Origin of the sequence: Prevotella ihumii (assembly GCF_900155655.1) — a bacterium.
GTDB classification, from domain to species: Bacteria; Bacteroidota; Bacteroidia; order Bacteroidales; family Bacteroidaceae; genus Prevotella; species Prevotella ihumii.
The window spans coordinates 686,641-742,478 of the sequence record NZ_LT706987.1; the positions used below are offsets into that span (position 1 = coordinate 686,641).

At 43.4% G+C, this 55,838-nt stretch carries 66 protein-coding genes and 4 pseudogenes; 15 read left to right on the forward strand and 55 right to left on the reverse strand.

From position 1 onward, the window contains the following. The coding region (gene tnpB / locus CZ367_RS16630; RefSeq protein ID WP_144006011.1) for an IS66 family insertion sequence element accessory protein TnpB at window positions 1–144 on the reverse strand (144 nt) is incomplete at its 3' end. 65 nt (window positions 145–209) lie between these two features. Here tnpB (CZ367_RS16630) and CZ367_RS03140 point away from each other — a divergent pair. Further along, window positions 210–482: pseudogene (locus CZ367_RS03140) on the forward strand (transposase); the annotation flags it as partial. A 110-nt stretch (window positions 483–592) separates the two neighbouring features. Here CZ367_RS03140 and tnpC (CZ367_RS03145) read toward each other — a convergent pair. From tnpC (CZ367_RS03145) to CZ367_RS03345, 40 genes are all read right to left on the reverse strand, one after another. Beyond that, on the reverse strand, window positions 593–2,398 hold the full coding sequence (tnpC, locus tag CZ367_RS03145; protein ID WP_394334135.1) for an IS66 family transposase: 1,806 nt from the start codon (window positions 2,396–2,398) through the stop codon (window positions 593–595). 63 nt (window positions 2,399–2,461) lie between these two features. Next, window positions 2,462–2,806 (reverse strand): IS66 family insertion sequence element accessory protein TnpB, encoded by a 345-nt coding sequence (gene tnpB / locus CZ367_RS03150; RefSeq protein ID WP_077195221.1) that lies wholly within the window; start codon window positions 2,804–2,806, stop codon window positions 2,462–2,464. A 180-nt stretch (window positions 2,807–2,986) separates the two neighbouring features. Then, on the reverse strand, window positions 2,987–3,469 hold the full coding sequence (gene rplQ, locus CZ367_RS03155; RefSeq protein WP_077195609.1) for a 50S ribosomal protein L17: 483 nt from the start codon (window positions 3,467–3,469) through the stop codon (window positions 2,987–2,989). Window positions 3,470–3,547: 78 nt separating this feature from the next. Beyond that, window positions 3,548–4,546 (reverse strand): DNA-directed RNA polymerase subunit alpha, encoded by a 999-nt coding sequence (locus CZ367_RS03160; protein WP_077195610.1) that lies wholly within the window; start codon window positions 4,544–4,546, stop codon window positions 3,548–3,550. 14 nt (window positions 4,547–4,560) lie between these two features. Continuing rightward, a complete protein-coding gene (gene rpsD / locus CZ367_RS03165) occupies window positions 4,561–5,169 on the reverse strand; it encodes a 30S ribosomal protein S4 (protein ID WP_077195611.1) in 609 nt (202 codons plus the stop codon). 34 nt (window positions 5,170–5,203) lie between these two features. Beyond that, a complete protein-coding gene (rpsK, locus tag CZ367_RS03170; RefSeq protein WP_077195612.1) occupies window positions 5,204–5,593 on the reverse strand; it encodes a 30S ribosomal protein S11 in 390 nt (129 codons plus the stop codon). Window positions 5,594–5,672: 79 nt separating this feature from the next. Then, a complete protein-coding gene (gene rpsM / locus CZ367_RS03175) occupies window positions 5,673–6,053 on the reverse strand; it encodes a 30S ribosomal protein S13 (protein WP_004335770.1) in 381 nt (126 codons plus the stop codon). Window positions 6,054–6,150: 97 nt separating this feature from the next. Beyond that, window positions 6,151–6,267 (reverse strand): 50S ribosomal protein L36, encoded by a 117-nt coding sequence (gene rpmJ, locus CZ367_RS03180; RefSeq protein ID WP_077195613.1) that lies wholly within the window; start codon window positions 6,265–6,267, stop codon window positions 6,151–6,153. Between the two features lie 11 nt (window positions 6,268–6,278). Continuing rightward, on the reverse strand, window positions 6,279–6,497 hold the full coding sequence (infA, locus tag CZ367_RS03185) for a translation initiation factor IF-1 (RefSeq protein ID WP_004352768.1): 219 nt from the start codon (window positions 6,495–6,497) through the stop codon (window positions 6,279–6,281). Window positions 6,498–6,695: 198 nt separating this feature from the next. Next, on the reverse strand, window positions 6,696–8,036 hold the full coding sequence (gene secY / locus CZ367_RS03190) for a preprotein translocase subunit SecY (RefSeq protein WP_077195614.1): 1,341 nt from the start codon (window positions 8,034–8,036) through the stop codon (window positions 6,696–6,698). A 4-nt stretch (window positions 8,037–8,040) separates the two neighbouring features. After that, window positions 8,041–8,487 (reverse strand): 50S ribosomal protein L15, encoded by a 447-nt coding sequence (rplO, locus tag CZ367_RS03195; RefSeq protein ID WP_077195615.1) that lies wholly within the window; start codon window positions 8,485–8,487, stop codon window positions 8,041–8,043. 27 nt (window positions 8,488–8,514) lie between these two features. After that, a complete protein-coding gene (rpmD, locus tag CZ367_RS03200) occupies window positions 8,515–8,691 on the reverse strand; it encodes a 50S ribosomal protein L30 (protein ID WP_077195616.1) in 177 nt (58 codons plus the stop codon). A 19-nt stretch (window positions 8,692–8,710) separates the two neighbouring features. Then, the gene (gene rpsE / locus CZ367_RS03205; RefSeq protein WP_077195617.1) at window positions 8,711–9,223 is read right to left on the reverse strand and encodes a 30S ribosomal protein S5; all 513 of its coding nucleotides are present in this window, start codon (window positions 9,221–9,223) and stop codon (window positions 8,711–8,713) included. A gap of 6 nt (window positions 9,224–9,229) precedes the next feature. Beyond that, the gene (gene rplR, locus CZ367_RS03210; RefSeq protein ID WP_077195618.1) at window positions 9,230–9,574 is read right to left on the reverse strand and encodes a 50S ribosomal protein L18; all 345 of its coding nucleotides are present in this window, start codon (window positions 9,572–9,574) and stop codon (window positions 9,230–9,232) included. A gap of 21 nt (window positions 9,575–9,595) precedes the next feature. Further along, entirely contained in the window at window positions 9,596–10,162 is a 567-nt protein-coding gene (rplF, locus tag CZ367_RS03215; RefSeq protein ID WP_077195619.1) for a 50S ribosomal protein L6, read from the reverse strand. A gap of 14 nt (window positions 10,163–10,176) precedes the next feature. Next, on the reverse strand, window positions 10,177–10,572 hold the full coding sequence (rpsH, locus tag CZ367_RS03220) for a 30S ribosomal protein S8 (RefSeq protein WP_077195620.1): 396 nt from the start codon (window positions 10,570–10,572) through the stop codon (window positions 10,177–10,179). A gap of 112 nt (window positions 10,573–10,684) precedes the next feature. Further along, window positions 10,685–10,987, reverse strand: a complete 303-nt coding sequence (rpsN, locus tag CZ367_RS03225) for a 30S ribosomal protein S14 (RefSeq protein ID WP_077195621.1) — start codon at window positions 10,985–10,987, stop codon at window positions 10,685–10,687. A gap of 5 nt (window positions 10,988–10,992) precedes the next feature. Beyond that, a complete protein-coding gene (rplE, locus tag CZ367_RS03230; protein WP_077195622.1) occupies window positions 10,993–11,547 on the reverse strand; it encodes a 50S ribosomal protein L5 in 555 nt (184 codons plus the stop codon). After that, entirely contained in the window at window positions 11,547–11,864 is a 318-nt protein-coding gene (gene rplX / locus CZ367_RS03235) for a 50S ribosomal protein L24 (protein WP_077195623.1), read from the reverse strand. The genes rplE and rplX overlap by 1 nt, the downstream gene beginning before the upstream one ends. Window positions 11,865–11,884: 20 nt before the next feature. Beyond that, entirely contained in the window at window positions 11,885–12,250 is a 366-nt protein-coding gene (rplN, locus tag CZ367_RS03240; RefSeq protein ID WP_077195624.1) for a 50S ribosomal protein L14, read from the reverse strand. A gap of 2 nt (window positions 12,251–12,252) precedes the next feature. Then, entirely contained in the window at window positions 12,253–12,519 is a 267-nt protein-coding gene (rpsQ, locus tag CZ367_RS03245) for a 30S ribosomal protein S17 (protein ID WP_077195625.1), read from the reverse strand. Window positions 12,520–12,521: 2 nt separating this feature from the next. Then, window positions 12,522–12,716 carry a 50S ribosomal protein L29 gene (rpmC, locus tag CZ367_RS03250; RefSeq protein ID WP_077195626.1) on the reverse strand — a complete coding sequence of 65 codons (195 nt, stop codon included), beginning with the start codon at window positions 12,714–12,716 and terminating at the stop codon, window positions 12,522–12,524. Window positions 12,717–12,721: 5 nt separating this feature from the next. Continuing rightward, window positions 12,722–13,150: a 50S ribosomal protein L16 gene (gene rplP / locus CZ367_RS03255; RefSeq protein WP_028897576.1), complete on the reverse strand. Its 429-nt coding sequence runs from the start codon at window positions 13,148–13,150 to the stop codon at window positions 12,722–12,724. Between the two features lie 14 nt (window positions 13,151–13,164). After that, complete coding sequence (rpsC, locus tag CZ367_RS03260; protein ID WP_077195627.1) at window positions 13,165–13,899, reverse strand: 30S ribosomal protein S3; 735 nt, start codon at window positions 13,897–13,899, stop codon at window positions 13,165–13,167. 8 nt (window positions 13,900–13,907) lie between these two features. Beyond that, entirely contained in the window at window positions 13,908–14,318 is a 411-nt protein-coding gene (gene rplV / locus CZ367_RS03265; RefSeq protein WP_077195628.1) for a 50S ribosomal protein L22, read from the reverse strand. A 32-nt stretch (window positions 14,319–14,350) separates the two neighbouring features. Then, window positions 14,351–14,617: a 30S ribosomal protein S19 gene (gene rpsS / locus CZ367_RS03270; RefSeq protein WP_077195629.1), complete on the reverse strand. Its 267-nt coding sequence runs from the start codon at window positions 14,615–14,617 to the stop codon at window positions 14,351–14,353. Between the two features lie 22 nt (window positions 14,618–14,639). Continuing rightward, on the reverse strand, window positions 14,640–15,467 hold the full coding sequence (rplB, locus tag CZ367_RS03275; RefSeq protein WP_077195630.1) for a 50S ribosomal protein L2: 828 nt from the start codon (window positions 15,465–15,467) through the stop codon (window positions 14,640–14,642). A 7-nt stretch (window positions 15,468–15,474) separates the two neighbouring features. Further along, window positions 15,475–15,918 (reverse strand): 50S ribosomal protein L23, encoded by a 444-nt coding sequence (rplW, locus tag CZ367_RS03280; protein ID WP_077195631.1) that lies wholly within the window; start codon window positions 15,916–15,918, stop codon window positions 15,475–15,477. 20 nt (window positions 15,919–15,938) lie between these two features. Further along, window positions 15,939–16,568 carry a 50S ribosomal protein L4 gene (gene rplD, locus CZ367_RS03285; RefSeq protein WP_077195632.1) on the reverse strand — a complete coding sequence of 210 codons (630 nt, stop codon included), beginning with the start codon at window positions 16,566–16,568 and terminating at the stop codon, window positions 15,939–15,941. After that, on the reverse strand, window positions 16,568–17,182 hold the full coding sequence (gene rplC / locus CZ367_RS03290; RefSeq protein WP_077195633.1) for a 50S ribosomal protein L3: 615 nt from the start codon (window positions 17,180–17,182) through the stop codon (window positions 16,568–16,570). The genes rplD and rplC overlap by 1 nt, the downstream gene beginning before the upstream one ends. A gap of 55 nt (window positions 17,183–17,237) precedes the next feature. Next, on the reverse strand, window positions 17,238–17,543 hold the full coding sequence (rpsJ, locus tag CZ367_RS03295; protein ID WP_077195634.1) for a 30S ribosomal protein S10: 306 nt from the start codon (window positions 17,541–17,543) through the stop codon (window positions 17,238–17,240). Window positions 17,544–17,637: 94 nt separating this feature from the next. After that, entirely contained in the window at window positions 17,638–19,755 is a 2,118-nt protein-coding gene (gene fusA / locus CZ367_RS03300; protein ID WP_077195635.1) for an elongation factor G, read from the reverse strand. A 24-nt stretch (window positions 19,756–19,779) separates the two neighbouring features. Next, window positions 19,780–20,256 (reverse strand): 30S ribosomal protein S7, encoded by a 477-nt coding sequence (gene rpsG, locus CZ367_RS03305; protein WP_077195636.1) that lies wholly within the window; start codon window positions 20,254–20,256, stop codon window positions 19,780–19,782. Window positions 20,257–20,496: 240 nt separating this feature from the next. Further along, the gene (gene rpsL, locus CZ367_RS03310; protein WP_077195637.1) at window positions 20,497–20,880 is read right to left on the reverse strand and encodes a 30S ribosomal protein S12; all 384 of its coding nucleotides are present in this window, start codon (window positions 20,878–20,880) and stop codon (window positions 20,497–20,499) included. 288 nt (window positions 20,881–21,168) lie between these two features. Further along, entirely contained in the window at window positions 21,169–21,840 is a 672-nt protein-coding gene (locus CZ367_RS16145; protein ID WP_077195638.1) for a transposase, read from the reverse strand. Window positions 21,841–22,823: 983 nt separating this feature from the next. Continuing rightward, window positions 22,824–24,698 carry a leucine-rich repeat protein gene (locus CZ367_RS03320; protein ID WP_237581503.1) on the reverse strand — a complete coding sequence of 625 codons (1,875 nt, stop codon included), beginning with the start codon at window positions 24,696–24,698 and terminating at the stop codon, window positions 22,824–22,826. 450 nt (window positions 24,699–25,148) lie between these two features. Next, the gene (tnpC, locus tag CZ367_RS03330; RefSeq protein WP_237581505.1) at window positions 25,149–26,786 is read right to left on the reverse strand and encodes an IS66 family transposase; all 1,638 of its coding nucleotides are present in this window, start codon (window positions 26,784–26,786) and stop codon (window positions 25,149–25,151) included. Window positions 26,787–26,870: 84 nt separating this feature from the next. Further along, window positions 26,871–27,215, reverse strand: coding sequence for an IS66 family insertion sequence element accessory protein TnpB (tnpB, locus tag CZ367_RS03335; RefSeq protein ID WP_077195640.1), 345 nt, complete (start codon window positions 27,213–27,215; stop codon window positions 26,871–26,873). A 62-nt stretch (window positions 27,216–27,277) separates the two neighbouring features. Continuing rightward, entirely contained in the window at window positions 27,278–27,988 is a 711-nt protein-coding gene (locus CZ367_RS03340) for a leucine-rich repeat domain-containing protein (protein WP_237581507.1), read from the reverse strand. A gap of 385 nt (window positions 27,989–28,373) precedes the next feature. Next, window positions 28,374–28,586 (reverse strand): Abi family protein, encoded by a 213-nt coding sequence (locus CZ367_RS03345; protein ID WP_004292721.1) that lies wholly within the window; start codon window positions 28,584–28,586, stop codon window positions 28,374–28,376. 763 nt (window positions 28,587–29,349) lie between these two features. Between CZ367_RS03345 and CZ367_RS03355 the strand changes: the two genes are divergently transcribed. Together CZ367_RS03355 and CZ367_RS03360 are read left to right on the forward strand one after the other, a co-directional pair. Further along, complete coding sequence (locus CZ367_RS03355) at window positions 29,350–30,429, forward strand: IS110 family RNA-guided transposase (RefSeq protein ID WP_077195559.1); 1,080 nt, start codon at window positions 29,350–29,352, stop codon at window positions 30,427–30,429. Window positions 30,430–30,812: 383 nt separating this feature from the next. Further along, the gene (locus CZ367_RS03360) at window positions 30,813–31,778 is read left to right on the forward strand and encodes a CfxA family broad-spectrum class A beta-lactamase (protein WP_004339683.1); all 966 of its coding nucleotides are present in this window, start codon (window positions 30,813–30,815) and stop codon (window positions 31,776–31,778) included. A 92-nt stretch (window positions 31,779–31,870) separates the two neighbouring features. Here the strand turns inward: CZ367_RS03360 and CZ367_RS03365 are convergent, their stop codons facing one another. The 7 genes from CZ367_RS03365 to tnpA all read right to left on the reverse strand — a co-directional run bounded on the left by CZ367_RS03365 (window position 31,871) and on the right by tnpA (window position 39,654). Further along, on the reverse strand, window positions 31,871–33,274 hold the full coding sequence (locus tag CZ367_RS03365; protein WP_004339684.1) for a hypothetical protein: 1,404 nt from the start codon (window positions 33,272–33,274) through the stop codon (window positions 31,871–31,873). 283 nt (window positions 33,275–33,557) lie between these two features. After that, window positions 33,558–34,673, reverse strand: coding sequence for a DUF6371 domain-containing protein (locus CZ367_RS03370; protein ID WP_077195642.1), 1,116 nt, complete (start codon window positions 34,671–34,673; stop codon window positions 33,558–33,560). A 3-nt stretch (window positions 34,674–34,676) separates the two neighbouring features. Then, window positions 34,677–35,774: an AAA family ATPase gene (locus tag CZ367_RS03375; RefSeq protein ID WP_004338330.1), complete on the reverse strand. Its 1,098-nt coding sequence runs from the start codon at window positions 35,772–35,774 to the stop codon at window positions 34,677–34,679. 5 nt (window positions 35,775–35,779) lie between these two features. Further along, window positions 35,780–36,154 carry an excisionase family DNA-binding protein gene (locus CZ367_RS03380; RefSeq protein WP_004338328.1) on the reverse strand — a complete coding sequence of 125 codons (375 nt, stop codon included), beginning with the start codon at window positions 36,152–36,154 and terminating at the stop codon, window positions 35,780–35,782. A gap of 199 nt (window positions 36,155–36,353) precedes the next feature. Then, window positions 36,354–37,211: a transposon Tn4555 protein TnpC gene (tnpC, locus tag CZ367_RS03385; RefSeq protein WP_004339687.1), complete on the reverse strand. Its 858-nt coding sequence runs from the start codon at window positions 37,209–37,211 to the stop codon at window positions 36,354–36,356. Window positions 37,212–37,458: 247 nt separating this feature from the next. Continuing rightward, the gene (locus tag CZ367_RS03390) at window positions 37,459–38,577 is read right to left on the reverse strand and encodes a tyrosine-type recombinase/integrase (protein ID WP_004338318.1); all 1,119 of its coding nucleotides are present in this window, start codon (window positions 38,575–38,577) and stop codon (window positions 37,459–37,461) included. A 141-nt stretch (window positions 38,578–38,718) separates the two neighbouring features. Next, on the reverse strand, window positions 38,719–39,654 hold the full coding sequence (gene tnpA, locus CZ367_RS03395) for a transposon Tn4555 protein TnpA (protein ID WP_004292844.1): 936 nt from the start codon (window positions 39,652–39,654) through the stop codon (window positions 38,719–38,721). Between the two features lie 474 nt (window positions 39,655–40,128). Between tnpA and CZ367_RS03410 the strand changes: the two are divergent. Further along, window positions 40,129–41,280 (forward strand): annotated as a pseudogene (locus tag CZ367_RS03410) (IS1380 family transposase); the annotation flags it as partial. Between the two features lie 133 nt (window positions 41,281–41,413). Here the strand turns inward: CZ367_RS03410 and CZ367_RS16150 are convergent. Continuing rightward, on the reverse strand, window positions 41,414–41,551 hold the full coding sequence (locus CZ367_RS16150; protein ID WP_237581509.1) for a hypothetical protein: 138 nt from the start codon (window positions 41,549–41,551) through the stop codon (window positions 41,414–41,416). A 99-nt stretch (window positions 41,552–41,650) separates the two neighbouring features. On the opposite strand from CZ367_RS16150, the gene CZ367_RS16405 reads away from it, so the two are divergent. The 5 genes from CZ367_RS16405 to CZ367_RS16170 all read left to right on the forward strand — a co-directional run bounded on the left by CZ367_RS16405 (window position 41,651) and on the right by CZ367_RS16170 (window position 43,871). Then, window positions 41,651–41,890 (forward strand): DDE-type integrase/transposase/recombinase, encoded by a 240-nt coding sequence (locus CZ367_RS16405; protein ID WP_262500715.1) that lies wholly within the window; start codon window positions 41,651–41,653, stop codon window positions 41,888–41,890. A 2-nt stretch (window positions 41,891–41,892) separates the two neighbouring features. Next, complete coding sequence (locus CZ367_RS16410; RefSeq protein WP_161942324.1) at window positions 41,893–42,222, forward strand: integrase core domain-containing protein; 330 nt, start codon at window positions 41,893–41,895, stop codon at window positions 42,220–42,222. A 44-nt stretch (window positions 42,223–42,266) separates the two neighbouring features. Beyond that, window positions 42,267–42,419, forward strand: a complete 153-nt coding sequence (locus tag CZ367_RS15315) for a hypothetical protein (protein WP_154669286.1) — start codon at window positions 42,267–42,269, stop codon at window positions 42,417–42,419. A 166-nt stretch (window positions 42,420–42,585) separates the two neighbouring features. Continuing rightward, complete coding sequence (locus CZ367_RS16165) at window positions 42,586–43,056, forward strand: transposase (RefSeq protein ID WP_237581511.1); 471 nt, start codon at window positions 42,586–42,588, stop codon at window positions 43,054–43,056. Between the two features lie 56 nt (window positions 43,057–43,112). Beyond that, complete coding sequence (locus tag CZ367_RS16170) at window positions 43,113–43,871, forward strand: hypothetical protein (RefSeq protein ID WP_237581513.1); 759 nt, start codon at window positions 43,113–43,115, stop codon at window positions 43,869–43,871. Here CZ367_RS16170 and CZ367_RS03425 read toward each other — a convergent pair. Then, window positions 43,771–44,496, reverse strand: a complete 726-nt coding sequence (locus CZ367_RS03425; RefSeq protein ID WP_449421162.1) for a transposase — start codon at window positions 44,494–44,496, stop codon at window positions 43,771–43,773. The genes CZ367_RS16170 and CZ367_RS03425 overlap by 101 nt on opposite strands. A gap of 686 nt (window positions 44,497–45,182) precedes the next feature. Here CZ367_RS03425 and CZ367_RS03430 point away from each other — a divergent pair. Both CZ367_RS03430 and CZ367_RS14735 read left to right on the forward strand, forming a co-directional pair. Beyond that, window positions 45,183–46,646, forward strand: a complete 1,464-nt coding sequence (locus tag CZ367_RS03430; RefSeq protein ID WP_077195644.1) for an FN3 associated domain-containing protein — start codon at window positions 45,183–45,185, stop codon at window positions 46,644–46,646. A 314-nt stretch (window positions 46,647–46,960) separates the two neighbouring features. Next, window positions 46,961–47,092: pseudogene (locus tag CZ367_RS14735) on the forward strand (IS4 family transposase); the annotation flags it as partial. 79 nt (window positions 47,093–47,171) lie between these two features. Here CZ367_RS14735 and CZ367_RS03435 read toward each other — a convergent pair. The 3 genes from CZ367_RS03435 to tnpC (CZ367_RS14740) are packed head-to-tail and all read right to left on the reverse strand — an operon-like array spanning window position 47,172 to window position 49,743. Continuing rightward, window positions 47,172–47,711, reverse strand: coding sequence for a hypothetical protein (locus CZ367_RS03435; RefSeq protein ID WP_077195645.1), 540 nt, complete (start codon window positions 47,709–47,711; stop codon window positions 47,172–47,174). A gap of 27 nt (window positions 47,712–47,738) precedes the next feature. After that, complete coding sequence (locus tag CZ367_RS03440; RefSeq protein ID WP_077195646.1) at window positions 47,739–48,281, reverse strand: hypothetical protein; 543 nt, start codon at window positions 48,279–48,281, stop codon at window positions 47,739–47,741. Window positions 48,282–48,327: 46 nt separating this feature from the next. Continuing rightward, window positions 48,328–49,743, reverse strand: coding sequence for an IS66 family transposase (gene tnpC / locus CZ367_RS14740; RefSeq protein ID WP_237581517.1), 1,416 nt, complete (start codon window positions 49,741–49,743; stop codon window positions 48,328–48,330). 845 nt (window positions 49,744–50,588) lie between these two features. Between tnpC (CZ367_RS14740) and CZ367_RS03450 the strand changes: the two genes are divergently transcribed. Genes CZ367_RS03450 through CZ367_RS03465 form a run of 4 tightly spaced genes read left to right on the forward strand, consistent with a single transcriptional unit; the run spans window position 50,589 to window position 52,653 of the window. Next, on the forward strand, window positions 50,589–50,927 hold the full coding sequence (locus CZ367_RS03450; RefSeq protein ID WP_077195648.1) for a type II toxin-antitoxin system RelE/ParE family toxin: 339 nt from the start codon (window positions 50,589–50,591) through the stop codon (window positions 50,925–50,927). 2 nt (window positions 50,928–50,929) lie between these two features. Beyond that, window positions 50,930–51,259, forward strand: a complete 330-nt coding sequence (locus CZ367_RS03455; RefSeq protein WP_009018157.1) for a helix-turn-helix transcriptional regulator — start codon at window positions 50,930–50,932, stop codon at window positions 51,257–51,259. Between the two features lie 25 nt (window positions 51,260–51,284). After that, entirely contained in the window at window positions 51,285–51,536 is a 252-nt protein-coding gene (locus CZ367_RS03460; protein ID WP_077195649.1) for a hypothetical protein, read from the forward strand. A gap of 49 nt (window positions 51,537–51,585) precedes the next feature. Continuing rightward, on the forward strand, window positions 51,586–52,653 hold the full coding sequence (locus CZ367_RS03465) for a hypothetical protein (RefSeq protein WP_144005932.1): 1,068 nt from the start codon (window positions 51,586–51,588) through the stop codon (window positions 52,651–52,653). 43 nt (window positions 52,654–52,696) lie between these two features. Here the strand turns inward: CZ367_RS03465 and mobV are convergent. Together mobV and CZ367_RS03475 are read right to left on the reverse strand one after the other, a co-directional pair. Next, window positions 52,697–54,051: pseudogene (gene mobV, locus CZ367_RS16710) on the reverse strand (MobV family relaxase). A 189-nt stretch (window positions 54,052–54,240) separates the two neighbouring features. Further along, window positions 54,241–55,182 (reverse strand): toprim domain-containing protein, encoded by a 942-nt coding sequence (locus CZ367_RS03475; RefSeq protein WP_144006013.1) that lies wholly within the window; start codon window positions 55,180–55,182, stop codon window positions 54,241–54,243. Window positions 55,183–55,838 lie beyond the last annotated feature (656 nt).

The following is a 55,838-nucleotide window of genomic DNA, read 5'->3' on the forward strand; positions in this document are numbered from 1 at the left end:
TCGATTGTAGAAAACGTAGACAACACCATCAGAAGGATTGAAGTCATTGCTGCGTACCAATTGGGACAGGCGAAGAATACCCTGACGCATGTCCACAGGAGTGCAACAAACCCGAAAAACATTTGTTTCGTTGAGTACAAACATAAGTTTTTAGGGCAAAGGTAGTAAAGCAAGAATGTTACACAAAGGCGGCTAATATTGGATGCTTACAAAGAAATATGGCATACTTCACCTATATGGACTTCCCGAAAGAAGTGCAAAGGTGTATATACACGACTAACTGGATTGAAAGACTCAAAAGAAAGTATAAGAGGACTATCAACATAAGAACATCCATGCCATCAGCACAAGCGATCATCTTTCTCTTGGGCTCCGTAGCAATGGAGGAGACTAAAAGTGCTTACAAAAGAAAAATATACCAATTCAAAAGTTGGGAGAAAATAAAGGAAAATGGAAATAACAAGGATAAAAGAGAAGAATAGCTTACACACTTTTAAGGACAGTACCAAATAAAATGTAAGCATCCAATATTAGCCGACTTTCACACCAACAAATAACCCTTATATGTCTGGCAGCATATAAGGGTTATTTGTTATTTGAAGTTTGAAGGTAGCATTTTCGTGAGTTCCTCCTCCGTCATGTCGGGCAGGGGTCTTGAAAGAACTTCCTTCATCCATTTGTATGGCTCTATGTCTGCTTCCCTGCAACACGCCACGAAGGTATAGAAGATGGCGTTGTTCTCCGCTCCCTCATTGTTACCACAGAACAGGTAGTTCTTTCTTCCAAGCGTGATGGGTCTGATGGCCTGTTCCATAAGGTTGTTGTCTATGTTGAAGCGTCCGTCCTGCACATATCTGCCAATGCGTATCCATACGGCGAAGGCATAACGCAGTGCCTTCTCCATAGCTTCGCCTGGGGTGTACTGTTTGTGTACATCCAACATATAGGTCTCCAAATACTTAAGAATAGGGTAAGCTTTAGCCTTTCGTTCTGTCTCCACTTCCTCGGGTGGTGCTTTCTTGTGTTTGAGGTTTTCCTCCAACTCATAAAGCGTGGCTATCGTTTCGATGATATGGGCGGCGTTCTTATCGTCAGACGCCAGATGTTCGAACTTACGTCTCACGTGTGCCATACATCCTAACAGCACGATGCCCTGAACGTTCTCAAACCTGCTGTAGACCTCATACCCATCAGACTGTATGGCACCCTGGTAGCCCTTGAAGAGTTCATCTGCCACAGCGCCCGACCGCAACCCGTCCTTCCAATGGAAGAACACACCCTGGGAGTGCATGGCGTCACGCACGCCCCACAGGTATCCCTTGCGCGTCTTTCCCTTGCGGTCGGCAACCTGTACGCTGGTCTCGTCAACTTGAAGATAAGGACTTTGCAGGATCTGTCTTACTTGAAGTTTGTAAAGCGGATAAAGCGCATCGGCGGCATCGTGAACCCAGCTATTGACGGTTGAGGTGGGGATGTTCACGCCCAGTTCCTTCCATCTTTCACATTGCCTATACTCGGGCTGGTGATAGGCGAACTTGGCGGTGATGATCTCGGCGAGCAGGGAAGCGTCGGCAAAACAATCCACCGCTTGCTTTTTCAAGGGGGCTTCCAGGATGTCGACCTTCGCATCCGTTGGACGGGCTTCCTTCAGGCGGCAGATGACACGATCTTCTACCCTGACATAAAAGGATGAGGGACGCAGACACAGATGCTCACTTCTGTCATGTCCGATGATGACCATGCGCTCAGCATCATAACCCTCTGGAAATATCTCCGTCACCTGTCGCTCTATGTTCTCGGGAACATAGGAGGCGTAGGCCCTACCCTTTCTGGAAGGACGGCTCACACGGCGTGATGACCTGCGTTGTCCGGCCTGCTGTTTTATCTCCTTGATGATGGGAAGGGCTTCCACCTGAGCCAGGGAACCCTCTTTGGCCCACTGCTCGTCAAAAAGCGTACCCGCCCAGCCGCTTGCACTCTCAGGCAGGCGTTTCTCGCTGCGCCTGCCAAATACCATGCGCTCAAGTTCAAGAATACGACGGGACTTTCGTTCCAGCTCAGCATCCTTAATCTTAAGCTCAGCCTCCTTATCCTTGAGCTCAGCATCCTTATCCTTGAGCTCAGCATCCTTATCCTTGAGCTCAGCATCCTTATCCTTGAGCTCAGCATCCTTATCCTTGAGCTCAGCATCCTTATCCTTGAGCTCAGCATCCTTATCCTTGAGCTCAGCATCCTTATCCTTGAGTTGAGTATCCTTGTTCTTAAGCTCAGCATCCTTGTTCTTGAGTTGAGTATCCTTGTTCTTAAGCTCAGCATCCCTTTGCTCAAGAAGTTTAACAACAGCTTCCCGAGTGAGAGAATGGTAGTCAGATGTCATTGTGCAATAAGGCATATCCATCACATTATCAGTTCTTTATACGATGTAAAATTACAAAAAATATCTGACACTGGCAAGAAAATACTAAGATTTATTGTATCTTTTTCTTCGGTAGCAATTAGGATTTATACCTTCAATATAGAGTACCAATTCGTCCCAGCGAAGTTCATAAAATCCAGCTCTCGCCCGTATGATTTTAGGACTTAGGCAACCCTGTGCCATCTGTTTATGATACACGACAAAACCACAGCGTTCCCAGTGCAGCAATTTAATTCGGTTACGGGCTCGATTGTAGAAAACGTAGACAACACCATCAGAAGGATTGAAGTCATTGCGGCGTACCAATTGGGACAGGCGAAGAATACCCTGACGCATATCCACAGGAGTGCAACAAACCCGAAAAACATTTGTTTCGTTGAGTACAAACATAAGTTTTTCGGGCAAAGGTAGTAAAGTAAGAATGTTACACAAAGGCGGCTAATATTGGATGCTTACAATAAAATGGGCAAAGCGACAACAACTCCTTGATAATAAAAAAGGAGAAAACGAAAAAGCGGATATGCCCATTTGGACATATCCGCTATATTGTAAAGAGATATTTTACAAGGATTATTCAGCCTTTGCTTCTTCTGCAGCAACTTCTGTTGCAGGTGCTTCAGCTTCAACCTTCTTTGTAGAACGACGGCTACGACGTGTCTTTTTAGCTTCTGCCTTAGGAGTCTTAGCCATATTCTCATCATAGTCAACCAACTCGATAAAAGCAATAGGAGCAGCGTCACCTTGGCGTGTACCCAGCTTGATAACACGTGTGTAACCACCTGGACGATCGCCTACCTTAACAGAGATTTCCTTGAAGAGCTCGTTAACAGCCTCTTTGTCCTGAAGATAACGGAATACAACACGACGTGAGTTGGTTGTATCGTCCTTAGCACGTGTAATAAGAGGTTCTACAAACTTCTTCAAAGCCTTAGCCTTTGCGAGGGTCGTAGTGATTCTTTTGTGCTTGATCAAAGAGATAGCCATGTTGGTAAGCATAGCACTACGATGACTTGCAGTACGACCTAAATGGTTGAATTTTTTATTATGTCTCATTTTGTTTTTACTTGTTTAAGCAAGGGAGAGTTTATAAGTTTCCGTAGAGCTGTAACACTACGGAAACTTCATAAAGCATTATTCCTTGTCTAATTTATACTTTGTTATATCAGTTCCAAACGAAAGATTCAGACTCTCGAGCAAATCATCAAGCTCAGAAAGCGATTTCTTACCAAAGTTGCGGAACTTCAAGAGGTCGGTCTTGTTGTACTGAACGAGGTCGCCAAGTGTTTCTACATCAGCTGCCTTCAAGCAGTTGAGCGCACGAACACTAAGGTTGAGCGTAGAGTCAGTAAGCTTGGTTTTAAGCAACTGACGCATATGCAATACTTCTTCGTCAAACTCTTGGTTACCCTCTTGTTCTGGATTTTCAAGAGTAATCTTCTCGTCAGAGAACAACATAAAGTGATAAATAAGTATCTTTGCAGCCTCTTTCAATGCATCCATTGGATGTATAGAACCATCTGTTGCAACTTCAATAATCAGCTTATCATAGTCGGTCTTCTGCTCAACACGATAAGGTTCTACTGAATATTTTACGTTGCGGATTGGGGTGTAGATTGAATCGATTGGGAGTACATTTACATCAGTGCAGAATTCACGATTTTCCTCAGCAGGAACGTAGCCACGTCCCTTATTGATAGTCAAATCCATCTGCATTGAAGCTTTTGAATCTAAATGACAAATCACCAAATCAGGATTTAACACTTCAAATCCAGTCAGATACTTACCTATATCACCAGCTTTGAACTCGGTTGAATTCTCTACGGTGATACTAACTTTCTCATTCTCGAATTCTTCTACTACTTGCTTGAATCGAACTTGCTTGAGATTCAAGATGATGTTGGTTACATCTTCCTTTACACCCGGTACTGAAGAGAATTCATGCTCAACACCCGCAATGCGAACAGTGTTGATAGCATAACCTTCAAGAGATGAAAGGAGAATGCGGCGAAGAGAGTTACCAATGGTAACACCAAAGCCAGGCTCAAGAGGACGGAATTCGAACTTGCCGAACTTGTCGTTAGCCTCCAGCATCACTACTTTATCAGGTTTTTGAAATGCTAATATCGCCATTAATTTAATGAATTTTATTGTTTAGAGTACAACTCAACGATTAACTGCTCCTTAATATTTTCAGGAATATCTGCACGATCAGGACGGTGGAGGAACTTTCCACTCTTGCTGTTCTCATCCCATTCAATCCAAGGATACTTGCTGTGGTTGAAACCTGCCAAAGCAGCTTCAATTACTTCAAGAGACTTAGCTCTTTCGCGTACACCAACAATATCACCTGGCTTTACTGAATATGAAGCGATATTAACAACCTTACCGTTAACAACAATGTGCTTGTGGCTAACCAACTGACGAGCAGCAGCACGTGTTGGTGCAAGACCAAGACGATAAACTACGTTGTCAAGACGGCTTTCGAGACTCTGAAGAAGAATCTCACCAGTAATACCACTTGCCTTTGCTGCACGATCGAACATATTGCGGAACTGACGTTCGAGTACACCATATGTATATTTCGCCTTCTGCTTTTCAGCCAACTGAGCACCATACTCAGATACCTTGCGACGACGATTGTTTCCGTGCTGACCAGGAGGGAAATTTCTCTTAGCTAACACTTTATCTGCGCCGAAGATTGGCTCACCAAAGCGGCGTGCGATTCTAGATTTTGGACCTATGTATCTTGCCATAATTATTTCTAATTTAAATTGTTATAAGATGTGATTATACACGACGACGCTTAGGAGGACGACAACCGTTGTGTGGTAATGGAGTTACATCGACAATCTCTGTAACGATGATACCAGCTGCGTTGACAGCGCGGATAGCACTCTCACGGCCGTTACCTGGGCCCTTTACAAACGCCTTTACTTTACGCAAACCGAGGTCGAAAGCTACTTTAGCACAGTCCTCTGCTGCCATCTGTGCAGCGTAAGGAGTGTTCTTCTTAGAACCACGGAATCCCATCTTACCAGCAGAAGACCAAGAGATAACCTGACCTTCGTTATTTGCTAAAGATACAATGATGTTATTAAATGAACTATGTACGTGAAGCTGACCTAATGCGTCAACTCTTACATTTCTTTTCTTAGATGTTGCTGATTTCTTTGCCATAATTTCTTTTTAGTTTAAAAGCTTTAAGTCTATAAGTCTACGAATAATAAATTCTCAACTCTCAACTCTCAACTAAATTTTACTTAGTAGCCTTCTTCTTATTAGCAACAGTCTTCTTCTTTCCCTTACGGGTACGAGCATTATTCTTAGTACTCTGACCGCGAACAGGAAGACCATTACGATGTCTAACTCCACGATAGCAACCTATATCCATGAGACGCTTGATGTTCATTTGGACCTCTGAACGGAGATCACCTTCAACTTTGAATTCAGCACCGATAATTTCACGGATTTTAGCAGCTTGGTCATCAGACCACTCGCTAACCTTCAGGTCGCGGCTGATACCTGCCTTATCCAATATCTTTGCTGAACTACTTCGACCTATACCATAGATATAAGTCAATGCGATTTCGCCACGCTTATTCTGGGGCAAATCTACTCCAACAATTCTTATTGCCATTGAATTTGAATTAATTAAAAATGTTTATTTTGCGCTAAAAAGCATACAAAGGTAATTATTATTTGTTACCTACGTAAGTTTTTATGCTTTTTTAACTTTAACCCTGACGTGTTTTAAACTTAGGGTTCTTCTTGTTGATAAGGAACAAACGACCTTTACGACGTACTATCTTACAGTCAGCTGTTCTCTTCTTTAATGATGCTCTTGTCTTCATATTTTGATGTATTATTTATATCTGAAAACTATTCTGCCTTTTGTTAAGTCGTATGGACTCATCTCGACTTTCACCTTATCACCAGGGAGAATCTTGATGTAGTGCATTCTCATCTTACCAGAAATATGTGCTGTTATATCAACACCGTTTTCCAACTCTACTCGGAACATTGCATTTGAAAGTGCTTCCAAAATAGTTCCGTCCTGCTCAATTGCAGTTTGTTTTGCCATATTTAAAAATTTTACTTTTATAAGTTTTACTTCGAATACTGAAATAAGAACTCGCTATATTTACAATGTTGCAGAACAATATCGCTTTGTAGCATCAAATGTGGTAGCCAACCAAATGTTAAAGTTTGATTGGACTTCCACATTAGATAACTTATCATCAATATCTCGAAATAAAATATTATTTACAAGAAAATGATTTTAATATGCTGCAACTCCAGCATTGCCTCTTGTATGTCCTGAGTTCAAAAGACCATCATAGTGACGCATCATCAAGTGTGATTCGATTTGTTGAAGTGTGTCAATAACAACACCGACAAGAATCAACAAAGATGTTCCACCAAAGAACTGGCTAAATGAATCTTGAACATTCAATAAATGTGCAAGGGCTGGCATAACGGCGATGAAAGCAATGAAAAGAGAACCAGGGAATGTAAGACGAGTCATTACAGTGTCGATATATTCCGCTGTGTCTTTACCTGGCTTAACGCCTGGAATAAAGCCGTTGTTTCTCTTCATATCTTCAGCCATCTGAGTAGGATTGAGAGTCATTGCTGTATAGAAATATGTAAATGCGATAATCAAAAATACATATACACAGTTATAAAGCAAACTCTTTGTATTCATCAAAGACTGAAGTACAGTACTTGTATTGTCAGTAGAATACTGAACAATTGCCAAAGGTATAAACATCAATGCTTGAGCAAAGATGATAGGCATTACGTTGGCTGCAAATAACTTCAAAGGAATGTATTGGCGAGCACCACCATATTGCTTATTTCCGATTACACGTTTAGCATACTGCACTGGTATCTTGCGAGTACCTTGCGTCAAGAGGATAGCTGCACATACAACGCCATAGAGAATGATGATTTCAACAATAAACATCACGATACCACCACTTGTAATAGCAGTGAAACGACTACTAACTTCTTGGAAGAAAGCTTGTGGAAGTCGGGCAATGATACCAACCATGATGAGTATTGAGACTCCATTTCCTATACCTTTATCGGTTATACGTTCACCCAACCATAGGATAAACATTGAACCTGCTGCCAAGATAAAGGCTGCAGGAATCATAAAAGCAGTCCAACTGACACCAGTTGCCAATGCTCCTGCTGCCTGTGCTTTAAGGTTAAAGAGGTACGCAGGTGCTTGGAACAGCAAAATGAACACTGTCAAGATACGAGTATACCAATTTATCTTCTTATGACCGCTCTCGCCTTCACGCTGCATCTTTTGGAAATAAGGTACAGCGATAGCAACGAGCTGCATAACGATAGAAGCTGAGATGTATGGCATAATTCCTAATGCGAAGATAGACGCATTGGAGAATGCACCACCGGAGAACATGTCCAACAGCGACATAAGTCCGCCAGCTGTCTGTGACTGCAATTTTTCCAACAAGCTCGGATTAATACCTGGAAGTACTATGAACGAGCCAAAACGGTAAATAGCTGTGAACAGAATGGTCACGAGGAGTCGCTTGCGCAAATCCTCGATTTTCCAACAGTTCTTCAGTGTCTCAATAAACTTTTTCATTAACTTAGATTATAGTTGTGTTACCACCAACTGCCTTGATAGCTTCTTCAGCAGTCTTTGAGAAGGCATTTGCTTCAACATCAACCTTCAATTTTAATTCGCCATTACCCAGAATCTTAACAAGGCACTTGCCATTTGTCAAACCAGCTTCTTTAAGTTCAGCCAATCCGATCTTTGTAAGATTCTTCTTTTCAGCGATTGCCTGAAGTGTGTCCAAGTTTACAGCCAAGTATTCCTTATGGTTGATATTCTTGAAACCACCCTTAGGTACACGGCGTTGAAGTGGCATCTGACCACCTTCAAAACCGATCTTTTTCTTATAACCAGAGCGTGACTTAGCACCCTTGTGACCACGTGTAGAAGTACCACCGAGTCCAGAACCTGGACCACGACCAATACGACGACGTGAATGAGTAGAACCCGCTGCTGGTTTCAAATTATTTAATTTCATAATTCTTATTTCTTTTTAAAAGATTGATTAATCAATTACTGATACCAGATGATGTACTTTGCGAATCATACCACGGATGCTTGGAGTATCTTCTACTTCAACAACCTGTGCAATCTTGCGAAGTCCAAGTGCTGTCAAAGTTGCTTTCTGGTCTTTAGGAGCGTTGATACGGCTCTTAATTTGCTTTACCTTAATAGTTGCCATAATTTTATTTCTCCTTTAATTAACCGTTAAACACTTTATCCATACCAATACCACGTTCACCTGCTACTGTATATGCGTCACGCATTTGAGCGAGAGCAGCAATTGTAGCCTTAACAAGGTTATGTGGATTTGATGAACCCTTAGATTTTGCAATCACATCAGAAATACCTGCGCTCTCCAATACAGCACGCATAGCACCACCGGCCTTAAGACCAGTACCAGCTGCAGCTGGCTTGATGAGAACTTGAGCACCGCTAAAACGTGCTTCAGCTTCATGAGGAACTGTGCCTTTCAATACAGGAACCTTAACAAGGTTTTTCTTTGCAGCATCTGTACCCTTTTGGATAGCAGCTGTTACTTCGCCAGCCTTACCAAGACCCCAACCGATAACGCCTTTACCATCACCTACAACGACGATAGCTGCAAATGTGAAAGTACGTCCACCTTTTGTAACCTTTGTTACACGGTTAATCGCAACCAAACGGTCTTTGAGTTCTACGTCACTATTTACTTTTACTTTATTCATTGCCATAATCGTTTAGAATTTAAGTCCTCCTTCACGTGCAGCGTCAGCCAAAGCCTGAATGCGACCATGATAGAGATAACCGTTACGGTCGAACACTACTTGTTGAACTCCAGCAGCTGCAGCCTTTTCAGCTACAAGTGCGCCTACCTTCTTTGCTTGTTCAATCTTAGCCATCTTTTCGAGACCAGCTGAAGAAGCCGAAGCGAGAGTAGTGCCTGTAAGGTCGTTGATTACCTGTGCATAAATCTGCTTATTACTGCGGAAAACGCTCAAACGAGGACGTTCTGCAGTGCCGTTCACACTCTTACGAATGCGGAACTTTATTTTAAGTCTTCTTTGTTCTTTCTTAGTTGTCATAATCGTACTGATTTATTAAAGTTACTTAGCTGCAGCTGATTTACCAGACTTTCTACGAATAACCTCTCCCTGGAATAGGATACCCTTACCCTTGTAAGGCTCAGGCTTACGGAAAGAACGTATCTTTGCACAAATAAGACCTAACAATTGCTTATCAGCTGATTCAAGCATAAGCATAGGGTTCTGGTTACGTTCACTCTTTGTTTCAACCTTAACCTCTGAAGGAAGCTGAATAAAGATAGGGTGAGTATAACCGAGCGAGAACTCTATCAAATTACCTTGATTTGAAACGCGGTAACCTACACCTACAAGTTCCAATGTTTTCTTATAACCTTCACTAACACCAACAATCATATTGTTAACGAGTGAACGATACAAACCGTGGAAAGCTTGCTTTTGTTTGTAGTTTACTGGGCTATTTTCATCAACCTCAAAAGTTATCTGACCTTCTTCAATATTGGTCTTGATTGAAGGGTTAACATACTGTGAGAGTTCGCCCTTAGGACCTTTAGCTGTAATTACATCATCCTTCAATGTTACTGTAACACCTGCAGGAATACTAATTGGTAATTTTCCAATTCTTGACATTTCAAATCCTCCAATTAATAAACGTAGCAAAGAACTTCACCACCGATTTTCTCAGCAGCTGCTTCTTTGTTAGTCATTACACCTTTAGACGTTGAAATAATTGCAATTCCAAGTCCGTTAATAACTCTCGGCATGTCTTTGTAACCAGTGTACTGGCGAAGACCTGGGCTTGATACACGCTTCAAATGCTTAATTGCATTCTGCTTTGTAACTGGGTCGTACTTCAAAGCGACCTTGATAGTACCCTGTGGACCATCCTCTACAAACTTGTAGTTAAGGATGTATCCCTTCTCGAAGAGAATCTTTGTGATAGACTTCTTCAAGTTAGACGCAGGAACCTCAACAACACGGTGATGAGCCATGATTGCGTTTCTGAGTCTGGTCAGATAATCTGCTATTGGATCTGTCATAAAATATAAATGTTTAATTAATCGGGACTTCCCCGACAATATTAAAAAAAATCTTTTGTAACATTTATGCGTTATGTCCTCTTTTGCAAGAACACATAACGCAATAAATGAATTACCAGCTTGCCTTCTTTACGCCAGGAATGAGACCCTGAGAAGCCATTTCACGGAACTGAATACGAGAAAGACCGAACTGACGGATATAACCTTTAGGACGACCTGTCATCTTACAGCGATTGTGAAGACGGATAGGGTTAGCATTCTTTGGAATAGCTTGGAGCTTACGAGCTGCCTCGTATGCTTCAGCAGGATCTTCAGAAGTAGCTATAATCTTTTTCAAAGCTGCACGCTTTTCAGCGTAACGAGCAACGAGCTTTGCACGCTTTACTTCGCGAGCTTTCATTGATTCTTTTGCCATATCTCTTAATCGTTTTTAGCGTTCTTGAATGGAAGACCAAATGCCTTCAAGAGAGCATAACCTTCTTCGTCAGTCTGAGCTGAAGTTACGAATGTAATGTTCATACCTTGAATACGATCTACCTGATCAATGTTAATTTCAGGGAAGATGATTTGCTCTGTGATACCCAATGTGTAGTTACCACGACCATCAAACTTGCTTTCGATACCCTTGAAGTCACGGATACGTGGCAAAGACACACGTACAAGCTTTTCGAGGAACTCGTACATACGCTCACGACGCAATGTTACCATAACACCGATAGGCATCTGCTTACGAAGCTTGAAGTTAGCAATATCCTTGCGAGAGTATGTTGCTACTGCCTTCTGACCTGTAATAGCTGTGATTTCATTGATAGCAACTTCAATAATCTTCTTATCTTGAGTAGCATCTCCCAAACCTTGATTGATAACAATCTTCTTCAAGACAGGAATCTGCATAGCAGAAGTATAATTGAATTGCTTCTGGAGTGCAGGAGCGATTTGCTCCTTATACACATTCTTTAACTGTGCTGTATTCATTACTTAATTACCTCCCCTGACTTTTTAGCGATACGCTTAACAGTCTTGCCTTCACGTTCAATCTTGATACGTGTAGCCTTACCGCTCTTAGGATCGATGAGACTTAAATTTGAGATATGAATAGGTGCCTCCTGCTTTACAATACCACCTTGTGGGTTTGCTGCAGATGGCTTTGTGCTCTTTGAAACCATATTGATTCCTTCTACAAGTACGCGTTCTTTATCAACGAGAACTTTGAGCACCTTACCAGTCTTGCCCTTATCAGAGCCAGCAAGAACGATAACTTGATCGTCTTTCTTTATATGGAATTTTGCCATTTTACTTTTCGTTTTTTAAATTAAAGAACCTCTGGTGCCAAAGAAACAACCTTCATATTTACTGCACGCAATTCACGAGCTACAGGGCCGAAGATACGGCTACCACGAATTTCGCCCGCATTGTTAAGCAATACACATGCGTTGTCGTCGAAACGGATGTATGAACCATCAGCACGACGGATTTCCTTCTTTGTGCGTACTATCAAAGCTTTTGATACTGCACCTTTCTTAATATCACTTGATGGGATGACGTTCTGCACTGCAACTACGATAACGTCACCAACACTTGCGTAACGACGGCGAGTACCGCCAAGTACACGAATACATTTAGCTACACGTGCACCGCTGTTATCACATACTGTAAGTTTTGATTCTGACTGTATCATAATTACTTAGCTTTTTCTACTATTTGAACTAATCTCCATCTCTTTGTTTTGCTCAAAGGACGAGTTTCCATAATGAGAACTGTGTCGCCAATGTTAGCTTCGTTCTTCTCATCATGAGCATGGTACTTCTTTGTCTTCTGGACAAACTTACCATATATAGGGTGCTTTTCCTTGAACTTTGCTGCAATAACGATGGTTTTATCCATTTTGTTGCTAGTTACGACACCCTGTCTTACTTTTCTTAAATTTCTTGTTTCCATCTGGACCATTGTTATTTATTAAGTTCTCTCTGACGAAGTTCTGTTTTCATACGTGCGATGTCACGACGAGCAACCTTAATCTGAGATGGATTCTCAAGTGGAGTAACCTGATGATTCAGCTTCATCTTATCAAGAGCTGTTTCAGCATTTTCTATCTTCTCAACCAATTCTTTGGTTTCGAGTTGTTTTACTTCTTTAATCTTCATCTTTCTTAAGCGTTTTTATCGAAATCACGTCTTACGACAAACTTTGTCTTTACTGGAAGTTTCTGTGCTGCGAGGCGGAGACCTTCTTTAGCAATATCGAAACTTACACCTTCTACTTCAAAGAGAATACGACCTGGGGTAACTGGTGCAACCCAACCTGCTGGGTCACCCTTACCCTTACCCATACGCACATCGGCTGGCTTACGAGTAATTGGTTTATCAGGGAAAATTCTAATCCAGACCTGACCTTGACGGTTCATATAGCGGTTTAGCGCAATACGAGCTGCCTCAATCTGTCGGCTATCGATCCACTTTGGTTCAAGTGTCTTGATACCAAACGAACCAAAAGCCAATTGCGTACCTCTGTGGGCGTTACCTTTATTACCGCGTCCATCTTGAGGTCTTCTATATTTTACTCTTTTTGGCTGTAACATGATAGCTTCTACTTTTAACGGTTATTGTTTCTTCTTCGATTACCACGTCCAGAGCGTGCGTTTCCAGAGTTACCTGTACGTGCGTTACTCTTTTCTTGAGTAAAGTTAGGAGTGAGGTCTACCTTGTTGTAAATTTCTCCACGGCAAATCCAAACCTTAATACCCAAGAGGCCAACCTTAGTAAGAGCCTCTGTCTGACAATAATCGATGTCTGCACGGAATGTGTGGAGAGGAGTACGTCCTTCCTTAAACATTTCCTTACGTGCCATCTCGGCACCGTTCAGACGACCTGTAATTTGAACTTTAATACCTTCAGCTCCAGCGCGCATTGTGTTAGCAACAGCCATCTTGATAGCACGGCGGTAAGCCACCTTACCTTCTACCTGGCGAGCGATGTTGTTACCCACGATGTTTGCATCGAGTTCAGGCTTCTTCACTTCAAAGATATTGATTTGAATTTCCTTTTTGAAAAGGTTCTTCAATTCTTCTTTGAGCTTATCTACGTCCTGACCACCTTTACCAATAACAATACCTGGACGGGCTGTACAAATAGTGATGGTAACGAGCTTCAATGTACGTTCAATGACGATACGAGAAATGCTTGCCTTTTCGAGGCGCTTATTCAAGTATGTACGGATTTTCTTATCCTCCAAGAGGCTATCTCCGAAATCCTTGCCACCGAACCAATTTGACTCCCAACCGCGGATAATACCTAAGCGGTTGCTTATTGGATTAACTTTCTGTCCCATTCTACTATTTATTTATCATTGTTAGCGTCAGACTTTGCATCTACGAAAAGTGTGACGTGGTTAGAACGTTTACGAATTCTATAGCCACGGCCCTGTGGTGCAGGACGCATGCGCTTCATTGTAACACCTTCATCAACGAAGATCTTAGAGATATAAAGTTCACCGTCTTCAGCTTTGCGGTCATTTTTGGTTTCCCAGTTAGCAATAGCTGAGCGTAGAAGTTTCTCTACATTCTGAGCAGCTGCCTTCTTTGAGAACCTTAGTACACCTAAGGCACGATTTACTTCCATACCACGAACCATATCTACAACATAGCGCATTTTACGTGGAGAAGAAGGGCAGTCCTTGAGCTTTGCAAAATACTGGCTTTTGAGGGCTTGTTTACGCTCCTCAGCCTTTATATGTTTTCTTGCTCCCATTATATTTATCTTTTTCTAAGGGTTATGACCTGTTACTTTCTATTACCAGAGTGACCACCGAAACGGCGTGTAGGGCTGAACTCTCCGAGCTTGTGGCCTACCATATTCTCAGTAATGTAAACAGGGATAAATTTATTTCCGTTATGAACTGCAACAGTGTGACCCACAAATTCTGGGGAAATCATTGATGCTCTGGCCCATGTCTTTACGACAGTCTTCTTACCACTCTCATTCATAGCGAGAATTTTCTTTTCGAGTGATACGTTGATGTATGGACCCTTTTTTAATGAACGACTCATAATTTACTCTTAATTACTTTGTTTACTTCTTTTTAGCTCTTTCAATAATGTACTTGTTTGAAAGCTTCTTAGGTGCGCGAGTCTTGAGACCCTTAGCGTACAAGCCCTTACGAGAACGTGGGTGACCACCTGACTGACGGCCTTCACCACCACCCATTGGGTGATCTACAGGGTTCATAACAACACCACGGTTGTGAGGACGACGTCCCAACCAACGTGAGCGACCAGCCTTACCAGACTGTTCAAGTGCGTGGTCAGAGTTACCTACACTACCAATTGTAGCTTTACAAGCTGAAAGAATCTGACGTGTTTCGCCAGAAGGGAGCTTAATAACACAATAACTGCCTTCACGAGAAGTAAGCTGAGCAAAGTTACCAGCCGAACGAACGAGCAAAGCACCCTGACCTGGACGCAATTCAATGTTATGAATTACAGTACCAACAGGAATGTTTGCAAGCGGAAGAGTGTTACCTACTTCAGGAGCAGCATCTGCGCCTGACACCAATGTAGCACCTACTTGCAGTCCGTTAGGAGCAATAATGTAACGTTTTTCACCATCAGCGTAGTACAACAAGGCAATACGAGCAGATCTGTTAGGATCGTACTCGATTGTCTTAACTACAGCTGGAACACCATCTTTCTCTCGTTTGAAGTCGATGAAACGAAACTTCTTCTTATGACCACCACCAATGTAGCGAACTGTCATTTTACCAGTGTTGTTTCGACCACCAGTAGAACGCTTACCGTAAACGAGAGACTTCTCTGGCACGGATGCAGTAATATCCTCGAACGTGCCAATAATCTTGTGTCTTTGTCCCGGTGTAACCGGATTTAATTTACGTACTGCCATTTTTTATTTAAATATTGCTGTAAAAATCAATTTCATCGCCATTCTTTAGAGTGACGATAGCCTTCTTGAATGCGTTCTTTTGACCTTTCACAAGGCCTGCCTTAGTATAGCGTGATGAGCGCTTACCAGCATAACGAACAGTATTCACATCAACTACTGTAACATTATACAGACTTTCGATTTCCTTCTTAATTTCAAGCTTGTTAGCCTCTGGCTTAACGATAAAACCATACTTAGGCTGTGCAGGCTTAACATAAGTGAAAACTGTCTTTTCCTTCTTCAAACCTTCAGGATGACGCTTGTTTTTTACAACATAGCTACGAGTTTCAGTTGTTGCATTGTGTGCCTTAGCTGACTTCTCGTTCAATGCCACTAATGTTCTGTCTGCAGAAGACTTGTCGGTAATCTTGGCCATCTTTTCAGTGACCACTGGTTTAATGATAAATCCCATAATTCTTACTGTCTCCTATTTTACTTATTTAAGATTTCGTCGATTGTCTTGAGAGAATTTTCAGTAATTACAACAACATCAGCATTCAAAACTGCGTATGAATTTACCATTGCTGCTGTAGTAACTTGTGCCTTCTCCAAATTACGAGCTGACAAATATACATTTTTTTGAGTTTCTGGCAAAACTACAAGCACTTTCTTGCCCTCAACTTTAAGATTTTTAGTAAAAGTTATAAAATCTTTAGTCTTTGGAGCGTCAAAGTTGAAATCTTCAACTACAACGATTGCTTCGTCTTGTGCCTTGTAAGCCAATGCAGACTTACGAGCAAGAACCTTAACTTTCTTGTTGAGCTTGAAACTATAATCGCGAGGTGTAGGACCGAAAACGCGACCACCACCTACGAGGACTGGTGAGTTGATGTCACCACGGCGTGCACCGCCGCCGCCCTTCTGACGACCTAACTTACGTGTAGAACCAGTGTGTTCACTTCTTTCCTTTGACTTAGCTGTTCCCTGACGTTGGTCAGCAAGATACTGCTTTACATCGAGGTAGAGTACGTGATCGTTTGGCTCAATTCCGAAGATATTCTCGTTAAGAGTAACCTTACGGCCGGTCTCCTGACCTTTAATATCTAATACGTTAATATCCATTACTTATTTATTATAAGGGTTGAACCATTACATCCAGCCACGCTACCCTTAACAAGGATGAGGTTGTGTTCTGGAATTACCTTTAACACTTGAAGGTTTTGAGTAGTAACTCTATCACCACCCATTTGACCGCCCATGCGCATACCCTTGAAAACCTTTGCTGGGTAAGAACAAGCACCAATAGAACCCGGTTTACGAGCGCGGTCGTCCTGACCGTGAGTAGACTGACCTACACCACCGAATCCGTGACGCTTCATAACGCCTTGGAAGCCTTTTCCCTTAGATGTACCTACAACGTCAACAAACTTAGTGTCGTTGAACAATTCTACAGTAATGGTATCACCGAGGTTGTACTCCTCATCAAATTTGAACTCGGCCAAGTGCTTCTTTGGTGTTGTGCCGGCTTTCTTAAAGTGTCCCTGCTGTGGCTTAGAAGTTCTCTTCTCCTTAGCTTCGCCGAAACCTAACTGAACAGCCTTGTAACCGTCTTTTTCGATTGTCTTAACTTGGGTTACAACACAAGGACCAGCTTCAATAACAGTGCATGGTACATTCTTACCATCGGCACTGAAAACGGATGTCATTCCGATTTTCTTTCCTAATAATCCTGGCATTTCAATTAATTTTAATAATTTAAATTCTTAATAATTTTGCTTTCGTAGTGCGTTATTACACCTTGATTTCTACTTCTACACCTGATGGCAACTCAAGCTTCATCAATGCGTCAACTGTCTTAGGAGTTGAACTATAGATGTCGATGAGACGCTTGAAATCAGAGAGTTGGAATTGCTCACGTGACTTCTTGTTAACGAATGTAGAGCGGTTTACAGTGTAAATACGCTTGTGTGTTGGCAATGGAATAGGACCACTAACGATAGCACCTGTTGTCTTTACAGCCTTCACAATCTTTTCAGCTGACTTATCAACCAACTGGTGGTCGTAAGACTTAAGCTTAATACGAATCTTTTGACTCATTGTTTTTATTGAATTTAATTGTTATAGAATAAGTATGGGGTACATCTTCATAAGAGTCATTCGCTATGAAGATGTTCCCAACTTTGTTATCTTTTTACTTTACGAGGTCAGCGTTACCGTGCAACTCTTCCAAGATTTCCTTAGCAAGGCTTGCAGAAACTGGAGAGTGGTGATCGTACTCCATAGATGAAGTAGCACGACCTGAAGTAATGGTACGGAGTGCTGTTACATAACCGAACATTTCTGACAATGGTACCATAGCCTTAACTACGCGTGCACCGCTGCGAGCTTCTTCCATACCCTGTACAAGACCACGACGCTTGTTCAAGTCACCGATTACGTCACCCATATTTTCTTCTGGGGTAACAACTTCTACCTTCATAATAGGTTCCATAAGAACAGGACCTGCTTGAGGGCAAAGTTTCTTGAATGCTTGGTGAGCAACAAGTTCGAATGACAACTGGTCAGAGTCAACTGGGTGGAAAGAACCATCGGTCAAAGTAACCTTCAAACCTGTGATAGGGAAACCACCAAGTACACCGTTGCTCAAGCAATCTTTGAAGCCCTTTTCTACTGCAGGGATAAATTCCTTAGGAACGTTACCACCCTTAACCACGTTAATAAACTGCAAGTCGCCTTCCTTGTAGTCTTCGTCCTTTGGCTCGATAGTTACATCGATACAAGCGAACTTACCACGACCACCTGATTGCTTCTTGTAAGTTTCACGGCTCTGAGCAGCCTTTGTAATAGCTTCCTTATAGTTAACCTGTGGCTTACCTTGGTTACATTCAACCTTAAACTCACGCTTCAAACGGTCGATGATGATGTCCAAGTGGAGCTCACCCATACCTGAGATGATGGTCTGACCGCTTTGCTCGTCTGTACGTACGGTAAAGGTTGGGTCTTCTTCAGCCAACTTCTGCAAACCTGTATCAAGTTTAGCAATATCTGCTTGGCTCTTAGGCTCAACAGCGATTGAAATAACGGTATCAGGGAAGGTCATTGATTCGAGTACGATTGGTGCAGCCTCATCGCAGAGTGTATCACCTGTACGAATATCCTTGAAACCTACACCTGCACCGATGTCACCAGCGTCGATTGACTCCATAGGAATTTCCTTATTAGAGTTCATCTGGAACAAACGGCTGATACGTTCTTTCTTGCCTGAACGTGGGTTGTAAACGTATGAACCTGCAACAACCTTACCTGAGTAAACGCGGAAGAATACCAAACGTCCCATAAATGGGTCGGTAGCAATCTTAAATGCGAGTGCAGAAGTTGGTTCTGTTACACTTGGCTTACGTACATCTGCTTCTTCTGTATCAGGGTTTGTACCTTCTACTGCAGGAGTATCCACTGGTGAAGGGAGGAATGCACATACATAGTCGAGCAATGGCTGAACACCCTTATTCTTGTATGAAGAACCGCAAATCATTGGGCAACATTCCATAGCGATACAACCCTTACGGATTGCAGCCATCAACTTCTCTTCAGGAACATCGTTACCTTCGAGATAAAGTTCCATTACTTCATCATCATAGTTTGAAGCACCTTCGAGAAGTTTTTCACGCCATTCAGCAGCTTCGTCTGCCAAATCAGCAGGAATATCTTCTATGCTATATTCAGCGCCCATTGTTTCGTCGTGCCAAAGGATAGCCTTCATCTTAATAAGGTCTACTACACCCTTGAAGTTTTCTTCTGCACCGATAGGGATTTGAACAGCGAGTGGGTTTGCACCCAAGATATCACGCATCTGGCTTACTGTTTCGAAGAAGTCAGCACCAGAACGGTCCATCTTATTTACGTAACCAACACGTGGTACGTTGTATTTATCTGCCTGACGCCATACAGTTTCAGACTGTGGCTGAACACCGTCAGCTGCAGAGTAAGTAGCTACTGCACCATCGAGTACACGGAGTGAACGTTCTACCTCAGCAGTAAAGTCAACGTGTCCTGGAGTATCAATCAAGTTAATCTTGTATGACTTTCCTTGATAGTTCCAGTTACAAGTTGTTGCAGCTGATGTAATTGTGATACCGCGCTCCTGCTCTTGTGCCATCCAGTCCATTGTAGCTGCACCATCGTGCACCTCACCAATCTTGTGAGTCTTACCTGTATAGAACAAAATACGTTCAGAAGTTGTTGTCTTACCAGCATCGATGTGAGCCATGATACCGATATTACGCGTAAATTGTAAATCGTGACTTGCCATTTTTCTTTTTTTTCGTTAAATCGTTTAGAATCTGAAGTGAGCAAATGCACGGTTAGCCTCAGCCATACGATGCATATCTTCCTTACGCTTGTAAGCGCCACCCTGATTATTGAATGCGTCCATAATTTCAGCTGCGAGCTTATCAGCCATACTCTTACCACCGCGCTTGCGAGCGAAGGCAATCATATTCTTCATAGACACGCTTTCCTTACGGTCAGGACGAATTTCTGTAGGAACTTGGAAAGTAGCACCACCAATACGGCGGCTCTTTACTTCTACCTGTGGAGTGATGTTATCGAGAGCCTGCTTCCAAACTTCGAGTGCAGACTTCTCTTGGTCACTGTTCTTTTCTGCAACGATGTCGAGTGCTGCATAGAAAATTTCGTATGAGGTATTCTTCTTACCATCATACATCAAGTGATTTACAAACTTTGAAACCTTTTGGTCATTGAACTTAGGATCTGGTAAGATCACACGTTTCTTTGGTTTTGCTTTTCTCATTTTCTTATTAAAAATTTAAAAATCTTGCGGAGGCTGTCGCTTTTACGTTCTTCAATATCCACTCTTGGACGTTTACTCAACCTGTTTTAAACAAATCTCCAGCAAAACTATTTTATTTCTTCTTTGTTTTGAGTCTCCCGTTTACCAACCATCACCGATTATTAAACCGAAAGACTTTTGCTTTATTTAAGTTTCTTTCCTCCATACATTGTGGAGAAAGGAAACTTAAATTACTTTTTCTTACTTCTTAGCAGCCTTAGGACGCTTAGCACCGTACTTAGAACGACGCTGTGTGCGACTTGCTACACCAGCAGTATCAAGTGTACCACGAACGATGTGATAACGTACACCTGGGAGGTCTTTTACACGACCGCCACGTACCAATACGATACTATGCTCTTGCAAGTTGTGACCTTCTCCTGGAATATAAGAGTTCACTTCCTTCTGGTTTGTCAAACGAACACGAGCAACCTTACGCATTGCTGAGTTAGGCTTCTTAGGGGTTGTAGTGTAGACACGTACGCAAACTCCACGACGCTGAGGACAGTTATCCAAAGCAGGAGACTTACTCTTCTCTACAATCACCTTTCTGCCATTCTTTACTAATTGTGAAATAGTAGGCATAATTGTACTTTTTTATTTATATATATTTTGTTTATTTTCAACTTCATACGCCTCTGTGCAGCCTATATATTAAGGTGTAACTACACACAAAGGTATTTCGAGGTGCAAAGGTACAAACTTTCTACCGAATATCACATATATTTATAAAACAAAAGAAAAGCGAGATTTAGAAATTAAGAAAATATAACATAACAACAAATATATTAACCAACTTAATCTCACAATTCACAATCTTTTCTCAATAATTATAAGTGCTTATACCTAAGGACAGCACTATAATAGGGTCTGCTAATTTATTTCTTTCATACAACCTTGTGGTGTGGGTAATACAGCCTCCATACTGTCAAAAATGCTCATAATTCTCTTTTGGAAGGTCTTCAAGCTCGATTTTTCGAAAATGAGACAAAGAAGTCCCCTTAGGAACTTCATGATGTTCTTAGCGAAGAAGCAAGCTCCTATCCAAGTGTCAGCCGTTTGGTCAAGTTTCGCTCGGATGTCGTTGGCTCGGTAAACTCTCTTGGTCGTTCCAAATGTGCCTTCTATCTCATTTCGCCCGTCGATGGCTCTCTTCTTGTCCTCTGCGTGTGTGTCATTCTCTTCCTTGGGAGGTCTGCCCAGTGGACGGTTGTAGCAATTGATATGGCAGGACTTGATGTGCTTCCTGTTCTCCTTCCCCAGATAGATCTTGTCGGCCTGAATCTCCTTGGGCAGCATGCCAAAACGCTTTTTGTAGAGTTCCAGCGGCATGCCGAGGTCGGACGATTCGTTATAGGCGTCCCAGCTGACATGATCCACATAGGTGTAACCGCTCACGATGCTGGCACCGATTTTCGCACCGAACTCAACCGTGACCTTCGCCTTGACCCTGACAATGGGACGGAGATGCGGCTGGTAGATGCTGATGCGGTCGGCACATCTGCGGACGTTCTGCTCGAACATCATTTTTTGCTGTTCATACATCTTGAACGCTGCCCGAAGACATTTGTAGTCATGGCGGCTGAAGCAAGCAAGAAGTGTGCTTGACTGTTTGCCCAGGGCATCAAAAAACAGATGGAAGTCTGCCTGCAGGCATCGTATATGGATTAGTTTTGTCTTGTCAATGAGTTTCTTTCCCTTGCGTTTCTTTTTAATCAGTCCGATGAAGGCCTGGCGGGATTGTTGCCGGCGCCATTGTGACTATTTCTCAGACGTTTGTTGTATTCTTTCTCTATCCTGCCCCAGGGAAGGTGGTCGGCTAGCTTGACCCATCGGTTGGATTTGCTCAATCCCGAAAGTGACTCTTGAAGTTCAAACAGGTCGTGACTGCGATATTGTGAGTAGTATTTCACCTCGACTCTTGAATGTTTTAACAACCAAAGGTAGTCAGTTTGGGCGAATTAACCAAATTTTATACAACATAAATAGTTAATTGTCAGATAGTTAAAGTTAATTAGTAGACCCGAATTAGAAAAGAAAATACCTCAACAAGAGAGTGAACAATTGGCACGAAGCACACTTACCAACCTAACTGGGCTTTCCAAAAAACAAATCGAAAGCTTGACAAACATTCTTCTTGGCTCGCAGAGGCTCAAATCCGCCTTTATCAATCATAGTTTTATCTTGATTATTTAATGTTTATGCGACTGCGTCGCATTCTTCTGCAAACTTAGCGGTCATTAGAAAATTTCGCTTTCATTTCGTCTTGAAATTGAACGAAAGATACATATTGTGTTAGTATACAGATGTTATAACGATGGCACCGCCTACTATAATCTGACTTTTTGCACGAAAAATCTCTAATGGCCGATTTTGGTTTATATGCCGATGCTAATAACGGAGAGAAATTAAGCTTTAAACAAACGCCCCTTGCAAGTCTTATCGGTTGCAAGGGGCGTTTTGGTATCTGTAAAGGGCGGAACGGCATTACGTTGTTCCGCCATTGTTAATAGTAATAGATGCTTATGTTAATGAACGAACTTCGTTGAAGTTCCATTGAAGTTCACGATGTAGACACCGCACGGCATATCGCCGAGATCTATCACTGCAGGATTGTCGAGCAAACGCACCACTGCACCTTGTGCATTGTAGAGCACAACCCGTCCGCAACTGCCGCTGAACAGTATCTTTCCATCGGTAACGACAAACCCTGCTGTGCTGCCGTCAGCCTCGATGCCCTGCACACCCGTTGGATCATCAATGCCCTCGTAAGGCAAACCTGGATATCCTTCCGTTCCGCCAACGTAGTCTATCACGTTCCACTGCTTTGCCTTTGCAATCGCCACAGCCGGTTTCGTGCAGACATTACCCTCTGTTCCCTTCGTATCGACGATAATTATTTCGGCAATGTCGCTCTCGTTACGCTGCGGAAGTCCCTCCATAAGCGACTTGCAAGCCTTGGCAGAAAGCTCATTTGAATAGCATACTACGGTTAAAATCATTTGGTTTTGCGACAAATCCAACGCTTTCAGCTTGTTGTTGTCTATCCAGATGTACTCCAACTCTTCGAGTGCCTTCATATTTACATCGGTCAGCAGGTTGTGGTGAAGCGAGAGCGTGTTCACGTTCTTCAGCTTCGACAAGTCGAGCTCTGCCATCTCGTTGTTGTACGCACAGAGCAATTCCAGTTCAGGAAGGTCGAGCGTCATCGCCTTCAGCTTGTTGTCGTTGATATAAAGTTTCTTCAGCGTAGGCGAATTGAGCGAGAACGACGCGAAATTGTTCTTTGCCAACTGCAATTCCTGTATGCTGGTATTCTTCGTAAGATTGAGTTCGGAGAGTTTATTCTCGTTCGCAAACAGGTTCTGCAAATATGGATTGTTCGTTACATTCAGCTTCTCTATGTCTGTACCGTTCAGCGAAAGCGTTTCAAGATACTTCTGCGCACTCACGTCGATGCTGCCAATCTTGTTCTTGTTTGCTGAAAGGAAGTTCAAAAGAAGGTTCTTGCTGACATCGAGTTTCGTAAGTTCGTTTTCGTCGCAATCCACGAAAACAAGCTTTCTGCACTGCGTAATATCCAATTCCTTCAGTCCGCAGTAGCTGCAAATCAAAGTGTCAAGGTCTTTGTTGTTAGACAATTCCAACTTCTCCAACTTGCCGTTCTTACAGCTTAGCACCTTCAGCATAGGACAATGGCTTACATCAAGGGCTTCCACTTCAAAGTTATCGACGCTCATATCCGTAATTCTGCCTTCTATTCTTACATCTTTCTTCGTAACCTGATAGTAGTCAAACTTCTCACCCAATACATCTTTCGTCTTCAAGAACTTAATTCCGTCGAACGTCATATCATCGCCAACAATATGAAAAACAACCTCGCTGCCAACTTTCTGGCTTGTCGTAAAGGTTACATAAGACTTCTCTGTAGCCTCTTCGATATGCTTGAACGACGACCAAGGTGTAGATATTTTGTAAACGTTTAGCTTTCCGTGAGGAACAAACAGCTTGCATTGGTCGAAATCCACATTATAGAATGCCATCGAACCACAGTAGGGAGGCGCAGCCGCAAGGGTGTGAACTTCGGTCAGTCCCGTACAATTCATAAACACGCCAAAGCCTATCTGCTCAAGATTTTCGGGTAAAGTAATGGTTGTTAATTTCTTTATGTGTGAAAATGCCGAGCTTGCTATCTCGGTGAGCGACTTCGGCAAGGTTACCTTCGTAAGCTCGTAAACCTCATAGAACGAATATTTATCAATCTTCTTCACCGTTTCGGGCACCACATACTCGCCGCTTCTGCCCTTCGGATACTTCAAAAGCGTTTCTATGTTCTTATCGAAAAGCACGCCGTCTACAGACGCAAAGGTTTTATTATCCTTATGAACCTCAAACGCTTTCATAGCGTTGCAGATGTAGAAAGGCACCGNAATTCTGGAACTCCTATTGCAGATGCCGAGAATACAGAGATCAAAGACTTGCAGGCAGAGATTGCACGTTTAAAGAAGGAACTGACTCACGAATCACTTCGTGCTGATGCTTTCAACGAGTTGATTAACGTTGCAGAGAAGCAGTTCAACATTTCCATCCGAAAAAAAGCTGGCGCCAAACAGTAAAGAACCTGCATGCAGAAGACTCTCGCTGTTATCAGATAGAGAGTCTCTGCAAGCTGTTTGGCTTCACGAAGCAGGCTTATTACAAGTATGACGAGAACCGTCTTCTTGAGAGGATTGCAAGTGAGGAGTTTGCCGTATCCTACATCAAAGAAATCCGTAAGAAGGATCGTAAGCATCCAATATTAGCCGCCTTTCACACCAACAAATAACCCTTATATGTCTGGCAGCATATAAGGGTTATTTGAAGTTTGAAGGTAGCATTTTCGTGAGTTCCTCCTCCGTCATATCTAGCAGGGACCTTGAAAGAACTTCCTTCATCCATTTGTATGGCTCTATGTCTGCTTCCCTGCAACACGCCATAAAGGTATAGAAGATGGCGTTGTTCTCCGCTCCCTCATTGTTACCACAGAACAGGTAGTTCTTTCTTCCAAGCGTGATGGGTCTGATGGCCTGCTCCATGAGGTTGTTATCTATGTTGAAGCGTCCGTCTTGCACATACCTGCCAATGCGTATCCATACGGCGAAGGCATAACGCAGTGCCTTCTCCATAGCTTCGCCTGGGGTGTACTGTTTGTGTACATCCAACATATAGGTCTCCAAATACTTAAGAATGGGGTAAGCTTTAGCCTTTCGTTCTGTCTCCACTTCCTCGGGGGGTGCTTTCTTGTGTTTGAGGTTTTCCTCCAACTCATAAAGCGTGGCTATCGTTTCGATGATATGGGCGGCGTTTTTATCGTCAGCCGCCAGATGTTCGAACTTACGTCTCACGTGTGCCATACATCCTAACAGCACGATGCCCTGTACGTTCTCAAACCTGCTGTAGACCTCATACCCATCAGACTGTATGGCACCCTGGTAGCCCTTGAAGAGCTCATCTGCCACAGCGCCCGACCGCGCCTCGTCCTTCCAATGGAAGAACACACCCTGGGAGTGTATGGCGTCACGCATACCCCACAGGTATCCCTTGCGCGTCTTTCCTTTGCGGTCGGCAACCTGTACGCTGGTCTCGTCAACTTGAAGATAAGGACTTTGCAGGATCTGTCTTACTTGAAGTTTGTAAAGTGGATAAAGTGCATCGGCGGCATCGTGAACCCAGCTGTTGACGGTTGAGGTGGGGATGTTCACGCCCAGTTCCTTCCATCTTTCACATTGCCTATACTCGGGCTGGTGATAGGCGAACTTGGCGGTGATGATTTCGGCGAGCAGGGAAGCGTCGGCAAAACAATCCACCGCTTGCTTTTTCAAGGGGGCTTCCAGGATGTCGACCTTCGCATCCGTTGGACGGGCTTCCTTCAGGCGGCAGATGACACGATCTTCTACCCTGACATAAAAGGATGAGGGACGCAGACACAGATGCTCACTTCTGTCATGTCCGATGATGACCATGCGCTCAGCGTCATAACCCTCTGGATATATCTCCGTCACCTGTCGCTCTATATTCTCGGGAACATAGGAGGCGTAGGCCCTACCCTTTCTGGAAGGACGGCTCACACGGCGTGATGACCTGCGTTGTCCGGCCTGCTGTTTTATCTCCTTGATGATGGGAAGGGCTTCCACCTGAGCCAGGGAACCCTCTTTGGCCCACTGCTCGTCAAAAAGCGTACCCGCCCAGCCGCTTGCACTCTCAGGCAGGCGTTTCTCGCTGCGCCTGCCAAATACCATGCGCTCAAGTTCAAGAATACGACGGGACTTTCGTTCCAGCTCAGCATCCTTAATCTTAAGCTCAGCATCCTTGTTTTTGAGTTGAGTATCCTTGTTCTTAAGCTCAGCATCCTTGTTCTTGAGTTGAGCATCCTTAATCTTAAGCTCAGCATCCCTTTGCTCAAGAAGTTTAACAACAGCTTCCCGAGTGAGAGAATGGTAGTCAGATGTCATTGTACTATAAGGCATATCCATCACATTATCAGTTCTTTATACGATGTAAAGTTACGAAAAATATCTGACACTGACAAGAAAATACTAAGATTTATTGTATCTTTTTCTTCGGTTGCAATTAGGATTTATACCTTCAATATAGAGTACCAATTCGTCCCAGCGAAGTTCATAAAATCCAGTTCTCGCCCGTATGATTTTAGGACTCAGGCAACCCTGTGCCATCTGTTTATGATACACGACAAAACCACAGCGTTCCCAGTGCAGCAATTTAATTCGGTTACGGGATCGATTGTAGAAAACGTAGACAACACCATCAGAAGGATTGAAGTCATTGCTGCGTACCAATTGGGACAGGCGAAGAATACCCTGACGCATATCCACAGGAGTGCAACAAACCCGAAAAACATTTGTTTCGTTGAGTACAAACATAAGTTTTTCGGGCAAAGGTAGTAAAGCAAGAATGTTACACAAAGGCGGCTAATATTGGATGCTTACTCTATGTCTGTACCGTTCAGCGAAAGCGTTTCAAGATACTTCTGCGCACTCACGTCGATGCTGCCAATCTTGTTCTTGTTTGCTGAAAGGAAGTTCAAAAGAAGGTTCTTGCTGACATCGAGTTTCGTAAGTTCGTTTTCGTCGCAATCCACGAAAACAAGCTTTCTGCACTGCGTAATATCCAATTCCTTCAGTCCGCAGTAGCTGCAAATCAAAGTGTCAAGGTCTTTGTTGTTAGACAATTCCAACTTCTCCAACTTGCCGTTCTTACAGCTTAGCACCTTCAGCATAGGACAATGGCTTACATCAAGGGCTTCCACTTCAAAGTTATCGACGCTCATATCCGTAATTCTGCCTTCTATTCTTACATCTTTCTTCGTAACCTGATAGTAGTCAAACTTCTCACCCAATACATCTTTCGTCTTCAAGAACTTAATTCCGTCGAACGTCATATCATCGCCAACAATATGAAAAACAACCTCGCTGCCAACTTTCTGGCTTGTCGTAAAGGTTACATAAGACTTCTCTGTAGCCTCTTCGATATGCTTGAACGACGACCAAGGTGTAGATATTTTGTAAACGTTTAGCTTTCCGTGAGGAACAAACAGCTTGCATTGGTCGAAATCCACATTATAGAATGCCATCGAACCACAGTAGGGAGGCGCAGCCGCAAGGGTGTGAACTTCGGTCAGTCCCGTACAATTCATGTATTTACAACCGATTATTACTCAATATTTTATAGATAATAAGTCAGAAATATGGTTGTTATTTTTAATTGCACATTCTAAAAGGTGAAGATTTAACGCTTTTATTGATTATTAACTCAAAAAGGACATCAACTTGGGTCGTTTCTTCTCTTTTCCTTGCTATTCGTTTCCGATATTCCACTTTTGTTTTGGTCTATCTCATATGTACTGCAAAGGTATTGATTTTTGTTTGATATTGCTCCTTGCTTGCTCCTTGTCGTAGATTAATTTTCACACAGGAATTTTTGTTCTCTTTCTATAGGGGCTTGAAACAATCCATTTATTGGAAACAATTAAAGACGGAGCTGGTTTGCCCCAGTGCTTTTTAAGAAACAGGGCAATTATTTTATCTCCACAAAGGCTCTTGTTCCCAATTATGAGGAAAGCCTAATAAACGAGTTCTTACTGATGGGTATTTCGATAAAAGCTGCTTGAAATCTGCAACAAAAGTGTTGCCCATAGAAATGGAGTTAAGCCAATACACCACATAGCAGAGTTGCGGATAAAGTGTTTGTTCACGGAACGAGAAATCCGTAATCCATGTGTTTGGCATACGCATAGGCATCATTGGCTTGACAGGAAAGACCCGATTTGACAGTCTTGAATGATGGGCGCAGCAATTACGAAGTACGGGTCTGGGTACGGATTAAAAGGCTAAGTGATTATTTTCAGTCATTTAGCCTTTTTAATTATCTAATTTTTCCCCACATTTTCCCCACAGCTGTCTATTTATATACAGGGCAACCGCATCAAAATAACGTTAGCTTAGGAAACAAACGTAGTTTTCAACCTCCTCCTCTCCCTTATTGTCCATTTTCCTAAAAAACCATTGGTCCAAATCGAAACTACTACCCCATAAAAATTGATTTTTTGCCCCATATAATTCAAATTTCCCTTGCGGGTAATATTTTTTAAGAAACATGATTTTTGACAACAGGCTATTATTCAGACAAATACAAAATTATGCATTTTTAAGGGGGGATATTGTAAATTGTTGAAACTTCTCATCCTTGTATCCACCCCACTTATCCCTATTAATACAAAATCGACAAGTATTGATTATCAGGTTATTGACATTTTGATGCGGTTGCCCTGATTTATATATTTTAGAAACATATTTTTCCGTAAAGTTACTATGTTTGCAAAGGCTAACACACTAAGACAAGTCGGATGCCGCTCTTCGGAGGCTTCGCGCCTCCGGCCGCATGGCAAACCACCGCGGTGTTTTTCATAGTCTGCAAGGAAAAAGTTGGTACGATAATAATTGGATTGTATATTTGTAGTGCAAACGACAAATGACAAACAATTAGAACCGTACCGATATGCAAAGAAACAAAATTTCCTTCAAAGGACAAAAGATTTACATCGGAATTGATGTGCATGCAAAAACTTGGGAGATCTGTGTGCTGACCGAGTCGGGTTACAAAGAGAGGCACCCGCAGCAAGCCTCCGCAAAGACGCTCTTTGACTTTTTGAAGAAGCATTTCCCTGATGGCGAGTACCATGCCGTGTATGAGTCAGGCTTCAGTGGTTTTTCCACATACTACGCTCTCAAGGAGTACGGCATCAACTGTGTCGTGACCCATGCCGCGGATGTTCCGACCACCCAGTACGAGGAGGTGATGAAGACCGATAAGGTAGATGCAGCCAAACTTGCGCGCTCCTTGCGCGCCGGTGACATCCGTCCCATATACATCCGTGAGAAAGAGAATATCGATGACAGGTCAGTCATCCGCATAAGGAAGACCATACAGAAACAACTCTCTGGCTACAAGGCAAGGGTGAAACACCTGCTGCACTGCAATGGCGTGGAGATACCCGAGCGGTTCGCAAGACCGGGGACGCACTGGTCAAAGGCTTTCATCAAATGGCTCAAGGAGGATGTCGTGCTGCTTTCCTCCTCAAGATTGTCGTTGGACTTGCTCGTCAAGCAGGTGGAGACGATACGCCAGACACTCTTGGACGCGACAAAATCCATACGAAAGCTTGCGCAGACCGACAGGTACAGGAACAATTACGAGCTTCTGATATCGATACCCGGCATAGGTGTAAGTGTAGCCATGTGCATACTGACAGAAATCTACGATGTGAAGAGATTCCGTAACGAGAACCAGTTCGCCAGTTATCTCGGCCTGATACCGACCTGTCATAGCAGTGGAGAGAAAACCGCAAGCGGAGAGAAGACTTTCCGTGGCAACAAGCATCTCGGACCGATGATCATAGAGGCTGCATGGATAGCCATCTACAGAGATTACGGACTGGGAATGGCCTATGCCAGATACAAGCAGTCCATGAAACCGCAGGAGGCCATAGTCAAAATAGCCAGAAAGATGTCCAACATCATTTTCTCGGTACTCAAGAACAGTAGGAAATATGAGCCATACAGATGGGATAAAGAATAACATACAGACTTTCGGACAACTTCATAAAACGACTCCTTTTCATAATTGATGGACCTTCGGGTGTCATCTCCGATAAGATTGTTGCGTTTTACCTATATTCTGAAGAAGTAAATTGTTGGGCGGATACGTCCGTGTCAACTCATAGAAGTTTGTCTGATAGGTCTGTTGTTCGTAGCCTTTCCATACCCGGTGTTCCCATGCCGGGCTGGTGGCTGTTGCTTCTTCTAAAGTCATCGTACTAATAAACTTCACGCTAAGTGATTGATAATGAACAGTTAATAAATTACAAATATTTTCCAATTATTTGGAAAGCAACATAGAAGTTATGTACCTTTGTCGGCAAATAAAGATATTCTCGTCAAACAAATATAAATAATATAAACATGGAAAAAAACAGAAAAAAACAAATCGTAGTTTTGAGTATAGCTTTAGTTTGCATTTTCATCTTGGTATTTTCATTGTTCCATAAATCAGCGACAAAAGATAGCGCAAATCCTCCTTTAACAAATGTTTTGACTGATAGCATTTCTCAAATTGTCTCAGCTTGTCCTGGCGAAATTGGTGTGGCGGTTATTGTTAATAACAGAGATACGGTTAAGGTCAATAATAAGAGTGTTTATCCTATGATGAGTGTGTTTAAGGTTCATCAGGCATTAGCTCTTTGTAATGACTTTGACAATAAAGGAATTTCACTTGATACCTTAGTAAATATAAATAGGGATAAACTTGACCCAAAGACTTGGAGTCCTATGCTGAAAGATTATTCAGGACCAGTCATATCATTGACAGTGAGAGATTTGCTGCGTTATACTCTTACTCAGAGTGACAACAATGCAAGCAACCTTATGTTTAAGGATATGGTTAATGTCGCTCAAACAGATAGTTTTATAGCCACACTCATTCCTCGTTCAAGTTTTCAGATAGCTTATACGGAAGAGGAAATGTCGGCTGACCATAACAAGGCTTACTCTAACTATACATCTCCTCTTGGTGCTGCAATGTTGATGAATCGTTTGTTTACTGAAGGTCTTATCGATGATGAGAAACAAAGTTTCATTAAGAATACGTTAAAAGAATGCAAAACAGGTGTAGATAGGATAGCAGCTCCACTTCTTGATAAAGAAGGGGTTGTTATAGCGCATAAGACAGGTTCAGGTTATGTTAATGAAAATGGTGTTCTTGCAGCTCACAATGATGTTGCCTATATATGTCTGCCTAATAATATCAGTTATACCTTAGCGGTATTTGTTAAGGATTTCAAGGGAAATGAATCACAAGCGTCACAATATGTTGCGCATATATCAGCTGTAGTATATTCTTTATTAATGCAAACTTCAGTAAAATCTTAAACTGCACTTGCTTTGATAATTAATGATAAACAATCTAAAAGCACTCTAATCGTTATCGGAGTGCTTTTAGATTACTAATCAAATTGCTTCTATTATAATTTGAATCCTCTACTTTTTCTTTCTTCCTGTTGCGGCACTCTTGCTCCATATCTAAGCCTGTGCCATTGCTCCCTGAACCAGTCGGCAATCGGCTTCCTGTTTATTGTCAGGTTCAGCCTGCTTTCATCGTCAGGGTCATTTTCCACCCTTAAAATATCATCCTTTATATCAAAGTTCCGCCTGTGTTGCTCGGAATAGATTTTACCGCTACATTTCAGGGCTTCTTTTTTGACTATAAGACTTTCAGTCATTTCTTTAGAGAATCCCAGCATGGCACAAAACTTTTCCATGCGCAGCATTTCCCTGAACATCGGAAACCACCTGAAAGCCTTGTCTATGATTCTGGCGAGCCGTGACAGTTCTTTTTCTTTCATGTCAAGTTCCTGCCTGTGCATTTCTCTGAGATTGTGGATTTGCGTATCATGCTGTTTCTGCATCTGCTGTACTTGGCTCTGCAATTTTTCAATATTGGTGTTCCGTTTTGAAACCTCGTCTTGCAGTTTTTCGTTGGCACGTTCCAGTTCTTTCAGTTTTCCACTCCCGAAAAGAGAAGCAACTCCACTAGTTATGGCTGTCGCTGCCGTGGTGGCTGTCTTCTTTAACTTGTCAGTGCGTATTTCTGATTTCACCTGTTTCAGTTCCTGCTCGGCAAGATTTATCTGTTCTTCTTTGTGCCGTTTGGCTGCATCCATGCGTTGCAGTTCAGCTTTCTGCTTCTCAATGATAAAGTCGTTCCGTTCCAGATGCTCCTTACCAGTGACAGCCTTTGACTGCCCGCGTTCCATCAGCAGGATGTCGGATGCAAGGGTCTGCATCTGCATCATGTCATCGTCATTGAGCTTTCGGCTCTTTCCTGTTTCGTGGTTCATCCAGTCGAAAACGATATGGGCATGATAGTTCGGCTTGAACCATCTGTCCCCGACTTTGAAGCTTTCCCTGTCTTCCGCTTCCGGCTGACCGTTCAGCCAATGCCCTTCATCCTTGTGCAGGAAGATTTGCAGCGGTGTGATTCCCCAGCGTCTTTGACACTCCTCACCGAATTTACGCACGTCTGCCAGTGTGGTGTCCGACCTGACAAGCAGCACTCCTTCACGTATGGGGGAGCATCCCGCAATCTTGACTATTTTACCGTTCTTGCCTTTGCGTTCACGCTCCTTTTCCTGCATGGCACGTCCGGTCTTTTCCTTTACCATCTGTCTGATATTGTCATAATGCATCCGCAAATCCGGACTGCCGAAGTCGGGATTTATCCACTGCTCATTATCGGTGGAGAGTTCTGGAACCACATAGGTTCTGGACTCTCCGATGTGGCGCATGTATTCGGCAGTCCTCCTGTTGTGAGCCTCACTCGATGCGATATTGCAGGGCTTGATATGTATGCTTGATTTTGTTGCCATAGATACTTGTTTTTTGGGTTTGTACTTTATTGTTTGCTTTTCCGCTGTCCGTAAACGCATGGGGTTCTTAGGGGTGCAACCCATAAGCGGAGATTGCAAAGAGAGGGTCACTCTTTGCTCTGGGTTCTCAGGGGAGAAACGCCCTGAGTGGGTCATTAGGGTAAAACCCTAATCCCCTCGGGAGAGCCCACAACTACGTAAGCGGAGCGTGTAGTTATAGTGGGCTATATCAATGGCAAGCCATTGTCTGCAAACTCCAGCCTACGGCTTCCGCTCTCCTCCGTCAGGGAGATTTTTCATCATCGTTGCCGATTGGAGATGCACCGACCAGCACAAGGTCTAAATCGTCTATCAGTTTTTGCAGGACGGGATTCTTCTCTATCATCCGCTGGAGGATTCTCTCAGCCTCGACCAAGTGGTTGGCTGTACTCATCACCTTGCCCTCCCGTATCTGAAAGATAATCCAATCGGCTATGTCGATATGGGCTTCTTTTTGTTTCGGGGTGGCATTCCTTTCGATGATGTCCGAAACCACCACCTTACAAAAGTACATGCTCTCGGCTCGCTGTTTCCACTCGGCATAAGCATCGGCATCGGGAAAGAGAAGCACGGTTCGCCCTGACAGTACACGGAGTTTCTCTTCTCTCATCTGACTCTTACCACCCGTAGCCAGCCATACATAATCGGGGAAGATAGCAGAACCGATAACGGCACTCTTCTCGGATTCCACCAAGACCACCACCTTGTCGGGATGCGTTTTCAACAAGTGTTCCCCGAAAAGGCATTGGGATAGTTGCCAATCCTCTGCCAACACACGCTGCTTTTTCAATATGCTGTGTATCCAGTTCACTGCCGATGTCTGTCCTCCCTTGATACGGTGTCCGTCTTCGGGATTGTACTGCATCACCTTTCCCGTGCGTACCTTGCCCGTCCTGTCTATCTGCCAAAAGATAACAGAGCCGTCACGGGTAGCCCCCAAACGGTATTCCTCCAACAACCGCTTCAACACCTCTTTCGCCTTGTCGCCATAGTAGGAAGTAAGGAGTGTGAAGAGGAAACGGAAGAAATTGCTACGCTCGCTTTGCGACTTCTCCACATAGTGAGGGGGAATATAGCCGATGGCTGTCGGCTTACTTTGCTGCTTCACTTTCTTCTGCTCTGCTCTTTGCCTGTCAAAAGAGAAATCATTGGTAGTTCTGTGTTCAGGATGCTCTTGAAAATACTCTTTCGGAGTGTAGTGATACCCACAACCGCTTTCGTGGTTACATCTGCCGACCGATGGATGCAACGGCACATTATTTTCGTCCACGTAATAGACGAAAGAATGCCTGTCTCCGCATTTGGGGCAGGTATGCCGTGTTGCCGTTCCTTTATACTTCTGTAATGAATAATTGCCCATAGCTTAGTCCGTTTTTGATGGTTGATTGTCGGCTGTCCCATCCTGTCCCATTGTCCCACACTCTAAGGGTTGGGACAGTGGGACACTTGGGACACCTGCGTTTTTACTCTCTTTGCTGCGCTGGATGATACGGTTTACGGTGGACTTGCCACAATTCACCTGTGAGGCTATCTCCCTGACGGACTTGCCCGATTGGGAGAGTTGCAGAATTTGGCAATCCCTTTGGCTTGATTCATTGTCGCCCAATTTTTTCAAGTGTTCCTTTTCCGTGGAATAGCCCCTGAACACGAACTGCAAGAAAGCATCCACCTTGTCAATCTCGTAAACGATTACATTATCCGCATCATGAGAGAACGTGCCATAGCGCACTTTAAGCTGCTTCACATAGCGAAGCCCTCCGTCTTGGGCACTTTTTCCAATGGTGAACACGCTGTCAAAGAAATTGTAGAGCCGTTTGCTTCCGGCAAGGTCGTTGGATGTGATGGGACAATCCAAAGAGCGTTTGGGCGTATGTGCCAGGACAAGGATAGAGAGCGCATATCTCTTTTTGAGATTGTTCAGCTGAATCATCAGCCGTCCTGCGGCATCGCCTTTCTCCATGGCGCAACACAGGTAGGTAAGATTGTCAATGATGAAAATCTTGCAGTCGGTCTGCACAGCCATCTGTTCAATGCCGCCTATGATAGCTTCCTCAAAGTTGGCATCCAAAAGCTGGTTGCAGTCAATAGACACCCGATAGATTTTGTCGGGAAAGGTGTAGAGCTCTCCATGCTCGTTGGTATAGCGGAGCTGGAACTGCTTTTCGGACAGTTCAAAGTCCAGATACAGCACATTGTCGGTTCGGGCGATGCGGTCGGCTATCTGCACGGCAAGGATGGACTTGCCCACGTTGGAATCGGCAAACAAGCAGGAGAGTTCCCCCTCGTACCAAAAGCTGTCCCACAGCGCACGGGGCGTAGGCAATAACGATGCTTCAAGAATGGTTTGGTTTGCCGTCTTGATATTCATCATGCCTACACTGTCGGGCATACCGTTATGCGCTTGGGATGCTTTTGTGAGGTCGCCACGTATCAGGTTGATATAGTTCTTATCCTCTTCCATATCATTCACCAGTTACGTGGGTTGGGCTTGCGACGGTGGGAAGAGGATAAGGACTTGTTCAGTTCCTCGTCTGACAACGGTATGGGATTCTTTCGGGCGGTTTCCAGCCACTTGTCCAGTTCGTCACGGTAAAGGCAATAGCGTTTGCCGGGCTTGGTGGCAGGGATTGTCCCTTCTGACAGTTTCATGTAGAGCGTACCCTTAGGGATACCTAAATACTCTGCTGCCTCGTCCACAGACATGGGCACGTGGGTGTCCACCGTTTTGGCATTGTTCACACTGCGCTGCTCGGCGAGCAGGCTTTTCAGGCTCATCACTTCGTCTCGAAGCTGAGCGACAACCTCGGGGAGGTCGTTGAAGGTAAGAATTGATTTTTCCATTCGCATACTCGTCTCTTTTGTAAGACTTGGCGCAAAGGACTGAAATGATATATCCGTGAATATCTCCACGACACGTCATTGCAAAATAATTCCCGAATAATTAAGCCCAGCCATAAATGACGGGTAAAATTACTCGGGAAACGATGTAAAACAGGCGGTTATGAGTTACCGGATGGTTGTCGTTGGTGTCGTGATTATCCTAATTCCGCACATAATCCTCGGGATAGTGGAAATCAAGTTTGCCGTTTTCGGGTTCATCAATGGGAATTTCCGTCTTTAACGGCTCTACCTTGAAATTCTTGATGGTTGATAAGTCTGTATCAGCAAACGATTTCGGGAAAAGGGCTTTGATGAACTTGGCACGGTTATCCCCATTGTAGTATCTCTTGTACAGGAAACGCTCAGAGATATTCCATACGAAGTGACGGAGTGGAATGTTGTTGATGTCTTTGGTAAACGGTCTTTGTATGGGCTTCGGGGTATAAGTGTTAAGATTCATCCATTTGTCCACCTCAGTACAGATGTGGTTCACGGTTTCTTGGTCGGCAATGCGAGGCAGGTAATAATGGCAATACTCCATGACCATGCGGATGCGCTCTTCCTTTTCCCGTTGCTCTCTGCTTGCGTAATTGGCACGGTTCTTTTCGTGAAGATCCGGGGCGATAGTAAGCTCTATCGGTTGTGTTTGGATAAGTGTCTCTTCTTTTGTCGGGGATGATTCGGGTACAGGCTCAGGGACTGATGTAGGTCCAGGCACAGATGTGGCTTCTTCAAGTGTATTTTGTGACAGTTCTTCCTGCACCTCTATGGCTTCGGCAATCGTTTCTTTCTTGCCGAACTTGATTTTGTAGATTTCGTATGTATCAAAGATAAGTGTCTGAAAGGAGAGATAGAGCAACCATCCCAACAGGTTACAGCATACGAATACTATCCACCTGACAAAGTTGTCTTGGTTGAAGCTGTCCGCTATTACCAGCGTGGCAATGGAAGATATTAGGACGATGGCGAAGCCGACAAAGCCCAAGATGATGTATTTGTCCTTGATTGATGATTCCATATTTCGTTGAGAGATTGAATGTTCCTGTATTATTTTGTGCAAAGTTAATGCTATTTTTCCCAATTACTGCCCGTTATTTGCGGTTAGAACGGTCTTTTTCAATGTATTTCACGAAATGTCATCATATCATACTCTGTTTCATACTCTGAGGGGCTTATAAATGGTGGCATCAAGCCAAAAACATAGAGGGGCGATTATAGCCTTGTAGCCATAACCGCCCCTCTGAATACCTGTCAATGTGAGACATTTATGCCTCCTTGCGCTTCAAGGTTATCTTGTCCACCACCTGACACATCTGCTGCGCTGCTATCTTGGAATAGATTTGTGTGGTGGTAATGTTCTTATGTCCGAGATAGGCTTGGATGACAGCCATGTCCGTTCCCATTTCCACGTGCAGGCTTCCGAAGCTGTGGCGGGTACAGTGAAAGGTGATTTTCTTGGTTATCCCTGCTGCCGTGAGCCACCGTTGGAGTGGTCCTTGCAGCATCTTGTCCTTGAAATCCTCAAAGATAAGTCCCTCGCCCCGTTCTCCCAGCAGTCCATAGGCTTCATCACTGATGGGGTTATGCACTATTTCTTTGGTTTTCTGCATACGGGTGGTAACGAACATCCTGCCGTTGGTGTATGGTTGTATCTGCTGCCACGTGAGCTGTCTGATGTCGCTCTTTCTCAGTCCCGTAAGACAGGCGAAAAGAAAAGCTTTTTTCAAGACCTCCTCCTCACAGGGTGTTTCGGCAAGCCGTATCAGTTCCTCTTGGCTCAAATGCTCCCTGATGGTGGGAATGCACTCGATGCGGTCTAAGAAGCCGTTTGGGTTCTCCTTTATCTTCCTGTCACGGTAGGCGGTGTGCAGCACGGCACGGAAAGTTGACCAATAGCCTGCTGCGGAGTTGATGTGCAGCTTTTGGTTGGTGTGGATGGATTGGGGTGCATCAAGCAGGTATTCCATGAACTTGCGGCACAAATCCACATCCACCTCCTCAAAGGTGCATTTGCCGTTCACGAACCGCTGGAAATGCTTGTATACGTGCTGCCACTTGATATTCTTGCGGTCAGCCAGTCCTTTGAAATAGGCAAGGAAATCGCCCTTCATCTTGGTCTTGTCAAAAAAGCCGTTGTTTTCATTGAAAATGGCTTCGTAGCGCTGGTTGCGCAGGATGACCGCTTTCTTCATCATGCGTGCGTTGAAGTCCCGTTCCTGCTGGTTTGCAGGTTTGGCGAAGATGTAAATTCCTAAGGCTTCACGTGTAATCACTCTCATGGTGACATTGTCACGGTAGCCGGGATAGTAGTCAAGGCATAGTGAATACTGTGTCCCGTTCTTAATCTTGCGCTTACGCAAGGTAACTGTTTTGCATTTACTCATAATAATTATGTTTTAATTGGTTGTATACATTTTGGAGTTGTATCCATGTTTCCGATGGCAAAGGAACAACGTGAAATATCCGTGAATACCTCCACGATACATCATTTTGAAATAATTTTCGATAATCCCGATTTTTCACGGTTATTTGTTCCTTTCAGCCATGACACGCTCCACATCTGAGCGCAAAAGCAGGTTTTTCACACCCACCTTTATCTTTTCGATGTGCTTCACCTTGACGATATGGCAGATGTTGGCTGACGAAAGACCATAGATTTGCTGCACCTGCTCAACGGTATAGTAGCGTTCATCGTTCACAAGGTCAGTTCTGCGGAGTTCGTTCAAATGTGATTTGGAGTAATAGGTACGCCCGTACTCTCTTTTAGTGGGTATCTTATGGCGATAGGTGTAGGCACGGAGTGCGGTCGGCTTCATGCCGAACAGTTCCTCCACCTCCTCGGTCAGTAGCCAGTCGGTAATTTCGCTAATATCAACTGCCACACCGAAAAACTCGTCAATATGCTTCTTGCTGTAATAGTTCTTTCCTGCGATACGGCAGATGGGGATATGGTTACGCTTGGCGGAAGTGTAAAGCCATGACTGCTTTACCTTAAAAAGGGACATCACCTCCTCGCCCGAATAGAAGTCCAACACTTCTTCGCTTTCCTTTTCCCTTTTTTCTCTTTTGGCAGGTAAGGAAGATGAAGATGATTTCCTTGGTGTGGAGGTGTTGCCGGGCAGGATGCGGTGATAGGGATTGCCCTCCAACATCTGCTCGATGTCGGCTCTGCGGATGAATGCCATGCGGTTGCTGATGCGTGAGGCTTTCAGCTTGCCGATGGCTACAAGTTTGTAAATGTACTGTCGGGAACAGCCCATGAGGATGGCTGCTTTGGAAAAGGTGAGATACTCCTGATGCTGTATCTCCATCAAGGGTTGGGCGACTTTGAAGAGGTTGTTCTTCTGCATCACTCTGGCTCGTTTGGCTTCTGCCTGACAAGCCTCACTGCAATATCTTTGCATACCGCTTCGGGTTACAAAGGACTTGCCGCAAAAACTGCATTTTCTGGTTGCTTTCATACCGTTTTATCGTTTAATGGTTCATTTCTTCAATCCTATATCTCTGAAATGGTAAACGGATGTGAACGGAAGTCAACCATTGTCGCTTTTCTACACAGTGTGACTGTTTCCGCATATCGGGGCGGTTATTGTCGCTTGTCGTAAACGGTTGTAAACCCTTGTCAACTGTCTGCACGGTGTGACAAAAAACAAGCCCCGCAAATTCTCCACGTCAGAAATACGTCTCAAAAATATGTGGAAATTTGGGAAGCGACAAATGGCAACCGAAAAGTGTTAAATTTTAGAATATGCTGGTAATTAAAGATTTACACTCGGATATTTCTGATTAGTTTTGGTTGTTCCCTTAATTCCGCAGCATAAATTCTTGTAAGAACTCCAAGTGCCTGAGAAACAAAGTTCTCAAAACACTTGGATATGTCAGAAATTTCACCTATCTTGGTGCTGTAAACATAAACGAGTAAGCAAAAAACTGATATGGCAAAGGTAGCAATTAAAAACGAGAATATCACTTCTTTCGGTGGAATTTATCATATTATGGACGTTTTCTCAAAGTTGGGCTTTGAAAAACTTACCGAATCTGTATTGGGCAAACGTGGAAGTAGCGGCAAAGCATTCTGTTATGGAAGTATTTTTGGATCTCTCTTCTTCAGTTACCTTTGTGGTGGAGAATGCCTTGAGGACATCAATGCGCTTATTGGGCAGTTCAAGCAAAGACCTGATACGCTGTTACCCGGTGCCGACACTGTGGGGCGCGGACTAAAGGAGCTTACCGAGAAAAATATTGTCTATAAGAGCAAGACCTCCGACAAGTCGTATAGTTTCAACACAGCAGAAAAGTTGAATACCTTACTTTTACGGATGATACGAAGAATGGGGCTTATAAAGGTGGGCAGTCATGTTGACTTAGACTTTGATCACCAGTTTATTCCAGCCCACAAGTTCGATGCAAAATATTCTTACAAGCAGGATTTTGGCTATTTCCCTGGTTGGGCTTCCATTGGGGGAATCATAGTCGGAGGTGAGAATCGTGACGGAAACACCAATGTGAGATTCCATCAAGAAGACACGCTCCGTCGCATTATGGACCGTGTAACCTCAGAACTTGGTGTGGTAATAGAGCGTTTCCGTGCTGATTGCGGATCGTTCTCAAAGGAAATTATCCAAACCGTAGAGCAGCGCTGCAACACGTTCTATATACGTGCTGCCAACTGCGGCAGCCGACACGAGGACTTCCGCCAGCTGAAAGAATGGAAGAGTGTTGAGGTTGATTATGAGAGATGCGATGTCACCTCCGTCAGCATAGACAACTTAATAGAAGGAAAGTCATACAGGCTTGTCGTACAGCGTAGTCCTTTGAAAGACAAGGATGGCAAGCAACAGACAGATATGTTCGGAGTAATATACACATACCGCTGTATCCTCACCAATAACTGGATGTCTACCGAGAAAGACATCATTACATTTTATAATGAGCGTGGAGCAAGCGAAAAGAACTTCGACATACAGAACAATGACTTCGGATGGTCACATCTGCCCTTTTCCTTTATGGCTGAGAATATGGTTTTTATGATGGTTACCGCCATGCTGAAGAACTTCTATCTCTATCTCGTCCGTCATATCAGCGATAANTAGAGCGCACAGAGAAAGATATTCAGGCAGAGCGTGACCGCCACTTACGTAAGATAGGCGAGTTGGAGATGAAGCTGGATTTTGCGAAGAGGGCATCAAAAGCATTGGGGATACCGATGCCCGAAGACGATTAGTTTCCCCTGACAGTAAACTTAGTCTCAACGCCCAGCTCGAAGTCCTTGGTATCAGCAAAGGTACATTCTACTACGAGCTCAAGGGTGAGAACGAAGAAAATATCAAGGTTATGAGCGAAATAGATCGCCAGCATACTGAGCATCCCTCCAAGGGGGTGATTGGTATGTGTGATGCATTAGTATTGCTCGGATTTGCGGTTGGACCGAAACGTGTTCGACGTTTGATGCACAAGATGAGTATAACTCCCATCTATCCTAAGAAATCACTTTCTAAACCAGGCTCCACAATATACAAGAAGCCTTACCTCTTGCGACATTTGGACATAAACCATCCAAATCACGTGTGGAGTATAGACATCACCTATATTCCTATGAGGAAGGGTTTTATGTATCTTACGGCTATCATTGATGTCTACAGTCGCTGTATTATGGCCTGGGGACTGCATAACACCCTTGAAAAGGCCAATACATAGAGGTGCTGCATACGGCTGTCAATGCTTACGGAAATCCAGAAATCATCAACTCTGATCAGGGCAGCCAGTACACCAGCGAGGAATGGACATCTACCTGCGAGGATTTAGGTATAACCATCAGTATGGATGGACGTGGCAGATGCAAGGATAACATATGGATTGAGCGCTTCTGGCGTACTATTAAAACGGAGTATATTTATCTGAATCCAGAGGATGACGTGTGTCTGCTACGTGAAGGGATAAAGAATTGGATTGAGTACTACAACAAGAGACGACCACACCAGGGTATCGCACATGAGATTCCAATGACCCGTTATGAAAAGAGTGCGTGATATGCATTTTTTTGCCATAATACTATCGTATTCCGAAAAAAAAGATGTACTTTTACAGCACCCAAGGAAGGATGACGGTGATACTTTACGCTGTTGTCGAAGAAATGGTGGGGCATCAAGCCCCATCCATTTCTACCCAAGGAAAGGACTCTGGCTCACATTGTCTGTTGTCAGTAATGCAAATGAAATCTGCATAAGTTCTTGCCTTAGTCAATAAGATTACTGGTCTGAGATAACAATACTCTGTTAATAATCACATAATTATTTGAAAATGAGCGAGTTGATTAACAAAACATAACTAAATAAATCTGGCTAAGTGTTTGATTTTCAGTATCTTTATAATTTATTCAAGACTTTAAAAGTATGATGATTTCAGAGCCACTTAGCCAATATGAGGAGATGCTCAAGGATGCAATCCGTACATCAATGAAAGAATCTGGTGCAAAGTTAGCAAAAACTTTCCAGACTCTGCTCATCGAGATACTGACTTTATACATAATTCTACCCAGAAAGATAAACTTCACACAGATGGCTCGCTACGGCAAGCATGGCGAGCAGACCTATCGTCAGAATTTCAATCGCAAGAAGAAAGACTGCATCGATTGGCTTCTGTTGAACCTGTCTCTTGCAAGGCGTGTGTTGGATATGGATGGCTTACTTGCCATTGCCATAGACCCATGCTATATCAGCAAGGCCGGGAAGAAGACTCCTCATATCGGACGGTTCTGGTCGGGATGTGCAGGGGCGGTGAAGCACGGACTTGAAATCATGGGCATCGGCTTGCTGGATGTTGCCAACAACAAGTGCATGATGCTGCGTCCCATCAGACAATAGGGAACTCCGCACTGAAGATGAGGAACAAGACACTCGTCGAATATGACATCAGTGTTATGAAGCGGTATTCAAAAAAACTGCTGAGTATCACTGATATAGTAGTGGCTGATGCATTCTTCTCCACATCCACGTTCGAGAAGGGCATATCGGAGTTTGGCTTCTATCTGGTCAGCCGCTTCCGTGACAACGCTTGCCTGCATTACATTCCCAAGAGGGAAAAGAGGCGTGGACGACCAAGAGTCAAGGGAGACAAGATTGACTTGGCAAACCTCAACCTCTCATGCATGGAAGAACTGCACATTGATGGACTGGACGGAAAGGCGTACACCCTCGAGGTTTATGCCAAGGTTCTGAAGAAGAGGGTGCGACTTGTCATCTGGCGAATGCCCGGTGGAAAGTGCAAGTTGTTCTTCTCGACAAAACTCTCAATGACGGGTGAGGAAGTATTGAAGACATACCGCACTCGTTTCCAGATAGAGTTCTGCTATTGCGACAGCAAGCAGTTTACGGGACTTATGGATTGCCAGGCAAGACACAAGAGAAAGTTGGACTTTGCGTTCAACGCATCGTTCGCCTCACTGAATGCCGCCATTGTCTTCATAAAAGACAATGGCATAGACAATTCCATGGCAAAAGTTAAGTCGTTGATGTTCAATGCGAACTATACGAAATTAATTTTCGACATATCCCGATGCCGACCGAACCGAACTTTAATTAGTCGACCCTCAAAAAGGCGACATCGCATTTTTTCATATAGCCCTGCGGGAAGAATTGGTGTTGAAAATTTAATTCTTGTCTTCCACAGCACCACATAATCACTCTTTCAATTAGGCACAAAAGAAGCCTCATGGCTCTTTTGAAGTTAAATGCTGCAGCTGCAAGCATGACATTGATGGAGTCTCCGAAGAGACCCTTGTAGAAGTTCCTCCCCAACCGGTGGTCTGCCTTGCAGTGGCCAATGACAGGCTCTATTCCTGCCCGCTTGCGGAAGAGTTTGTGCTTTTTGTTCTTGGCGTACCGTGAGTCTGTTTTCTTGGGCGTGTCCGGAATTATGATTTGTGTCTGCCCGCTCATGCTTTGTCCTCGGTATCCCCTGTCGCAGGCAAGTGTTTTTATTTTCCTGTCATACAGCCGCCTGACCTGCTCCATTGCCTTGTCTATCGTATGGCCGTCATACTCATTGCGGAATGACAGCGCACCGATGATGAGTCCGTCCCATAGTCTGACGATGGAGACCTTGTTGCCGAACTCGTACTTCTTGCCCTCTTTTCCCTTGCTGATACAAAGCACGTCTGGCTCGTGAAGCGAGTAGATCTTATGGCCGTCCAACCGCTCGCCGTTGACAAGCCTCATGCAGATGTCAATCCGCTCCTGGTAGGCATTTCTATCGGGCAGCAGGCGAAGCAGCTCCCTGAGCAACCTGCCCGCAATGGTGCGCATCCGCTTGTCGGCCTTCCTGACTTTGGCCTTGCTGTTCTTCCTACCCCTGAAACGCTGAACGAGCTTCAGTTCCTTTATCTCCTTGGCATAGCTCTGGCGGACCTTGAGGTTTTCCTTCTCCGCCACGCTGTGGCAAAAGGCTATCACCTTGTTCAGGAGTTTCGAGTCCGTGGGGAAGGTCACGTTCTTCTCCTGCACCGTCGTGTCGATGAATGCGGTATGCTCCGCATCGGGCTTGCGTCCACGTCCATCCTTGCCGTCTTTCCCCTGCGTCTCCTCTTTTCTGTGNTTACTATACAAAGATACAAAACTTTGTAGAAATATGCAAGTTTGAGAACGATTATTTTATTGATAACCAGATGGTTAAATACTTTTCAAGGGGAGACTAATTAGTGAGATTGTCAAAGAACTCATTGGCTGGCAGCCTAAGGCTGCGTAGCCATATACTCAAATTTTAACGAACTATTCTTGAATGTTTTAACATCCAAAGGTAGTTATTTTTGGGCGAATTGACCAATTTTTACACAATATAAATAGTTAATTATCAAACAGTTAAAGTTGTTAATAGACCCTAAGTAAGATTATTTCATAGCATTTTAATGTTAGATTTTATGCTAAGTCATTAAAATGTTGTACTTTTGTATACAGATATTTTACAAGTTATATTAACATAAAAAAGATTGAAAATGAAGAAAAATCTACTAAATGCGTTTATTGCCGTCTTGGCAATGGTAAGTTTGAGTGCTAATGCACAAACTCAAATTGTTTTTGATGCAACTGTGCTTCAAGGAACTTCAATAGCTGCTAATAATGCTGATGAGTTAAACAAAGATGGTATTAAAATTGCTTGCTCTAATGCTGCTTTTAAGGTTTCAAATTACAATACTAAAAAGTCTGAGTATCGCTTTTACAAAAATTCTAAAACAACAATTACTTCAACAAAGGGTAATATTATTAAGGTAGAATTTACTTGTCTTCCTGAAAAAGATAAGAAAAAAGGAACTATTAAGTATGGTGCTGCTGGTTTTACTGATACAGAAAATTACTCTTATACAGAAGATGAAGTTACAGGAACATGGGAAGGTGATGCTGCTTCAGTAACATTATCTGCTAATGTTGGTCAAGTTCGTGCAAGCAAGGTTGTTGTAACAATTAAAGCAGCTGAGGCTGGTGTAGTTGAAGCTCCACAAATTACAGGTACAACTCCATTTGTAACAACTACGGAAGTAACAATTACTGCTGCTACTGGTGCTAAAATTTATTACACCCTCAACAATGAAGTACCTACTGTTGAAAAAGGAACTCTTTATAAAGAGACTATTAAACTTGATAAGACTACCACAGTTAAGGCAATTGCTGTAAAAGATGGCAAGACAAGTTCAGTAGCTGAAAAGACTTTCACTAAGGAAGAGGTTAAAGTTGTAAATTCTATTGCTGAATACAAGCAACTTGCTGCAAAGGAAAAGGCTACTTTGAAACTCAACGATGCTCAAGTTCTTTATACTTGGACAACAAATAAGGGCAATACTTCAACTTACGTTCGTGATAACTCAGGTGCAATTCTTTTCTATCAAGCAAATGGAAACTTAGAATTGAAGCAAAACGAAATGTTGAAGGGCGAAATTACAGGTACATTTGACCTTTATAATAAAATTCCTGAATTGGTTTATGCTGCTGGCTTAACAAACCTTGATAAGGTTGAACGTACAGCAGGTAGCGATGCAAAACCAAAAGCAATCAAGGTTGGTGAAGCTATGGATAACCTTTGCGACTTAGTTGCACTTGATAAGGTTAAGTTCATAGTTGAAGCATCAACAGATAAAAAAGGTAATCCAGTTAAGAATTTCTATGTTGTAGACGGCGATAAGAAGATTCAAATTTACAATGGTTTCCATCTTGACGCATACAAAGATATGGCTTTTGATGCTGAAACAGAATATAATGTTGTAGGTATTGTAGGTTCTGTTTACAAAGAAGTTCCTTCTATTTATATCATCAAGGTTGAAAAGAACACAGCTGACGGTATCAACACTGTTGCAACAGAAACTATCAATGCAAACGCTCCTATGTACAACCTTGCTGGACAACGTGTTGGCAAGAACTATAAGGGTGTAGTTATTCAGAATGGTAAGAAGTTCATCAACAAGTAATTTCATTAATACCTATTGAATGTTTCATAAATCAAGGCGGCTCCAAATGCGGAGTCGCCTTTTTTAGTTTTATGCCAAAACGTAGACCTATTGTTTTGGGTTTCGAAATAGCCTGTTTTGCGCCACCAAAACCTATTGTTTTGTATTGTTGTCCGCTAAAACTTCAAAGCTCGGGTACGTGCGTATGTATGTGTATGCAAGCTTCCAAGAATAAAAATTTGGGCTGATTCCTACTTGAGGAGTCAGCCCTTTTTGGTAATTTTGCTGCAACAAAACAAACATCATTACCAAATTATGGGCAAAGGTACACATTTGGACGCAATCCCAAAACAGGAAAGAAGAAAGGCGGTATAAAGGTGCATACGTGCATCCAAGGCAACGAAGGCGTACCATGTGACGTAGAGTTCACTTCAGCGGCCACGCACGACCATTTTATGCTTTGCCCAGGAAAACTGAACGGCAGTTGTGGGGCTTTGCGCAAGTGCGGGGGTGCAGAGCAGCAGAAAGGATAAGAGTAGAAGTTGCCTAAGATAATTTAGCATCATCTTCAATATGCTTTCTAATTGGAACAAAGGATAGTTGTGGATTTTCCTTGAAACATTCTTCTATCATATCGAGCCATGAATTATAGAGGTCATTGGGATTATAAGGAAAATCCCAATAATCGTGAATGCTCATAAGTATATCTTCGTCTGGGTGATTTAGCAAATCCTTGATGCGGCTATGGTTCTTCAAAATTTCTTGTACAATATGAGGATATGGACGCTCTAATGTTTTGCCATTTAATATAGTACATTGCCCACCAGCTGAGAAATCGTCCCGCATATTTGGACATAGAAGTGAGTAGTTGTTGCAAAGCCATAGAGATATAGGGCGGTAACGGTTCTTATTATCTTTGTTATAAAGGCTCTTGAACAAGATACATGCCCTTGCTAATATCTCGTTTTTATCATCAACGGAAAGGTCGTTATAGAATGACAAGTTCACCTTGGTGGTTTCTCCCATCCACCAAGGCATCTCATGTTTTTTCTCTTTTCTTGCTTTGTCAATATAGTATTTGCGCACTTTTGAAATCTTATCAGCTTCAGGTAACTACCTAAAGTTATCATATTCCGTTTGCATCTTGGCGAAAATGCTATCCCCTTGGTCAAGGTTCATATCAATTAGATAACGAGGTGCATGGGTTACGGCAATATTGCTTAAGCATTGTTGATAAGGTTTGCAGCGGAATTCGGGTATACCGCCAAGTTTTCCGAAAAGCATATAAATCCTTTCTACATCTTCATTTCTTGAGCTTTCAATGATGCTACTACCTGTTGAAGTCCATGCGTCTTTTTGAGTGGATTTGATTTCTACTCCATAACCAGTTTCTTTAAGAAGTATATCTGGGAAGATATGATTACGTACCAAATGGATTCTTTCTTTAGGAAAACTTACACTTGAAGCTACTTCCTTCATAGAGGCTAATGAAAACTCTTCTATATCACTACCGCTCATGCTTTTATAATCTATAGGATTGTTGCTTACAGACTCATTCATAAACTTGATAGAGTTTGATAAGAGGGAGTTAACCAACTTATCTGTGTTATTCATACCTTCAAGATTGAAAGTAACAAATCTTGGCTCTTGTATCATAATTATGTAACTACTCAGTACCCCTATAGAAATAGGTATGCTGCCTTTACCCTTGCAAATTAGCAAGGGCGAGCAGTACGTCAAATTTGGAATTGCCGTTTTTCTTGGCGGTGTCAGTCACCGAATGCAGTTTCATGTAGATGTCAGCACCAGCGTCTGTTCTGAAGCAACCACTTACTTTCTGCTTGACTTTTATGTTCCTCACGCCTCTCTCACTGGCATTGTTGTCATATGGAACTCGCTTATCGGTGAGGAAGGTGAAGATGTAGTCATGGCATTTGTAGAGTCCTTTTTTCAAGGCGTTGAAGTCCTTGTGTAAGTGATTGGTGCTTTCTTCAAGCAGTCTGTCGAGCCTTTCGTAGAAACCGGCTGCAGCCTTTTTGACTTTCTCCATCGTCTTGCTTTTCCTTAGGTGAATCGCATCCTGCAACAACTCCGTAAGTCTCGTTGACCATGTCTGGTTCTTATCCAGGTCTGTGAGATATTGTATGTTCCTCAATAGATGCGCAATGCATACCTGATGTCCTTTGACGTTCAGCCTGAAATAGGTACTGTGCCTGTCCGTCACGAGCGTGACATCAGGAAGGTCGTTGGGGAAATGCTTCCTCGTTGCGGCCTTGCCGCGGGATTTGTCCTGGAAGAGATAGGTGAGATTGTCGTTCTGGAAGACCCATGCCCAATGGTGCTCCCCACCGACGTACAGCCCAGTCTCGTCGGCGCCAGCGACTTCGGCCTCTTCGACACGGTCGCGTATTTCCCTATAGGCATTCTCCGATTTCTTTCCCATCCGGGTCAGTATGTTCTGCACCGTTCCCTGGCTGATATGAAGATGGAATACATCGCGCAACATCTCGCACAGCCTTGCAAAGGGGATGTACTGGGAATGTCCGAAGTAAGCAATTATGGCGTTTAGATTAGGGCCGTATGAAATGCGGCTGGTATACTTCTTTGAGGCTCTGCACTTGTTCGTGTGCCCGCATTTGCAGCGTTTGCCGAGCAGCACGTGCTCCGTAGTGGTGGGTTGTATGGAGGGAATGTCGACAACCTGCGACTTGCCAATCACCTCGGCCTCCACATCAGCGAGTGACTCGCCACAACACTCGCACACATCATCAGGATGGTGGTGGACAATAAAATCTGGATCTTCATTGGTCTCAAGGAAATGCCCCTCATGCCCGGGCTGACCGCCTGTCTTCCTGTCGCTCTTCTTCCTGAGCGACTTAGTATGACGAACAATCTGGTTTCCTATTGAGTCTTGGGTGGGCGGAATACTACTGTTGCTACTGTCCTTTGGTGGTTCCTCATACTTTGACAGGCGTTGCCTCAGATCCCGTATGGTTTTATCCTTCTGGTTTACGAGACGGTTGAGACGGCTTATTTCGGTATCCTGGTCGGATACCTTCTTCTCCAACGAAGCAAATCTGTTTTCTATCGTCTGGAGTACATCTGCCTTGTCTGTCACTTGCTCATTCACGCTGCAAATATACTACGTAAATTCATTTCCTGCAAGAGTATTAGAAAACTTAAACAGTTGAGATACAGACTGTTAAATGTAATATGGCGACTTTTAACAAAGCCTACCCCAAGGCGTGTAGGGGACTATGTTGAGTCTCCGAAAATAGATACAAAACACTGATGCATAGGTGAATAAGCGTACTTTTGCTACCATCAAAAGGTATTTCCCGTCCTCTCGGGCAGCCGTTCGTTTACTATTTGGAGCGGTTAGTTTTAACACTTCGGATTACTCTCTGATGGATTTACCATAGGGGTACTGAGTAGTTACATAATTATTTAAAATATTTATTCCATAAACTCTGTATGCGCATAGCAATATTGAAAGCAAGTACTGGAGGCACTGCATTGCCAATAATTCTATAGGCTCCGGAAGGACTTATAGAAAATCCTCTTCCTGTCTTTTTTTTCATCACAAATTACGCTAAAATCTGCCGAATAGCTTAGAATGAGCGATTTATGAGTGTTTTACCTCAATGGAGGTAATGATTTAGCAACGGTTCTAATTTCTGCAATGTGCATACGTTTGCTTGTCAAACAACTCTTGTCGGTTGCAAAAGTACAACAAAAACTTCGGCTCGCAAAAATATAGTTTATCTTTTATGATTTATTTTCAGTTGTGATTAGATAATTTCAACTGAGTTTACAAATGTACTTTGCAACTTGCCTGTTAGTTCTTGATGCGCAATTATATGTAGCTAAAATGTTAAAAATGTAGCATAAGATGGCTTTTTATCGCAAATGTTTCTTTTTTATGAAACAACATGAGTATCTTTGTCAACCAAAAAGAATAATATGGCACAAAATATCTTCCGACTTGTCTTGACAGACGAGGCACAGGACTTCATTGAGAGTTTACCCGAAGCGGTATCTTACAAGATATACTACAACATCAAGCGTGTTGCAGGAGGAGAACGCAACAAGGAACTTTTCAAAAAGTTGGAAAATTCGGAGATATGGGAGTTCCGTACATTATATAATAAGACTGCTTATCGGCTTTTTGCCTTTTGGGATAGGGACAAAGAGACATTGGTGATAGCCACTCACGGCATCATCAAGAAAACTCAAAAGACACCAAGCAAGGAAATAGCAAAAGCAGAAGCAATAAGAAAAGAATATTTCAAAAACAAATAATTATGGCACAGATGAATCTTACTCCATTGGATGACGTGCTTGACAAGCACTTTGGAAAAGTTGGTACTCCGAAACGTGACGCTTTTGAGAGTGATGTGGATGAAGCGTTGCATGCTTATCGTTTGGGAGAAGCCATCAAGAAGGCTCGCATAGAGCAGAATTTGACCCAAGAACAACTTGGTGAGCGTATCGGTGTGAAAAGAGCGCAGATTTCCCGATTAGAGAGAGGTTATAGTATAACAATACCTACTATGCGAAGAGTATTTAAGGCTCTTGGTGTGGTAACTGCAACTATCGATTTGGGGATTGCAGGTAAAGTAGCACTATGGTAAAGATTCACAATTAAAGAAATAAGTAATGGCAACGATAGATTTTGAAAACATAGATTCTGATAGCACAGATAACAAGTATTTGGACCTCTGTAAAAAAGGAAGATATATAGAAGCAGTGAAAGTTTATAAAGATGATACTGGTTGCGGATTGGCTGAAGCAAAAGCTTATATTGACAATCTTCGTTCTGAGTATGGGATAAAACCTCAATCGTCAGGACAAGGCTGTATGGTTGCAATAAGTATCTTGATTATAGTATCATTTCTAATATTTTTGTAATATGGCACGACGATATAGAGACCCATGGGCTAAAAAATCCAAAAAGGGAATGAAGTCATTGGGAACGATGGCTAAAGTCGGTGGTGTTTTAGGTTATGCTGCATATAACAGCATAAAGAGCACAAACGCCCAAACACGCCACTTAAACCAAGCTACAAAAACCAAAAATATATCTCCAAAAGGTTGTGGCATTATTGCGATTGGTTTTATATTGGGAGCTATAATTGGCATTTGCGCTGGAAGTTTTATGGCTTTTGGAATAATCTTTTTGGGTACGGCTTTCGTAGTATCAATTATGACTATTGTATCATCTGATGATAACACAGAACAAACATCATCTTCAACTGACACAAAAGAAAAAGTCCTAATAAATTCTAATCCAAAATTTAAAGAGACTACAGATGCAATTAAAAAATCCATCATGGAAAAAGTTTGTTACGAACCAATAAATACACAATTAAATGCGTTGCCTGTGAATTTGAGAAAAGAATGCTTCTTGCAAGCATTGCTGTCTGCTTTGAATGAATACAATTTGATGTCGGAAATTCCAAATGAAACAGAAAAATATATAGATGCTCTTACTGCAAAAATGAATATTTCAGAAGATATACTTGCAAGCAAGAGCCAATATGTTGATTTTACAAAATCACTTATTGTTCAAGATATTTTGCATGGAATTACTCCACATAGAGCAACTTTGACACGAAACCCTATAAACTTTCAAAAGGATGAGATTTTGATTTGGCCTTTTGTCGGAGTTGTTTTGTATGAAGAAGTCGTTAGACGTCAATCTGTCGGGGCATCAAGAGGCATCAGTGTCCGTGTAGCAAGTGGTATATACTATCGTGTCGGAGCATTTAAAGGAGAGCCTTTAGTTACTTCAAGCCTTCAGCCAAAATATTCTGGCTCACTGATAATTACAAACAAGAATGTTTATTTTTATTCTGTTCAAAAATCAATTCGTTTACCTTATGGGAAAATATTGTCTTTTGTCCCATTTGAAGATGGTATCGGCATACAGCCAGATAGAATGAATGCAAAAACAATCTACATCAAAGGGCTTGATGGTAGATTTGCATTTAATGTTGTGTCAAATATACAAAACATAAACAATTAATAAATCCAATGAAGGGTGTCCTTATTGGCACCCTTCATTGGATTTATAGTCTAACGCCTTTACGTTGTGAAGATAAACGTAACTTTAGGTTATCCCATTGCTCCTTGAACCAGTCACCAATAGGTTGTCTATTGATATACAAAAACAGTTGGTTCGGCTTGGTAGAATCAGAAAACACCTTGATTTCCGCATTCTCCACATTGAACTTTCTTCTGTGCTCCTCGGAATAGAGTGAACCGCTAAAGTTTAACGCCTTACCTGTAAGGAGTACTCCGATTTGCTCGATGGTGAAGCCTATCTTCCTGCACAGGTCTTCCATTTGCAAGCGTGCCTCCAACATCGGAAACCAACGATTGGCTTTGCGGATGAGGTCGTTGAGCATCGTTACCTCCGTGCAGTGCTTGCTCTCTAAATTCGCAACCTCCGATTGGTGCTTCCGCTGCATCTCGTCAAGCTGTTTGCTGTGGCTGTCTTCCATTCGCTGCACCTTCTCATGGAGTTCGTCAATGTATTGCTCTCGGTCTGTCACAAGCTCGCACAACTTTCGGTTGTGTTGCTCCACCTCTTTCAATTTTCCACTGCCCAAAAGAGAACCAATCTTCGACACAAGGGCTGTCTTGGCTGCCGTCTTGGCTGCCTGTAGTTTCTCCGTGTTGATTTCGCTCTTGGTCTGTTTGAGCAGTCGCTCCGCTTCCTCCACATCAGATTGCAACAGTTTCATGCAGTTTTGAAGTCTCTCCGTCTCTCCTTGATGTTGCGGTAATACTGTGCCGTGGTGGTATGCCTCGCATCCGATCCACGGACACCTCGCTTCAAGCCATACTTGCCCATGGCTTCCGCATAACTGTCGTGATAGCCAACCATCTTGTCACGGTTGAGCACATCATCGGCACACAACCTCACGGCATTGGCTTTCTTGCGGTATGTCCGCTTGCCTTCTTCCGCTGTCTTGTTCTTCGCCTTTCTCCGCTCGCCTGTCACTATCGGAACGATGGAGGCGTGGAGGTGCGGCGTGTGCTCGTCCATGTGGAGAACCACCGAAACGACATTCTCCTTGCCGAATGTGTCCTGCAACCACTTCAAGCTATCGTTGCACCAATCGTCAAGCTGACCATTGGCTGCGATGTTCATCATGTCCTCGTGCGTTCCAGACAGCACGGTTCTAATCACCCTCACCTGGTCATTGGTTATCTTACGCTTGATGCCTGCCGTATTGATGCGGTGGGCGATGGCTTCGTCACGATCATACACACCGCTCGGCATCTTGACAAGCTCACGGTTGAGGTGAGTTCTCGTAGGGTCAGCGTTGTCGGGTATCACCTTGCGCTCTATGTGGTCTGACTCCCTTGCGTCAGAGCTGCCCTTTGCCTTCTTGAAATCCAAACTGAAATGTCCCATAATAAACTTGTTTTTGAGTTGTACAAATCCGCTTGCCGCATTGCGCCCTGCGCATGGCTCACGGGGTTTCAAAAGGGGATACCCCTTTGCTCAATGGGCGTTTTTAGTGGTGGCGTGCCACTGCGTCAAGAAAACGCCCTATTGAGCTATGGCTTTTCCGTTCAGAATAGCCATTGGAGCAGGAACCGCCTATATGCCCAAGGCTGCGCCTCTCTTTCGAGGTGGAACGGTTTGCTTAACAGGCTGTACTTGGTGTACAGACTGTTTGGATTTAACTCCGCACAGATAGTCGTTCAAGTCTTTGTACTCACTGTACAAGTGAGATGCATCCCTCACACGGTAGCCGAGGGCGTTCTCGATGGCAAGCGTTGCCTTCCGCCCTGCATCATCGTTGTCGAGCAGACAACTGATGCGCTCGTAGCCGTAGAGTGCGTCAACAGCCTTGTCCACATTGCTTGTGGAGTTGAGTACCACATAGTCCTGCGCTTCCAATGATGGACAAGACGGAAACTTCCACAAGCGCAGCGAGAGAAAGGAGAGGTAGTCCATCATACCCTCGAACACGTAGCAGGTGTATCTTGGCTCGCCTTGCTGTCGGATATGGGTGATGTCCTTGGGTGACATGCAACCCTTGAAGAATAGGTTGCGCACCTCGTAACCGCCCGACTTGTTCTTGAAACCGATGGCGAAGTAGCTTTTGCCACCATGCGAGAAGTGGAGTTCTACACATTCCTTTCTGGCAATATGCAGGTTAATCTTACGCTCGCTCAGATAGCGCAGGAGTGCAGGATGGTTAAGTTCCCTAACCTCTAATCTCTCAAAACTCGGCTCAGAGGCTTGCTGAATGAAAGAAAAGTCGGTCGGTCGGACATGGAGTGCTTGCTTCTCCAGCTTGTCCAAGAGATATGGCAAGCTATCTGATGCGTAGAGGTATGACGCAAGGGTGATGATGTTGCCGCCCTTGCCCACTCCGAAATCGAACCAACTGTTCATCGTAGTGTTCACTTTGAAAGATGCCTCACTCTCGTTTCTCAATGGTGACTTGTACCAAAGGTTTGCGCCCTGCTGCTTGACAGGACGGTGTCCCAAACTTTGCAGATAGTCTGCAATCTTGGACACAAGCAAAAGAATTGGAAGTTTCTGCACAGGTCTGAGATAGAGCAGTTGCAGATAGTCCATGCCAAGCTCGTATTGCTCACCGAAGATGTGAAAAAGCAATTTCTTGATGTTCGGAAAATCCCCTTTCATTGGCTTGTGGCTTATCGGCTCGTAGAGATTGAGAAAACCGTCTATTACAGTTCGGTGGTTCACATGTTCGGGAACGGTACAGAATCCGTCATACTTGTGGACATACTTGATGAACTCCTTGCCGTAGTCCTGACGCAAGGTTTCCATGTTCCAAGGGATGCGCTTTCTTACCTTCCCTCCATTGATAGTAGGTTGGTCAACCACCTTGTATAAGGTTGTGCCAACACGGATGAACACCTCGTTTGGTGGAGGTGGTGCCTGTGGCTGCATGGTAGCAACTTCAACTGGCAGTTTGTTGTCATTTGTCATGTTCATAAATTCTCCTTTGTAACTTATAAAAATTAAAGTTGCAAAGGTAATGGCGGAAAATAAAAATACAAAACTCAAACCTACGCAGAATGGAGAAGTTTGAACCGACAGTGTTAAAAGATAGGAAATCAAGGTGTTTGATGTAGCTTTTGGGGATAAGGTAAAACGTAAGCATCCAATATTAGCCGCCTTTCACACCAATAAATAACCCTTATATGTCTGGCAGCATA

Bases quoted from the DNA above. Each gene is read 5' to 3' on its own strand.
- tnpC (WP_394334135.1), bottom strand. From the start codon at position 2,398: ATGGATATGCCTTATTGCACAATGACATCTGACTACCATTCTCTCACT.
- tnpB (WP_077195221.1), bottom strand. From the start codon at position 2,806: ATGTTTGTACTCAACGAAACAAATGTTTTTCGGGTTTGTTGCACTCCT.
- rplQ (WP_077195609.1), bottom strand. From the start codon at position 3,469: ATGAGACATAATAAAAAATTCAACCATTTAGGTCGTACTGCAAGTCAT.
- CZ367_RS03160 (WP_077195610.1), bottom strand. From the start codon at position 4,546: ATGGCGATATTAGCATTTCAAAAACCTGATAAAGTAGTGATGCTGGAG.
- rpsD (WP_077195611.1), bottom strand. From the start codon at position 5,169: ATGGCAAGATACATAGGTCCAAAATCTAGAATCGCACGCCGCTTTGGT.
- rpsK (WP_077195612.1), bottom strand. From the start codon at position 5,593: ATGGCAAAGAAATCAGCAACATCTAAGAAAAGAAATGTAAGAGTTGAC.
- rpsM (WP_004335770.1), bottom strand. From the start codon at position 6,053: ATGGCAATAAGAATTGTTGGAGTAGATTTGCCCCAGAATAAGCGTGGC.
- rpmJ (WP_077195613.1), bottom strand. From the start codon at position 6,267: ATGAAGACAAGAGCATCATTAAAGAAGAGAACAGCTGACTGTAAGATA.
- infA (WP_004352768.1), bottom strand. From the start codon at position 6,497: ATGGCAAAACAAACTGCAATTGAGCAGGACGGAACTATTTTGGAAGCA.
- secY (WP_077195614.1), bottom strand. From the start codon at position 8,036: ATGAAAAAGTTTATTGAGACACTGAAGAACTGTTGGAAAATCGAGGAT.
- rplO (WP_077195615.1), bottom strand. From the start codon at position 8,487: ATGAAATTAAATAATTTGAAACCAGCAGCGGGTTCTACTCATTCACGT.
- rpmD (WP_077195616.1), bottom strand. From the start codon at position 8,691: ATGGCAACTATTAAGGTAAAGCAAATTAAGAGCCGTATCAACGCTCCT.
- rpsE (WP_077195617.1), bottom strand. From the start codon at position 9,223: ATGGCAATGAATAAAGTAAAAGTAAATAGTGACGTAGAACTCAAAGAC.
- rplR (WP_077195618.1), bottom strand. From the start codon at position 9,574: ATGACAACTAAGAAAGAACAAAGAAGACTTAAAATAAAGTTCCGCATT.
- rplF (WP_077195619.1), bottom strand. From the start codon at position 10,162: ATGTCAAGAATTGGAAAATTACCAATTAGTATTCCTGCAGGTGTTACA.
- rpsH (WP_077195620.1), bottom strand. From the start codon at position 10,572: ATGACAGATCCAATAGCAGATTATCTGACCAGACTCAGAAACGCAATC.
- rpsN (WP_077195621.1), bottom strand. From the start codon at position 10,987: ATGGCAAAAGAATCAATGAAAGCTCGCGAAGTAAAGCGTGCAAAGCTC.
- rplE (WP_077195622.1), bottom strand. From the start codon at position 11,547: ATGAATACAGCACAGTTAAAGAATGTGTATAAGGAGCAAATCGCTCCT.
- rplX (WP_077195623.1), bottom strand. From the start codon at position 11,864: ATGGCAAAATTCCATATAAAGAAAGACGATCAAGTTATCGTTCTTGCT.
- rplN (WP_077195624.1), bottom strand. From the start codon at position 12,250: ATGATACAGTCAGAATCAAAACTTACAGTATGTGATAACAGCGGTGCA.
- rpsQ (WP_077195625.1), bottom strand. From the start codon at position 12,519: ATGGTCCAGATGGAAACAAGAAATTTAAGAAAAGTAAGACAGGGTGTC.
- rpmC (WP_077195626.1), bottom strand. From the start codon at position 12,716: ATGAAGATTAAAGAAGTAAAACAACTCGAAACCAAAGAATTGGTTGAG.
- rplP (WP_028897576.1), bottom strand. From the start codon at position 13,150: ATGTTACAGCCAAAAAGAGTAAAATATAGAAGACCTCAAGATGGACGC.
- rpsC (WP_077195627.1), bottom strand. From the start codon at position 13,899: ATGGGACAGAAAGTTAATCCAATAAGCAACCGCTTAGGTATTATCCGC.
- rplV (WP_077195628.1), bottom strand. From the start codon at position 14,318: ATGGGAGCAAGAAAACATATAAAGGCTGAGGAGCGTAAACAAGCCCTC.
- rpsS (WP_077195629.1), bottom strand. From the start codon at position 14,617: ATGAGTCGTTCATTAAAAAAGGGTCCATACATCAACGTATCACTCGAA.
- rplB (WP_077195630.1), bottom strand. From the start codon at position 15,467: ATGGCAGTACGTAAATTAAATCCGGTTACACCGGGACAAAGACACAAG.
- rplW (WP_077195631.1), bottom strand. From the start codon at position 15,918: ATGGGATTTATCATTAAACCAGTGGTCACTGAAAAGATGGCCAAGATT.
- rplD (WP_077195632.1), bottom strand. From the start codon at position 16,568: ATGGATATTAACGTATTAGATATTAAAGGTCAGGAGACCGGCCGTAAG.
- rplC (WP_077195633.1), bottom strand. From the start codon at position 17,182: ATGCCAGGATTATTAGGAAAGAAAATCGGAATGACATCCGTTTTCAGT.
- rpsJ (WP_077195634.1), bottom strand. From the start codon at position 17,543: ATGAGTCAAAAGATTCGTATTAAGCTTAAGTCTTACGACCACCAGTTG.
- fusA (WP_077195635.1), bottom strand. From the start codon at position 19,755: ATGGCAAGTCACGATTTACAATTTACGCGTAATATCGGTATCATGGCT.
- rpsG (WP_077195636.1), bottom strand. From the start codon at position 20,256: ATGAGAAAAGCAAAACCAAAGAAACGTGTGATCTTACCAGATCCTAAG.
- rpsL (WP_077195637.1), bottom strand. From the start codon at position 20,880: ATGCCTACTATTTCACAATTAGTAAAGAATGGCAGAAAGGTGATTGTA.
- CZ367_RS16145 (WP_077195638.1), bottom strand. From the start codon at position 21,840: ATGTATGAACAGCAAAAAATGATGTTCGAGCAGAACGTCCGCAGATGT.
- CZ367_RS03320 (WP_237581503.1), bottom strand. From the start codon at position 24,698: ATGAAAGCGTTTGAGGTTCATAAGGATAATAAAACCTTTGCGTCTGTA.
- tnpC (WP_237581505.1), bottom strand. From the start codon at position 26,786: ATGACATCTGACTACCATTCTCTCACTCGGGAAGCTGTTGTTAAACTT.
- tnpB (WP_077195640.1), bottom strand. From the start codon at position 27,215: ATGTTTGTACTCAACGAAACAAATGTTTTTCGGGTTTGTTGCACTCCT.
- CZ367_RS03340 (WP_237581507.1), bottom strand. From the start codon at position 27,988: ATGAATTGTACGGGACTGACCGAAGTTCACACCCTTGCGGCTGCGCCT.
- CZ367_RS03345 (WP_004292721.1), bottom strand. From the start codon at position 28,586: ATGCGTATGCCAAACACATGGATTACGGATTTCTCGTTCCGTGAACAA.
- CZ367_RS03355 (WP_077195559.1), top strand. From the start codon at position 29,350: ATGCAAAGAAACAAAATTTCCTTCAAAGGACAAAAGATTTACATCGGA.
- CZ367_RS03360 (WP_004339683.1), top strand. From the start codon at position 30,813: ATGGAAAAAAACAGAAAAAAACAAATCGTAGTTTTGAGTATAGCTTTA.
- CZ367_RS03365 (WP_004339684.1), bottom strand. From the start codon at position 33,274: ATGGCAACAAAATCAAGCATACATATCAAGCCCTGCAATATCGCATCG.
- CZ367_RS03370 (WP_077195642.1), bottom strand. From the start codon at position 34,673: ATGGGCAATTATTCATTACAGAAGTATAAAGGAACGGCAACACGGCAT.
- CZ367_RS03375 (WP_004338330.1), bottom strand. From the start codon at position 35,774: ATGGAAGAGGATAAGAACTATATCAACCTGATACGTGGCGACCTCACA.
- CZ367_RS03380 (WP_004338328.1), bottom strand. From the start codon at position 36,154: ATGGAAAAATCAATTCTTACCTTCAACGACCTCCCCGAGGTTGTCGCT.
- tnpC (WP_004339687.1), bottom strand. From the start codon at position 37,211: ATGGAATCATCAATCAAGGACAAATACATCATCTTGGGCTTTGTCGGC.
- CZ367_RS03390 (WP_004338318.1), bottom strand. From the start codon at position 38,577: ATGAGTAAATGCAAAACAGTTACCTTGCGTAAGCGCAAGATTAAGAAC.
- tnpA (WP_004292844.1), bottom strand. From the start codon at position 39,654: ATGAAAGCAACCAGAAAATGCAGTTTTTGCGGCAAGTCCTTTGTAACC.
- CZ367_RS16150 (WP_237581509.1), bottom strand. From the start codon at position 41,551: ATGCTGGCGATCTATTTCGCTCATAACCTTGATATTTTCTTCGTTCTC.
- CZ367_RS16405 (WP_262500715.1), top strand. From the start codon at position 41,651: ATGAGTATAACTCCCATCTATCCTAAGAAATCACTTTCTAAACCAGGC.
- CZ367_RS15315 (WP_154669286.1), top strand. From the start codon at position 42,267: ATGTACTTTTACAGCACCCAAGGAAGGATGACGGTGATACTTTACGCT.
- CZ367_RS16165 (WP_237581511.1), top strand. From the start codon at position 42,586: ATGATGATTTCAGAGCCACTTAGCCAATATGAGGAGATGCTCAAGGAT.
- CZ367_RS16170 (WP_237581513.1), top strand. From the start codon at position 43,113: ATGAAGCGGTATTCAAAAAAACTGCTGAGTATCACTGATATAGTAGTG.
- CZ367_RS03425 (WP_449421162.1), bottom strand. From the start codon at position 44,496: ATGCGCACCATTGCGGGCAGGTTGCTCAGGGAGCTGCTTCGCCTGCTG.
- CZ367_RS03430 (WP_077195644.1), top strand. From the start codon at position 45,183: ATGAAGAAAAATCTACTAAATGCGTTTATTGCCGTCTTGGCAATGGTA.
- CZ367_RS03440 (WP_077195646.1), bottom strand. From the start codon at position 48,281: ATGATACAAGAGCCAAGATTTGTTACTTTCAATCTTGAAGGTATGAAT.
- CZ367_RS03450 (WP_077195648.1), top strand. From the start codon at position 50,589: ATGGCACAAAATATCTTCCGACTTGTCTTGACAGACGAGGCACAGGAC.
- CZ367_RS03455 (WP_009018157.1), top strand. From the start codon at position 50,930: ATGGCACAGATGAATCTTACTCCATTGGATGACGTGCTTGACAAGCAC.
- CZ367_RS03460 (WP_077195649.1), top strand. From the start codon at position 51,285: ATGGCAACGATAGATTTTGAAAACATAGATTCTGATAGCACAGATAAC.
- CZ367_RS03465 (WP_144005932.1), top strand. From the start codon at position 51,586: ATGAAGTCATTGGGAACGATGGCTAAAGTCGGTGGTGTTTTAGGTTAT.